This is a genomic window from Bradyrhizobium sp. Ghvi (assembly GCF_900115265.1).
Classification (GTDB): domain Bacteria; phylum Pseudomonadota; class Alphaproteobacteria; order Rhizobiales; family Xanthobacteraceae; genus Bradyrhizobium.
The window spans coordinates 167,908-223,819 of sequence record NZ_FOVU01000002.1 but is presented as its reverse complement, the minus strand read 5'-3'; the positions used below and the strand labels follow the sequence as shown (position 1 = coordinate 223,819).

At 64.0% G+C, this 55,912-nt stretch carries 58 protein-coding genes (2 of these 58 running past the window's edge); 43 read left to right on the top strand and 15 right to left on the bottom strand.

Annotated features, from left to right (window positions below; translation table 11 throughout):
* From BM374_RS07775 to BM374_RS07740, 8 genes are all read left to right on the top strand, one after another.
* Positions 1–1,367, top strand: partial view of a pyruvate dehydrogenase complex E1 component subunit beta gene (locus BM374_RS07775; protein ID WP_092290692.1) — the 3' portion only. 16 nt of this gene lie to the left of the window's left edge; only the last 1,367 of its 1,383 coding nucleotides appear in the window; its start codon lies off the left edge, out of view; it ends in the stop codon at positions 1,365–1,367.
* A 3-nt stretch (positions 1,368–1,370) separates the two neighbouring features.
* On the top strand, positions 1,371–1,673 hold the full coding sequence (locus tag BM374_RS07770; protein ID WP_008547332.1) for a DUF5076 domain-containing protein: 303 nt from the start codon (positions 1,371–1,373) through the stop codon (positions 1,671–1,673).
* Positions 1,674–1,675: 2 nt separating this feature from the next.
* On the top strand, positions 1,676–2,128 hold the full coding sequence (locus BM374_RS07765; RefSeq protein WP_092290690.1) for a nucleoside deaminase: 453 nt from the start codon (positions 1,676–1,678) through the stop codon (positions 2,126–2,128).
* Between the two features lie 62 nt (positions 2,129–2,190).
* Positions 2,191–3,531, top strand: a complete 1,341-nt coding sequence (locus BM374_RS07760; protein ID WP_092290688.1) for a pyruvate dehydrogenase complex dihydrolipoamide acetyltransferase — start codon at positions 2,191–2,193, stop codon at positions 3,529–3,531.
* A 6-nt stretch (positions 3,532–3,537) separates the two neighbouring features.
* The gene (locus tag BM374_RS07755; RefSeq protein WP_092290686.1) at positions 3,538–3,771 is read left to right on the top strand and encodes a hypothetical protein; all 234 of its coding nucleotides are present in this window, start codon (positions 3,538–3,540) and stop codon (positions 3,769–3,771) included.
* A 17-nt stretch (positions 3,772–3,788) separates the two neighbouring features.
* Positions 3,789–5,207: a dihydrolipoyl dehydrogenase gene (gene lpdA / locus BM374_RS07750; RefSeq protein ID WP_092290684.1), complete on the top strand. Its 1,419-nt coding sequence runs from the start codon at positions 3,789–3,791 to the stop codon at positions 5,205–5,207.
* A 124-nt stretch (positions 5,208–5,331) separates the two neighbouring features.
* A complete protein-coding gene (locus tag BM374_RS07745) occupies positions 5,332–6,573 on the top strand; it encodes a threonine synthase (protein ID WP_092290682.1) in 1,242 nt (413 codons plus the stop codon).
* 86 nt (positions 6,574–6,659) lie between these two features.
* Positions 6,660–7,631, top strand: a complete 972-nt coding sequence (locus BM374_RS07740) for a tripartite tricarboxylate transporter substrate binding protein BugD (protein ID WP_092290680.1) — start codon at positions 6,660–6,662, stop codon at positions 7,629–7,631.
* An 11-nt stretch (positions 7,632–7,642) separates the two neighbouring features.
* Here BM374_RS07740 and BM374_RS07735 read toward each other — a convergent pair whose 3' ends face one another.
* From BM374_RS07735 to BM374_RS07725, 3 genes are all read right to left on the bottom strand, one after another.
* Positions 7,643–8,029: a response regulator transcription factor gene (locus BM374_RS07735; protein WP_092291838.1), complete on the bottom strand. Its 387-nt coding sequence runs from the start codon at positions 8,027–8,029 to the stop codon at positions 7,643–7,645.
* A 98-nt stretch (positions 8,030–8,127) separates the two neighbouring features.
* Complete coding sequence (locus BM374_RS07730; protein ID WP_092290678.1) at positions 8,128–8,799, bottom strand: response regulator transcription factor; 672 nt, start codon at positions 8,797–8,799, stop codon at positions 8,128–8,130.
* Complete coding sequence (locus BM374_RS07725) at positions 8,796–10,778, bottom strand: PAS domain S-box protein (protein WP_177248222.1); 1,983 nt, start codon at positions 10,776–10,778, stop codon at positions 8,796–8,798. Before BM374_RS07725 ends, BM374_RS07730 begins: the two co-directional genes overlap by 4 nt.
* A gap of 1,050 nt (positions 10,779–11,828) precedes the next feature.
* On the opposite strand from BM374_RS07725, the gene BM374_RS07710 reads away from it, so the two are divergent.
* Both BM374_RS07710 and BM374_RS37810 read left to right on the top strand, forming a co-directional pair.
* Positions 11,829–12,017: a hypothetical protein gene (locus BM374_RS07710; protein ID WP_092290672.1), complete on the top strand. Its 189-nt coding sequence runs from the start codon at positions 11,829–11,831 to the stop codon at positions 12,015–12,017.
* A gap of 143 nt (positions 12,018–12,160) precedes the next feature.
* Positions 12,161–12,355 (top strand): hypothetical protein, encoded by a 195-nt coding sequence (locus BM374_RS37810; protein ID WP_143270164.1) that lies wholly within the window; start codon positions 12,161–12,163, stop codon positions 12,353–12,355.
* Between the two features lie 75 nt (positions 12,356–12,430).
* On the opposite strand, the gene BM374_RS07700 is transcribed toward BM374_RS37810, so the two are convergent.
* A complete protein-coding gene (locus BM374_RS07700) occupies positions 12,431–14,617 on the bottom strand; it encodes a lytic transglycosylase domain-containing protein (protein WP_092290668.1) in 2,187 nt (728 codons plus the stop codon).
* Between the two features lie 55 nt (positions 14,618–14,672).
* Between BM374_RS07700 and BM374_RS37805 the strand changes: the two genes are divergently transcribed.
* The 8 genes from BM374_RS37805 to BM374_RS07665 all read left to right on the top strand — a co-directional run bounded on the left by BM374_RS37805 (position 14,673) and on the right by BM374_RS07665 (position 19,435).
* Complete coding sequence (locus BM374_RS37805) at positions 14,673–14,897, top strand: hypothetical protein (protein ID WP_143270163.1); 225 nt, start codon at positions 14,673–14,675, stop codon at positions 14,895–14,897.
* A 35-nt stretch (positions 14,898–14,932) separates the two neighbouring features.
* Positions 14,933–16,669 (top strand): adenylate/guanylate cyclase domain-containing protein, encoded by a 1,737-nt coding sequence (locus tag BM374_RS07695; protein WP_092290666.1) that lies wholly within the window; start codon positions 14,933–14,935, stop codon positions 16,667–16,669.
* A gap of 105 nt (positions 16,670–16,774) precedes the next feature.
* Positions 16,775–16,951 carry a hypothetical protein gene (locus tag BM374_RS38470; RefSeq protein WP_177248166.1) on the top strand — a complete coding sequence of 59 codons (177 nt, stop codon included), beginning with the start codon at positions 16,775–16,777 and terminating at the stop codon, positions 16,949–16,951.
* Positions 16,952–17,169: 218 nt separating this feature from the next.
* Positions 17,170–17,382 (top strand): hypothetical protein, encoded by a 213-nt coding sequence (locus BM374_RS07690; RefSeq protein WP_092290664.1) that lies wholly within the window; start codon positions 17,170–17,172, stop codon positions 17,380–17,382.
* Between the two features lie 473 nt (positions 17,383–17,855).
* Positions 17,856–18,077: a hypothetical protein gene (locus BM374_RS07680; protein ID WP_092290660.1), complete on the top strand. Its 222-nt coding sequence runs from the start codon at positions 17,856–17,858 to the stop codon at positions 18,075–18,077.
* A 70-nt stretch (positions 18,078–18,147) separates the two neighbouring features.
* Positions 18,148–18,438 (top strand): hypothetical protein, encoded by a 291-nt coding sequence (locus tag BM374_RS07675; RefSeq protein WP_092290658.1) that lies wholly within the window; start codon positions 18,148–18,150, stop codon positions 18,436–18,438.
* A 3-nt stretch (positions 18,439–18,441) separates the two neighbouring features.
* Positions 18,442–18,651: a CbtB domain-containing protein gene (locus BM374_RS07670; RefSeq protein WP_092290656.1), complete on the top strand. Its 210-nt coding sequence runs from the start codon at positions 18,442–18,444 to the stop codon at positions 18,649–18,651.
* Positions 18,652–18,661: 10 nt separating this feature from the next.
* A complete protein-coding gene (locus tag BM374_RS07665; protein ID WP_092290654.1) occupies positions 18,662–19,435 on the top strand; it encodes a CbtA family protein in 774 nt (257 codons plus the stop codon).
* Positions 19,436–19,460: 25 nt separating this feature from the next.
* Here the strand turns inward: BM374_RS07665 and BM374_RS07660 are convergent, their stop codons facing one another.
* Together BM374_RS07660 and BM374_RS07655 are read right to left on the bottom strand one after the other, a co-directional pair.
* Complete coding sequence (locus BM374_RS07660) at positions 19,461–20,528, bottom strand: HoxN/HupN/NixA family nickel/cobalt transporter (RefSeq protein ID WP_092290652.1); 1,068 nt, start codon at positions 20,526–20,528, stop codon at positions 19,461–19,463.
* A gap of 4 nt (positions 20,529–20,532) precedes the next feature.
* The gene (locus BM374_RS07655) at positions 20,533–20,811 is read right to left on the bottom strand and encodes a metal/formaldehyde-sensitive transcriptional repressor (protein ID WP_092290650.1); all 279 of its coding nucleotides are present in this window, start codon (positions 20,809–20,811) and stop codon (positions 20,533–20,535) included.
* A gap of 460 nt (positions 20,812–21,271) precedes the next feature.
* Here BM374_RS07655 and ilvD point away from each other — a divergent pair, with 460 nt between their 5' ends.
* Both ilvD and BM374_RS07645 read left to right on the top strand, forming a co-directional pair.
* On the top strand, positions 21,272–22,996 hold the full coding sequence (gene ilvD / locus BM374_RS07650) for a dihydroxy-acid dehydratase (RefSeq protein WP_092290648.1): 1,725 nt from the start codon (positions 21,272–21,274) through the stop codon (positions 22,994–22,996).
* Entirely contained in the window at positions 22,983–23,807 is an 825-nt protein-coding gene (locus BM374_RS07645) for a tetratricopeptide repeat protein (RefSeq protein WP_092290646.1), read from the top strand. The genes ilvD and BM374_RS07645 overlap by 14 nt, the downstream gene beginning before the upstream one ends.
* A 146-nt stretch (positions 23,808–23,953) precedes the next feature.
* Here the strand turns inward: BM374_RS07645 and xth are convergent, their stop codons facing one another.
* Positions 23,954–24,751: an exodeoxyribonuclease III gene (gene xth / locus BM374_RS07635; protein WP_092290642.1), complete on the bottom strand. Its 798-nt coding sequence runs from the start codon at positions 24,749–24,751 to the stop codon at positions 23,954–23,956.
* Between the two features lie 136 nt (positions 24,752–24,887).
* On the opposite strand from xth, the gene BM374_RS07630 reads away from it, so the two are divergent.
* Both BM374_RS07630 and BM374_RS07625 read left to right on the top strand, forming a co-directional pair.
* Complete coding sequence (locus BM374_RS07630) at positions 24,888–27,218, top strand: hybrid sensor histidine kinase/response regulator (RefSeq protein ID WP_092290640.1); 2,331 nt, start codon at positions 24,888–24,890, stop codon at positions 27,216–27,218.
* Between the two features lie 85 nt (positions 27,219–27,303).
* On the top strand, positions 27,304–28,413 hold the full coding sequence (locus BM374_RS07625; RefSeq protein WP_092290638.1) for a dienelactone hydrolase family protein: 1,110 nt from the start codon (positions 27,304–27,306) through the stop codon (positions 28,411–28,413).
* Between the two features lie 21 nt (positions 28,414–28,434).
* On the opposite strand, the gene BM374_RS07620 is transcribed toward BM374_RS07625, so the two are convergent.
* Positions 28,435–29,337 carry a hypothetical protein gene (locus BM374_RS07620; protein WP_092290636.1) on the bottom strand — a complete coding sequence of 301 codons (903 nt, stop codon included), beginning with the start codon at positions 29,335–29,337 and terminating at the stop codon, positions 28,435–28,437.
* Between the two features lie 264 nt (positions 29,338–29,601).
* Positions 29,602–29,931: an iron-sulfur cluster insertion protein ErpA gene (gene erpA, locus BM374_RS07615; protein WP_092290634.1), complete on the bottom strand. Its 330-nt coding sequence runs from the start codon at positions 29,929–29,931 to the stop codon at positions 29,602–29,604.
* 111 nt (positions 29,932–30,042) lie between these two features.
* Here erpA and BM374_RS07610 point away from each other — a divergent pair, with 111 nt between their 5' ends.
* The 12 genes from BM374_RS07610 to surE all read left to right on the top strand — a co-directional run bounded on the left by BM374_RS07610 (position 30,043) and on the right by surE (position 41,446).
* The gene (locus BM374_RS07610) at positions 30,043–31,251 is read left to right on the top strand and encodes a deoxyguanosinetriphosphate triphosphohydrolase (RefSeq protein ID WP_092290632.1); all 1,209 of its coding nucleotides are present in this window, start codon (positions 30,043–30,045) and stop codon (positions 31,249–31,251) included.
* Between the two features lie 9 nt (positions 31,252–31,260).
* Complete coding sequence (gene argS, locus BM374_RS07605) at positions 31,261–33,051, top strand: arginine--tRNA ligase (RefSeq protein ID WP_092290630.1); 1,791 nt, start codon at positions 31,261–31,263, stop codon at positions 33,049–33,051.
* A gap of 140 nt (positions 33,052–33,191) precedes the next feature.
* Entirely contained in the window at positions 33,192–34,706 is a 1,515-nt protein-coding gene (locus BM374_RS07600; RefSeq protein ID WP_092291834.1) for an SPOR domain-containing protein, read from the top strand.
* A 46-nt stretch (positions 34,707–34,752) separates the two neighbouring features.
* A complete protein-coding gene (locus tag BM374_RS38465; RefSeq protein ID WP_092290628.1) occupies positions 34,753–35,190 on the top strand; it encodes a hypothetical protein in 438 nt (145 codons plus the stop codon).
* Positions 35,187–36,026, top strand: a complete 840-nt coding sequence (locus BM374_RS07590; RefSeq protein WP_092290626.1) for a segregation and condensation protein A — start codon at positions 35,187–35,189, stop codon at positions 36,024–36,026. Before BM374_RS38465 ends, BM374_RS07590 begins: the two co-directional genes overlap by 4 nt.
* Before the next feature lie 21 nt (positions 36,027–36,047).
* Complete coding sequence (gene scpB / locus BM374_RS07585) at positions 36,048–36,800, top strand: SMC-Scp complex subunit ScpB (RefSeq protein ID WP_177248165.1); 753 nt, start codon at positions 36,048–36,050, stop codon at positions 36,798–36,800.
* Positions 36,801–36,967: 167 nt separating this feature from the next.
* The gene (locus BM374_RS07580; protein WP_027529733.1) at positions 36,968–37,201 is read left to right on the top strand and encodes a twin-arginine translocase TatA/TatE family subunit; all 234 of its coding nucleotides are present in this window, start codon (positions 36,968–36,970) and stop codon (positions 37,199–37,201) included.
* A gap of 88 nt (positions 37,202–37,289) precedes the next feature.
* Entirely contained in the window at positions 37,290–37,820 is a 531-nt protein-coding gene (gene tatB, locus BM374_RS07575; RefSeq protein ID WP_092290622.1) for a Sec-independent protein translocase protein TatB, read from the top strand.
* Complete coding sequence (gene tatC, locus BM374_RS07570; protein ID WP_092290620.1) at positions 37,817–38,629, top strand: twin-arginine translocase subunit TatC; 813 nt, start codon at positions 37,817–37,819, stop codon at positions 38,627–38,629. The genes tatB and tatC overlap by 4 nt, the downstream gene beginning before the upstream one ends.
* A 139-nt stretch (positions 38,630–38,768) precedes the next feature.
* Positions 38,769–40,100: a serine--tRNA ligase gene (gene serS, locus BM374_RS07565; protein ID WP_092290618.1), complete on the top strand. Its 1,332-nt coding sequence runs from the start codon at positions 38,769–38,771 to the stop codon at positions 40,098–40,100.
* Positions 40,101–40,193: 93 nt separating this feature from the next.
* Positions 40,194–40,556, top strand: coding sequence for a hypothetical protein (locus BM374_RS07560; protein ID WP_092290616.1), 363 nt, complete (start codon positions 40,194–40,196; stop codon positions 40,554–40,556).
* Positions 40,557–40,678: 122 nt separating this feature from the next.
* On the top strand, positions 40,679–41,446 hold the full coding sequence (gene surE / locus BM374_RS07555) for a 5'/3'-nucleotidase SurE (RefSeq protein WP_092290614.1): 768 nt from the start codon (positions 40,679–40,681) through the stop codon (positions 41,444–41,446).
* A gap of 3 nt (positions 41,447–41,449) precedes the next feature.
* Here surE and BM374_RS07550 read toward each other — a convergent pair whose 3' ends face one another.
* The gene (locus BM374_RS07550) at positions 41,450–41,821 is read right to left on the bottom strand and encodes a response regulator (protein ID WP_092291832.1); all 372 of its coding nucleotides are present in this window, start codon (positions 41,819–41,821) and stop codon (positions 41,450–41,452) included.
* Between the two features lie 242 nt (positions 41,822–42,063).
* Here BM374_RS07550 and BM374_RS07545 point away from each other — a divergent pair, with 242 nt between their 5' ends.
* Positions 42,064–42,714 carry a protein-L-isoaspartate(D-aspartate) O-methyltransferase gene (locus BM374_RS07545; RefSeq protein WP_092290612.1) on the top strand — a complete coding sequence of 217 codons (651 nt, stop codon included), beginning with the start codon at positions 42,064–42,066 and terminating at the stop codon, positions 42,712–42,714.
* 109 nt (positions 42,715–42,823) lie between these two features.
* Positions 42,824–44,188 (top strand): LysM peptidoglycan-binding domain-containing M23 family metallopeptidase, encoded by a 1,365-nt coding sequence (locus BM374_RS07540; protein WP_092290610.1) that lies wholly within the window; start codon positions 42,824–42,826, stop codon positions 44,186–44,188.
* A 92-nt stretch (positions 44,189–44,280) separates the two neighbouring features.
* On the opposite strand, the gene BM374_RS07535 is transcribed toward BM374_RS07540, so the two are convergent.
* Entirely contained in the window at positions 44,281–45,285 is a 1,005-nt protein-coding gene (locus tag BM374_RS07535; protein WP_092291830.1) for an ATP-binding protein, read from the bottom strand.
* A 179-nt stretch (positions 45,286–45,464) separates the two neighbouring features.
* Here BM374_RS07535 and yajC point away from each other — a divergent pair, with 179 nt between their 5' ends.
* The 6 genes from yajC to BM374_RS07505 are packed head-to-tail and all read left to right on the top strand — an operon-like array spanning position 45,465 to position 51,117.
* A complete protein-coding gene (yajC, locus tag BM374_RS07530; protein ID WP_092229337.1) occupies positions 45,465–45,833 on the top strand; it encodes a preprotein translocase subunit YajC in 369 nt (122 codons plus the stop codon).
* 49 nt (positions 45,834–45,882) lie between these two features.
* The gene (secD, locus tag BM374_RS07525) at positions 45,883–47,481 is read left to right on the top strand and encodes a protein translocase subunit SecD (RefSeq protein WP_092290608.1); all 1,599 of its coding nucleotides are present in this window, start codon (positions 45,883–45,885) and stop codon (positions 47,479–47,481) included.
* A 16-nt stretch (positions 47,482–47,497) separates the two neighbouring features.
* Positions 47,498–48,523, top strand: coding sequence for a protein translocase subunit SecF (gene secF / locus BM374_RS07520; RefSeq protein ID WP_092290606.1), 1,026 nt, complete (start codon positions 47,498–47,500; stop codon positions 48,521–48,523).
* Positions 48,524–48,583: 60 nt separating this feature from the next.
* Entirely contained in the window at positions 48,584–48,967 is a 384-nt protein-coding gene (locus BM374_RS07515; RefSeq protein WP_092290604.1) for an Mth938-like domain-containing protein, read from the top strand.
* Entirely contained in the window at positions 48,964–49,827 is an 864-nt protein-coding gene (locus BM374_RS07510; protein WP_092290602.1) for a phytoene/squalene synthase family protein, read from the top strand. The genes BM374_RS07515 and BM374_RS07510 overlap by 4 nt, the downstream gene beginning before the upstream one ends.
* A gap of 45 nt (positions 49,828–49,872) precedes the next feature.
* Positions 49,873–51,117 (top strand): threonine ammonia-lyase, encoded by a 1,245-nt coding sequence (locus BM374_RS07505; protein ID WP_092290600.1) that lies wholly within the window; start codon positions 49,873–49,875, stop codon positions 51,115–51,117.
* 15 nt (positions 51,118–51,132) lie between these two features.
* Here BM374_RS07505 and BM374_RS07500 read toward each other — a convergent pair whose 3' ends face one another.
* On the bottom strand, positions 51,133–52,674 hold the full coding sequence (locus BM374_RS07500) for a winged helix-turn-helix domain-containing tetratricopeptide repeat protein (protein ID WP_092290598.1): 1,542 nt from the start codon (positions 52,672–52,674) through the stop codon (positions 51,133–51,135).
* Between the two features lie 128 nt (positions 52,675–52,802).
* Here BM374_RS07500 and BM374_RS07495 point away from each other — a divergent pair, with 128 nt between their 5' ends.
* On the top strand, positions 52,803–53,264 hold the full coding sequence (locus BM374_RS07495) for a cupin domain-containing protein (protein ID WP_092290596.1): 462 nt from the start codon (positions 52,803–52,805) through the stop codon (positions 53,262–53,264).
* Between the two features lie 2 nt (positions 53,265–53,266).
* On the opposite strand, the gene BM374_RS07490 is transcribed toward BM374_RS07495, so the two are convergent.
* From BM374_RS07490 to BM374_RS07480, 3 genes are all read right to left on the bottom strand, one after another.
* A complete protein-coding gene (locus BM374_RS07490; protein WP_092290594.1) occupies positions 53,267–54,469 on the bottom strand; it encodes an aminotransferase class V-fold PLP-dependent enzyme in 1,203 nt (400 codons plus the stop codon).
* A gap of 70 nt (positions 54,470–54,539) precedes the next feature.
* Complete coding sequence (locus tag BM374_RS07485; RefSeq protein ID WP_092290592.1) at positions 54,540–55,121, bottom strand: CAP domain-containing protein; 582 nt, start codon at positions 55,119–55,121, stop codon at positions 54,540–54,542.
* 70 nt (positions 55,122–55,191) lie between these two features.
* Positions 55,192–55,912, bottom strand: partial view of a serine/threonine protein kinase gene (locus BM374_RS07480; RefSeq protein WP_092290590.1) — the 3' portion only. The gene runs 374 nt beyond the window's last position; the window shows 721 of its 1,095 coding nt (coding positions 375–1,095); its start codon lies off the right edge, out of view; its stop codon occupies positions 55,192–55,194.

Genomic DNA, 55,912 nt, shown 5'->3' with positions numbered 1-55,912 from the left:
TGATGCCCGCGTTGTCGCCCACGATGGAAAAGGGCAACCTCGCCAAATGGCTTAAAAAAGAGGGCGAGGCGATCAAGTCCGGCGACGTGATCGCAGAGATCGAGACCGACAAGGCCACCATGGAGGTCGAGGCGACCGATGAGGGCACGCTCGGCAAGATCCTGATCCCTGAGGGGACCGCCGACGTTGCGGTGAACACGCCCATCGCGACCATCCTCGCCGACGGCGAGAGCGCCGCCGATCTTGCCAAGGCGCCTGCACCGGCGGCCAAGGCTGCGGAATCTGCGCCGCCCGCCGCTGCCAAGGCCGAAGCGCCGGCGCCCAAGGCCGCACCTGCGCCGCAGGCTGTCGCAGAACCCGATCCCGAAGTGCCCGCCGGTACCGAGATGGTCACCCAGACCATCCGCGAAGCGCTGCGCGATGCCATGGCCGAAGAAATGCGCCGCGACCCCGACGTGTTCGTGATGGGCGAAGAGGTCGCCGAATATCAGGGCGCCTACAAGGTGACCCAGGGCCTGCTGCAGGAGTTCGGCGCGCGGCGCGTCATCGACACCCCGATCACCGAGCACGGCTTTGCGGGCGTCGGCGTCGGCGCCGCGATGACCGGGCTCAAGCCCGTCGTCGAGTTCATGACCTTCAACTTCGCCATGCAGGCGATCGACCAGATCATCAACTCCGCGGCCAAGACGCTCTACATGTCCGGCGGCCAGATGGGCTGCTCGATCGTGTTCCGCGGGCCGAACGGCGCAGCGGCGCGCGTTGCCGCCCAGCACAGCCAGGATTATTCGGCCTGGTACTCGAACGTCCCGGGCCTCAAGGTCGTCGCGCCGTTCTCGGCAGCCGATTACAAGGGCCTGCTCAAGGCCGCGATCCGCGATCCCAATCCGGTGATCTTCCTCGAGAACGAGGTGCTCTACGGTCACACCGGCGAAGTACCGAAGCTCGACGATTTCGTCATCCCGATCGGCAAGGCGCGCATTGTGCGCACGGGCTCCCACGTCACCATCATCTCGTGGTCGAACGGCATGACCTATGCGCTGAAGGCCGCCGATGAGCTCGCCAAGGACGGCATCGAAGCCGAGGTGATCGACCTGCGCACGCTGCGTCCGATGGACACCGAGACCATCGTCAACTCGGTCAAGAAGACCGGCCGCGCCGTCACGGTGGAAGAGGGCTGGGCCCAGAGCGGCGTCGGCGCCGAGATCGCCGCACGCATCATGGAAAACGCCTTCGACTATCTCGACGCGCCGGTGGCGCGCGTCGCCGGCAAGGACGTGCCGATGCCTTACGCGGCGAACCTGGAGAAGCTCGCGCTGCCTTCGGCGGCGGAAGTCGTCGAGGCCGCCAAAGCCGTCTGCTACAGGTAGACCATGGCGGGCCCGAAGGAGCAGCCACTACCCCCCGACGTCATGACCCGCGACGACGCGGTCGAGATCCTGCGCGTGTTCGTGCTGGATGGCGGACTGTCAATGGCGTTCCAGCGGGCCTTCGAGGAGCCCGACATGTGGGGCCTGCTGCTGGTCGACCTCGCCCGCCACGCCGCGCGCGCCTATGCGCGCGAGAGCGAATACACCGAGGAAGACGCGCTGAACCGGATCCTCGACATGTTCCAGGCCGAGATCGAACGTCCGACGGATACCGGCACGACGACGCCGCGCGGGAAGGGACACTGACCGTGGCCGTCGAAGCCCACCACCACGATCTCATGCTGGAGGCGATCCGCGAAGCGGAAGCCTCGATCGCGCAAGGCGGCCTGCCGATCGGCGCCGTGCTGACGCGCGATAACAAGATCATCGCCCGCGGCCACAACAACCGCGTGCAGGAGAACAATCCAATTTTGCACGGCGAGATGAGCTGCCTGCGCCAAGCCGGCGCGATCTCGTTCCACGACACTGTCATGTACACCACGCTGTCGCCATGCTCGATGTGTGCCGGCGCGCTCGCTCTGTTCAAGGTCAAGCTCGTGGTGATCGGCGAGTCCGTTACCTTCGAGGGCTCCAAGGACATCCTCGACAAGTTCGGGATTCCCTGGCTCGACCTTGCCGACGAGCGCTCCATCGCCATGATGAAGAATTGGCGTTCCATCCCTGCCAATGAGCGCCTGTGGCAAGGCGACATCGGCAACTAAACCTGGTCTGTTCGTCTTCACTTTCGAAGACGACGTTTTGAGAAGTTCTTCGTGAGGTCAGCATGCCCATCAACATCCTGATGCCAGCTCTTTCGCCGACGATGGAGAAGGGCAACCTCGCCAAGTGGCTGAAAAAGGAAGGCGACAAGGTCAAGTCCGGCGACGTGATCGCCGAGATCGAGACCGACAAGGCCACCATGGAAGTCGAGGCGATCGACGAGGGCACCATCGCCAAGATCCTGGTGCCCGAGGGCACGCAGGACGTGCCAGTCAACGACGTGATCGCGGTGCTCGCCGGCGAGGGCGAGGACGTGAAGGCCGCAGGTAGCGCCAAACCCAGTGCTTCGGCTGCGCCGCCCAAAGCGGCTGAAGCACCTGCACCTGCGCCTGCCGCGCCCAAGGCGGCGCCGGCACCCGCTGCCGCTCCCGCGCCGCAGGCTGCTGCGCCCGCCGCGCAGGGCAACGGCCATGCCGGCCGCGTGTTCTCCTCCCCGCTGGCGCGCCGTCTCGCCAAGGAAGCCGGCATCGACGTCGGCATGGTCACCGGCACCGGCCCGCACGGCCGCGTCGTTGCGCGTGACGTCGAGCAGGCCAAATCAGGCAAGGGCCTCAAGGCGCCCGCGGCAGCTCCGTCCGGTGGTGCGCCCGCGATCGCGCCGACCATGTCGGACAAGCAGATCCTGTCGCTGTTCGAGCCCGGCTCCTACGACATCGTCCCCCATGACGGCATGCGCCGCACCATCGCGCAGCGCCTGACCGCGTCGATCCAGAACGTCCCGCACTTCTATCTCACCATCGATTGCGACATCGGCAAGCTGCTCGCCGCGCGCGAGGAGATCAACGCCGCAGCTCCGAAGGACAAGGAGAAGAAGCCGCTCTACAAAATTTCGGTCAACGACTTCGTCATCAAGGCGATGGCGGTGGCGCTGCAGAAGATCCCGAACTGCAACGTCAGCTGGACCGAAAGCGGCATGGTCAAGCACCACCATTCCGACGTCGGCGTCGCCGTGGCGATGCCCGGCGGCCTGATCACGCCGATCATCCGCAAGGCGGAGACCAAGACGCTCTCGACCATCTCCAACGAGATGAAGGATTTTGCCGCGCGCGCGCGTTCCCGCAAATTGAAGCCCGAGGAATACCAGGGCGGCACCACGGCCGTCTCCAACCTCGGCATGTTCGGCATCAAGGACTTCACGGCGGTGATCAACCCGCCGCATGCCACGATCCTTGCTGTGGGCACCAGCGAGGAGCGGCCGGTGGTGCGGAGCGGCAAGATCGAGATCGCAACAATGATGAGCGTGACGCTGTCCTGCGATCATCGCGCCATCGACGGTGCGCTCGGCGCCGAGCTGATCGGCGCATTCAAGCAGCTGATCGAAAACCCCGTCATGATGATGGTCTGATGGCGCATGAGGACGCGCTGGCCCTGGATCTCGATGCTGGTTTCGTTGATCCTCGTGCTCAACCCCTACGGCCTCGAGATCATTGAGGCCGCCTTCTTTGCCGGCCAGGGGCTGTCGCGCAGCATCTGGGGTCCCATCGCACTCACCATCTTTGCCATGATGGCCGCGGCCATTCTCATGGAATGGCTGATCAGAATCTACGTCTTCAAACGCCGCGCCCGCGGCGCAACGATCGCTTGAGTTGAATGGGAGCCGCCATGGCCGATACATCCTTCGACGTCATCATCATCGGCTCGGGTCCGGGCGGCTATGTCACCGCGATCCGGGCCGCGCAGCTCGGCTTCAAGACCGCCATCGTCGAGAAGTCCTATCTCGGCGGCATCTGTCTGAACTGGGGCTGTATCCCGACCAAGGCGCTGTTACGCTCCGCCGAGATCTACCATTACATGCAGCACGCCGGCGATTACGGCCTCTCGGCCGAGAAGGTGTCGTTCGATCCGAAGGCGGTGGTGCAGCGCTCGCGCGGTGTCTCCAAGCGGCTCAACGACGGCGTCGGCTTCCTGATGAAGAAGAACAAGGTGAGCATCATCTGGGGTGCCGCCTCGATCGACGCGCCCGGCAAGATCACCGTGAAGAAATCCGATGTCGAGGGCCCGAAGGGCTCGCTCGGTGAGGGGGCCTATCAGGCCAAGCACATCATCGTCGCGACCGGCGCGCGGCCGCGCGTTCTGCCGGGGCTCGAGCCCGACAAGAAGCTGATCTGGACCTATTTTGAAGCGATGGTGCCGGAGCGGATGCCGAAGTCGCTGCTGGTGATGGGCTCAGGGGCGATCGGCATCGAGTTCGCGTCCTTCTTCAAGACCATGGGCTCCGACGTCACCGTGGTCGAGGTGCTGCCGCAGATCCTCCCGGTCGAGGATGCTGAAATCGCGGGCCTTGCGCGCAAGCGGCTCGAGAAGCAGGGCATCAAGATCCTCACCAATACCGGCGTCACCAAGCTGGAGAAGAAGAGCGACAGCGTGGTCGCAACGCTCGACGACGGCAAGGCGAAGCAGACGGCGGAGTTCGAGCGCGTGATCTCGGCAGTCGGCGTCGTCGGCAACATCGAGAATCTCGGCCTCGAAAAGCTCGGCGTCAAAACCGAGCGCGGCTGCATCGTCATCGACGGCTACGGCAAGACCAACGTGCCCGGCATCTACGCCATTGGCGATGTCGCCGGTCCCCCGATGCTGGCCCATAAGGCCGAGCATGAGGGCGTGATCTGCATCGAGGCGATCAAGGGCCTGCATCCGCATCCGATGGACAAGCTGATGATCCCGGGCTGCACCTATTGTCACCCGCAGGTCGCATCCGTCGGTCTCACCGAAGCCAAGGCCAAGGAGAGCGGCCGCGAGATCCGGGTCGGGCGCTTCCCCTTCGTCGGCAACGGCAAGGCGATCGCGCTCGGCGAGGACCAGGGCCTCGTCAAGGTCATCTTCGACAAGAAGACCGGCCAGCTGTTAGGGGCCCACATGGTCGGCGCTGAAGTGACCGAATTGATCCAGGGCTACGTCGTCGCCATGAATCTGGAGACGACGGAAGAAGAGCTGATGCACACGGTATTCCCGCATCCGACGCTATCGGAGATGATGAAGGAAGCCGTGCTGGATGCGTATGGACGGGTGTTGAATATCTAGAGCCGTCATTGCGAGCGAAGCGAAGCAATCCAGACTCCCTCTGCGGAAAGATCCTGGATTGGTTCGCTACGCTCGCAATGACGAGCAGAGAGAGCCGGTTGCAAAACAAGAAGGAAATCATCCCATGCACGACAACGACAATCTCACCATCGAACGCCCGACCTTCGTCACGCATCTCGAATGTGCGATGGAAGGCGATCATTACGCGGCTGACCAGGTCCATAACCTCTCCAAGGCCGGCAAGCCGCTACTCGTCCGCTATGACCTTGCGGGCGTGAAGAAGGCGCTGACCAAGGACGCGCTGGCCCAACGTCCCGCCGACATGTGGCGGTATCGCGAGCTGCTGCCGGTGCGCAAATGCAAGGACATCGTTTCGCTCGGCGAAGTCGCGACGCCGCTGATCCGGCTGCCCAAGCTCGGCAAGAAACTCGGCGCCGGCGAGATCATCGTCAAGGACGAGGGACGCCTGCCGACCGGCTCGTTCAAGGCGCGCGGCCTCGTCATGGCGGTGTCGATGGGCAAGGCGCTCGGCATCAAGCACATGGCGATGCCGACCAATGGCAATGCCGGCGCAGCGCTCGCGGCTTACGCAACATCCTGCGGTATCAAGACCACGATCTTCTGCCCGGCGGACACGCCTGAAGTGAACGTCAGCGAGATCGAGCTGCAGGGCGCGACCGTCTACCGGGTCAACGGCTATATCGACGATTGCGGCAAGATCGTCGGCGAAGGAAAGGCAAAAGTCGGCTGGTTCGACACCTCCACGCTGAAGGAGCCGTACCGCATCGAAGGCAAGAAGACGATGGGCCTCGAGCTTGCCGAGCAGCTCGGCTGGGACGTGCCCGACGTGATCTTCTATCCGACCGGCGGCGGCACCGGCCTGATCGGCATGTGGAAGGCGTTCGACGAGCTCGAGAAGATCGGTTTCATCGGCTCGAAGCGCCCGCGCATGGTGGCGGTGCAGGCGTCCGGCTGCGCGCCGATGGTCCGCGCCTATGAGGCAGGCAGCGAGCATGCAGCCCGCTGGGAGGATGCGCACACGATCGCTTCGGGCATCCGCGTGCCGCAGGCGATCGGCGATTTCCTGATCCTGCGCGCCGTGCGCGAGAGCAAAGGCTTCGCCATCGCGGTCGACGACGACAAGATCTCTTCGGCGCTGAACGAGGTCGCGCGCGAGGAGGGGCTCTTGCTGTGCCCCGAGGGCGCCGCGACCTATGCCGCCTACAAGGAAAGCCTCGCCGATGGCCGCGTCTCGAAGAGTGACCGCGTGATGCTGTTCAATTGCGCGACCGGTCTGAAGTACCCGCTGCCGCCGGTGACCCGCACACTCGATCGCCACAAGCCGATCGACTACGCGCAGTTCTAGCGCGTCATTTCGCCTCTTCACGAACGATTGCTCTTCCCGTACGCGGGAAGAGACAAAACAAAAATGACATCGTCGGGGAGACCATAGTGAAGAAGGCCATCTGGGTCGGGCTGATCGGATTTCTCGCGCTCACCGGTGCCGCGCGCGCCGACGACTATCCCTCGCACCCCATCACCATCATCGTGCCCTTTGCGGCTGGCGGTCCGTCCGATGCGATGGCACGCGTGCTTGCCGAGCGTATGCGCGTCTCGCTCGGCCAGCCGCTGGTGATCGAGAATGTCACTGGCGCTGGCGGTTCCATCGGGGTAGGGCGCGCCGTGCATTCGCCGCCCGACGGCTACACCATCTCGTTCGGCCATCTCGGCACCCATGTCGCCAACGGCGCCGTCTACAAGCTCAACTACGATCTCGTTGCCGATCTCGAACCGGTGGTGCTGCTGCCGAGCAATCCGATGATCGTGGTCAGCAAGAACGCGGTGCCGGCGACATCGCTCAAAGAGCTGCTGGACTGGTTGAAGTCGCGACCATCGCCGCCGACGGCGGGCACGGCCGGGGCCGGCTCCGGCAGCCACATCGCCGGCGTCTATTTCGAGAGCGTCTCCGGCATCAAGCTGCAATATGTCCCGTATCGCGGCACCGCGCCAGCGCTGAACGACCTCATCGCCGGCCAGATCGATATCATCGTCGACCAGACCTCCAACTCCATCAACCAGGTCCGCGCCGGCACCATCCGCGCCTACGCCGTCACCGATGACAAGCGTCTGGCCTCGGCGCCCGACATCCCGACCGCGGATGAAGCGGGCCTGAAGGGCTTCAACATGACGCTGTGGTCGGGCATGTGGGTGCCGAAGGGCACGCCGAAGGAAATTGTCACCCAGCTCAATGCGGCAGCCGTGGAAGCGCTGAACGATCCCGGCGTGAAGAAGCAGCTCGAAAGCCAGGGCCTGGAAATGACGCCCAAGGATCAGCTCACGCCGGAGGCGCTCGGCATCAGGCAGAAGGCCGAGATCGCAAAGTGGTGGCCGATCATCAAGGCGGCGAACATCACGGTGGATTGACGGCTAGGCAATCACCCCTGGGCTTCGTCGCCTGGCGCCAGCGCCCGATGCAGGCATTGCATCATATCCGTGGGGGCAAATGGCTTACCGAGAAAACAGATTGCCCCGGCCTTGAGCGCGCGCGTACGCACGCTCTCATCCGGGTAACCTGTGATGAAGATGAACGGCGTAGACGACCCTTGCGCGCGCATCAGCGTTAGCAGGTCGATGCCGGTCATCGATGGCATCTGGATGTCGGCGATCACGCACGAGGTGTCAGTTGCAACGCTCGAGCTCAAGAATTCCTCGGCGGAAGCGAATGTATGGACGATGTAACCGCGGGATTTCAAAAGATTGTTGATCGCCGCCCGTACGTAAGGGTCATCATCAAGCACCGAAATGACCGAAGCTGCCGGCAAGACGTCCACTCCTGGCCCGGGATTACGCGCTTGCCGTCGCCACGGCTTACCTATGAACACGCAAGGTGGACCTGCCAGTCACCATTGGAAACTCATACTTAGGTTTGTACGTCGCGCTTGCCGGACCCAATTCCGAGCGCCTCGCTCATCCTCACCAGATCGGCCAGGGACTTCGCGCCCATTTTTCGCATGATCTGGCCGCGATAGATCTTGACGGTGATCTCGGCCAATCCGAGCTGGGCGGCCACTTGCTTGTTCATCAGGCCGGACGTTACCAGTGACAATACGTCGCGCTCGCGGGAGGACAGGGACTCGAAACGTGATCTGACGGTCGATACCACCTTGTTGAGGTCGCGCCGTTTGCGGTCTCGCTCGATCGCGGTCTGGACCGCGTCCAGGATGTCCTGGTCGCGGACCGGCTTGGTCAGGAAGTCGACGGCGCCGCTCTTCATGGCCCGAACGGTCATGGGAATATCGCCATGACCGGTAATGAAGATAATGGGCGTGTGGATATTTGCCTTGGCAAGTTCAGACTGCAGGTCGAGCCCGCTGGATCCGGGCAGGCGGATGTCGAGCACCAGGCAGCTCGGGACTTCCGGCGGCTTGGCCTGGAGCAGTTGCGGGGCCGAGCCGAATGCTTCGACCTTGAGGCCGACCGATTCGAATAGATTGGTGAGCGCACGGCGCATCGACACGTCGTCGTCGACGATGAAGACGATTGGCTGGTCGCCGTCCTCCTGCGACGGCGAAGGCTCCGCGCGCTCGGTCACGATGTTTCCTGTAGATGGCGGGGCAGGGTAACCTGAAAAGTCGCGCCGTGCTCCTGGTTCGGTGCTGCGGAAAGGCGTCCGCCATGAGCCTCGATGATGGAGCGGCAGATCGACAGCCCCATGCCCATGCCGGAGGACTTCGTCGTGAAGAACGGTGTGAACAGGCGGTCAATCGCCTGTTCACTGATGCCGACGCCGCAGTCGGCGACGCTCAACAGCACCGCCTCGTCGCCATCCGCCGCTGAGCGAATGGCCAGCTCGCGCGGGCGGTCATCGATGCCTTCCATGGCTTCGATGCCGTTCATGATCAAGTTGATCAGGACCTGTTGCAATTGGATTCGATCGCCAAAGATCTTGGGTAGCGCGGAAGACAGCTCCATTCGTACCGACACGGCATGGTTGGCCATCTCGCGCTGAACGAGCGCGACGGCCTCGCGGACGACGACATTGGCATCGAGGGGAACCATCTCGACGTCCGAGCCCTTGGCGAGTGCCCGAACGCGGCGGATGACGTCGCTGGCACGCGTGCCATCCTCGATGATCCACTCCACGGAGCGGCGGGCCGCTTTGAAATCGGGCGGACTGCGTTGCAGCCAGGAGAGGCAAGCGTCGGCATTCGCGATCACTGCGGCGAGCGGCTGATTGATTTCATGGGCAATGGAAGTCGTCAGCTCCCCTAGCGTTGTCACGCGCGTCACGTGGGCAAGCTCGGCTTGGGCCTTGCGCAGCGCCTCTTCGGCCTGATCGGCTCGGATCGCTGCAGTTATGTCGGTGCAGACGCCGCGGTAACCCAGAAAAGTACCCTCAGCGTCAAAAAATGGCTTGCCGCTCGTCCGGACGTAGACCGGCTGCCCGTTGCGGTCCTTGATGCGATACACCAGGTCGCGGAATGGAACGTGGGCGTCGAGCGCCGCCCGATGCTGTCGCCATTTTTCGGGTTCGAGATCTGCATCCGGAGCGATGTCCCAACGTGTGAGCCCGATCACGCCGGCCGGGGCGGTAGTGGTATCCGAATGTTCCGATATCAGGGTCACCCGGTGGTCCGGCCCTGTCTCCCAGAACCAGTCAGATGCGGTCTCGGCGTAGTCGCGAAAGCGCTGCTCACTCTCGCGAAGCCTGCGCTCTGCCTCCTTGGCCGCCGTGATGTCGCTCACCGATCCCACGAACTCTACATGACCGGCGGAATCTCGGGTGGCCCGGGCGACCGCACGGACATGCTTGATAGAGCCGTCGGGCATCACGAGCCGGTATTCGTGGTCGTAGTCCTTTCCCTCGCGCGCTGCCTGACCCGTGGTCCGTTGCACTGCGAGCCGGTCCTCCGGATGAATCCGCTCGAGCATGACCGGGATTCGAGGCTTGCTGCCCTCATCGCATTCGAAGATGCGATAGGTCTCCTTGGACCATGTGATCTCGCGGGTTGCGGCCTTCCAGCCGAAACTGCCGGTGTGGCTCAGTTCCTGAGCCTGGGCGAGATAGGCTTCGCTCTGGCGCAGAGCATTCTCCGCTTCCTTGCGCTCGGTGATGTTCTCGCAGGCGACCAGCACGATTGGCCCGCCATTGGCCCTCAGCATGGTCTTGGCGTTCTCGCGCACCCATAGTACCGAGCCGTCCTTGCGTATCTTCCGGATCTCCCAGGTGTGGGACTGGTCGACGGTCTCGAGGCACAGCGCAACGCATGCGCGGACGAAGTCACGATCTTCCTCGAAGAAGACATCCAGTACCGATCGGCCGATCAGCTCTGCGGCCGTATAGCCCAGCTGCTCAGCGCCGAACGTGTTCACGTTGATCACGGTTCCGGCCGGATCGACCATGAAATACATGACCGGATTGTGCTCGAAGACTTGCTGCCATTGCTTGACAGCCTCGAGCAGACCGCCGTCGGGCTGCATGTGCGGCTTGGCGGTTACAGTTTGTCTGACACAGCCGGCGAGGAATTGCGCGGCTGACTTCCCGAACGTCACTGCCCGGCGAGGCTTCATTGCAGACGCTCCCGGCGCTCTCTGCGTGAAGTAGAGCATGTTGCTGCGAAGGGAGCAATTCCGGCCAAAGTCGGATGAGGGGTTACGAGGGTTGCCTTTGGATCGACCGCTCGCGCCCAAGCCATCGCTGCGCGGCAACTGGGCCTCTGCCGCCAAAATTTCGCGGGGTCCGTGCAGCGCGAGCATCGTGCGCTGTCTCGTTGAACATGAACGAGCTGGGAAGTTCCGGGCGAATACGGACAAACCTAGGTATAGCTCCTCCAACCCTAGTCATGTCGGTCATTTACGTCCGTACAATTGAGCGCTTCAGGGCGAGCGGACTACCCTCACGACCAATCGGGAGTGGCGACCAGCCAGTCGCAGCGAGCGCAACCGCAAGCAACAGAGGGAGACAAAAAAATGTGCGATGCATCCGTACTTCCTGAGGTTGGCCAACCAGAGTCCAGACCGTGCTCTTCAGTCAACGGCTGTGCGGTCTGTGGCGGAAAGTTTGGCCTGATCCGCCACTACTCGTGGCGCACCGCGCTCTGCTCAAAGAAGTGCGTCGATCGCTTCCGCACGCGCCGCGAGCGCGACCGCAGTTGGTTGTTCCGGACTCAAGTCGCCTGAAGCTGATGTAGAGCTGACGTCGTTCCACAGGCCTGATCCGGGAGCCCGTGTCTTGAACCGCACTTGCAAGCTCTTGTGCTCAATCGCTCTCTTCTGCTCTGCCGGGACGCTCCGGGCGCAGGATGCGGGAAGCGGCGCCGCTCATCGACAGCATCCGCCCGAGGATCTGGCGCTGCACGAAAAATTCTATTCGACGTGGCACATGCCGGATAACCCGAGCCTCAGTTGCTGCAACAGCGCCGATTGCTACCCGACCGACATCAAGTACGTCGACGGCCAGATCTATGCACGGCGCAGGGAGGACGGACGATACATTCTGGTCCCGCCGCAAAAAGTGGAGCGAAACAGGGATAATCCGGACGGCCGAAACCATCTTTGCGCCCCACCGCCCGCACTGTCTCCGCTGGACAGCGTTTACTGCTTTGCCTTGGGAGGAGCCACATGAGATTCGCGTTCGTGCTGGTGAACGACCGGACCCCGTTCCGGCAGACCTGGTGCATGCAGTGCTGCGAGACGATCAGCGGCGGCTATCTCCGCGAGATCGCGACGCGTCTGCCTTACTGCGACCATCAGTGCTACGCGTTGTTCTGCGAGGCCCTCGCACAAGATCGCTTGAGGGCGGCTTCATGAAATTCGTGTTGGTCAATCACGAGAGCCCGCTGTGCACGGCCACGTGCAGCACATGCTCGCGGTCGATCCTATCCGGCTATGTCCGTCACGTGCGGACACAGCGCCATTACTGCGACTATGACTGCTACCGTCGAGGCGAACTCATGACGCTGCTGATGCCCTGGTCGATGCCTTGGTGCAGTGAGCCGGCCGCCGGGAACACGATCGAGATGCTGACAGTCCTGAGTGCCGTCTCGTGCTGGAGCTTCACGATACAGATCTGGACGTTTGCGAGAGCCCTGACCGGCGCGCTTCTGGACAGTCGCGATCTGACCACGAGGGAAGGAGGCGAAACCTAGCTACGCGACTGCACTCGCGTGGAAGCCGCAGCAACGTAACCTGCCAGACGCCCAGTCCAGCCCCGGTGGCGTCGATTAGGGAGCGGGTGCTGCGGCCGCCACGGGTGCGGCTGCGCCTGTCTGGTCCGTCACCACGCGCTGGTCGGCCTTGCCGGCGACCGCGCCGCTGCCCTCGAACCTCGCGCGGTAGACCAACACGTTCTCCATCACGCGCTGGACGTAGTTGCGCGTCTCCGACAGCGGGATGCGCTCGACCCAATCGACCGGATCGACCTTGGGATCTCTGGGGTCGCCATGCGCCTGCACCCATTCGCGCACCCGGCCGCGGCCGGCATTGTAGCCGGCGAAGGTCATGATCTGGTTGCCGCGATATTCCGACAAGAGTGCGCTGAGCTCGGCGGCGCCCATCTGTGTGTTGTAGACGGGGTCGGAGACCATCCTGTCCCAGTCGTAGGTCACGCCGAAGCGCTTTGCGGTATCGCGGCCGGCTTCCGGCGTCACCTGCATCAGCCCGACGGCATTGGCAGAGGACTTGTCGCGCTGGTCGAATGCGCTTTCGGTCCGCGCCACCGAATAGATCACACTGGTCTCGATCGCCGGCGCCACCTGCTTGTGCTCGGGAATGCCGATGGTCGGGAACGCATAATGGTCGAGCGCCATCCCGCGGGCCAGCGCCGACTTGCCGACCTCGAGCATCACGCGCGCATCGTTGTGCTGGCCGGCAAGTTCGCCGAGCGCCCCGAGTGCCGCGACGTCGGAGCTCTCCTTGGCGAAATCCTCGGCAAAATAGAGCACCACGTCGCGCTCGCCGATGCCGTACAGCATGTCGGCGGCGCGGACGCGCTCGTCGGCCGCCGGCGTGTCGGCGGCAGCCAGCACGGGTGAGGGCGCGCGCAGCTCGATTCCCTCGAGGCCGAGCCTTGCGCGGGCGAGCTGGCCGTAATAGGCGGTCGGATAGCGCGCGGCCGCCTTGTAGCTCATGCGCGCATCAGCCTTGGCTCCCATCGCCTCGGCCGCGCGGCCGCGCCAGTAATGCGCGCGCGACAGCGCGATCGGATTGGTCGAGCCTTCGTCGATCGCAGCGAAGTGTGCCATCGCCGTCTTGGGATCGTCGAGATAGCGCAGCGCGATCCAGCCGCACATGAAGTGATAGTCGACGCGATAGACCTCCATCGCCGGCACCGCGGCGGCGCGCACCACGTCGTACGCGGTCCTGAACTTGCCCTGGTCGAGCAGTTTCCGGGCGAGCAGGCGGCGCTCGCGCCACCAGGCGTCGGTGTCCTGGGCCGCCATCGTCTCGGGCGCAGCAGCCAGGATCAGTTCGGCTGCATCGTCGATGTGGTCCTTCTGCAGATGCCATTGCGCGCGGCACAGGACATAGCCGAGGTCGCGGCGGGCGTCTGCCGACACATCGTCGAGATAATCCTTGGCCTTGTCGGCCTTGCCGTTGACCGCAGCGCACGCCTTGACGATGGCGAGGGCATCCTCGCCAAGTCGTTTTGCGGCGCGCTTTGCGCCGGCATAGTCCTTGGCGCCAAGACGCTTGTCCATGCGGGCGCGATGATCTTCGGGCCGCAACAGATCGTGGAACGCTTCGTAGGAATCTTCCTCGCTGCGCTCGGACAATTCGTCCGAGCGCCAGGCCTCGCGGACGAGACGCGCGGCCCGGTCGCTGTCGCCCTCGGTGATCAGCACCCGGGCGAGGGCGAACTTGCCCTTGGCACTGGTCGGCCGGTCCATCGTGAAGGTGTGCACAGTCGCCGCATCGCTCTTCTCCTGCCACAGCCGCGCCTCGGCGCGGCGGCGCAGCAGCGCGGTGCTCGGCCAATCCGGATTGGCGGCGAGGAAGGCGGCGTAGCGCTTGAAATTCGCGGTACTCTCGGAATGGCGAAGCATGAACCAGTCGGCGAGCTTCTGTCCGGCGGGATCGGCAATGCGATCGCGCGCCGCCGTCGCATCATCGGCCTTGCCCTTGCGCGCGAGGTCGATCGCATCCTTCAGCGCGGCAAGGTCGCCGGTCAGTGGCGGCGGCGCCGGCTTGTCCGCGGGCTCGTCGTCCGGCTTCTTCGACTTGTGCTTGGCCTCGGCATGCTTGTTACGGCGCGATTTCGCCGCGGCATGACGCTGCTTGCCCGCTTTCGCCTCGTGCGTCTTCTTGGAACCAGACGATTTGTGACTGCTCTTCGCCACTAGCTCGGTGGGCACGAAGACCAAAGCGGCAACGGCAACGACACACGCGAGCGAGCGTAGGCACTGGTTCATCCCATGGTCCCCCCTGCGAAACCACTACAAACCAAGGTCCGCGACGACATGCGGCTTGAGAATCAACGACACCGGCAACGATGCCACGCATCGTCTCGCATTCCTCACGCTCCCGCAACAATGCGGCAAAATCCGGATGGAACTCGGGAACTCAGAAGTGGCCGAAGCGTCAGGAGTTTTAACCTTTGTTAACGAAGGGGCTCACGCGACGGCTGAGCGCTGTTTCCAGCGCCACGAAGGGGCGATTGCGCGTGTTCCCAGCGAAGATCCGGTGTATTGAGTTCCAAAGATCCTTCTATTCAGCCATTGCCCTTCATGCCGCTTTTCAACCAGTCGATCCGGCGCAAGATCGTCGGCATCGCCCTCGGATTGATCGTCCTGATGCTGGTCACCTCGATCCTGTCGATGGTGATGTCGAGCAAGGTCGGCATTCTCCTGGACGAACTGACCAACCGCTACATCCCGGCCTACGGCCATCTGGCCCGTGCCAATGTCCGCTCGCTGGAGCGGGCGCTGGCGTTGCGCCGCATGGTCATGACCAGGATGCAATCGCCGTCGGACGAGGAGGCCTATGCGGCGCGTCTGCACGAGTTCGAGGTCACGGACCGGAGGATCGAGGAGGAGGCCGAGGGCGCGCGCAAGCTCATCAACGCGATCATCGACGATCCCAGGACCCCTTCGGATAATGCCGCGCTGGCGCGGATCGAGATCCGCATCGAAACCGCCGTCACCGACCTGCGCCGCGACCTGGATCAGGATCGCGCAGCGCTCCTCAAGCAGGTCGATGGCAAGCAGATGGCGGAGGCCCGCGCTACGCTGGAGCATATCGACGGCGTGCGCGACCAGTTCAACCAGAAGATCGATGCGATCCGCACCGACATGCTGGCGCAGGTGTTTTTCAGCACCGCGCAAGTGATCGGCCATCAGCGCCAGGCGATCATCGTGTCGGGTGTCGTGACCTTGCTCGCAGCGATCGTCGGGTTCGTCTTTGCGCTGCTGGTGTCCAGCGGCATCACCCGCCCGGTGCGGCTGCTGCTCGCCGGCACCCGCGAGGTCGAAGCGGGGCGCTTCGACAAGACAATTGCCGTCTCGACCCAGGACGAGATCGGCGAGCTTGCGGCCGCCTTCAACCGCATGATCGAGCAGCTGCGCCACAACGAGCGCATTCGCGAGACCTTCGGCCGCTACATCGATCCCAAGGTGGTGCAGGGCCTGATCGACCGGCCCGAGGTCGCCATCGACGGCCAGCGCCGGGTGATGACCATCATGTTCTCCGACATGAGCGGCTTCACCTCGATGAGCGAGGGCATGACCCCGCGAGGCCTCGTCAAGGTGATGAACCACTATTTCACCGTCATGTCCGGCCCAATCCGCAGCAATCGCGGCATCATCGACAAATATATCGGCGACGCCATCATGGCCTATTGGGGCCCGCCCTTCATCGAGGAGAACGAGCAGGCGCTGCTCGCAGGACTATCCGCCATCGAGATGGTTGAGCAGGTGCCCGCGCTGCAGACGCAATTGCCGGACCTGCTCGGTATCCGCGCCATGCCGGCGCCATGCGACCTGCGCATCGGCATTGCCACCGGCGAGGTCCTGACCGGCAGCATCGGCTCCGAGCTGATGATGAGCTTCACGGTGATGGGCGATGCCGTGAACCTCGCCTCGCGTCTCGAGGCCGCGAACAAGGTCTACGGCACCCGTATCCTGATCGGGCAGGCGACTGCGGAGGCGATCGGCGCGAAGCTAGAGCTGCGCGAGATCGATCGTCTGGCAGTCGCAGGGCAAAGTGCGCCTCAAGCGATCTTCGAGGTGATGGGCAGGGCCGGCGCGCTGACCGCGGCGCAACAGAGCCTTCGCAAGCACTATGCCGAAGGACTTACCGCCTATCGCGCGCGCCGCTTCGACGACGCACGCATGGCGTTCAACGCCGTGCTGGAGAGCAGCCCCGGCGACGGTCCTTCGCGCAGACTGCTTGCCCGCATCGTTGAGTTCGAGGCCAGCCCACCGGCGGCCGATTGGGATGGCGCCTGGCGGATGGACAGCAAATAACAGTCTGCCCGCGAATAATTGTTTCTACTCCATAACGATGTTCGCCGTGACCTAATTTGCAGGCTTAGCTTTGTTGTCCCTAGGGCGTTTGATGGGGATACGCCGATGACAGAACTTGAGGACAGGCTGGAGCGGTTTGAGACACTCACCGCCGAATGCGAACTGATTGCCAAGCTCGCCACCGACAGCACCAAGCGCGAAATCTACCTGAAGCTCGGGGAGCAGTATCGCCAGCTCGCGGTGGACATGCGCCAGGCGATCGCGACCAAGGCTGCTGCCTGACGGGGCCTGAGGGCTTTTCCGCTGGAGCGAGGCACGATGCGGGGCATTCGTCCCGTGGCGTGGCGTCGCCCGGTCGCAATCGGTTCTTAACAATTGAGCCGCATCCTTGATGTGAAGCAGGGAGTCGCCCATCGCGATTCGCTGCGGTGGGAATGCCTGGGGCAAGATTGCGCTGCAATGTTGCCCGCGAACCTAGCTCGTCCGGCGGTCGACATCCCATGCGCCTGTTTGCGGTCATCTTGTTTGCGCTTCTGACAGCAGCCTGCGACAAGGAGCAGGACGTCACCGGCTCGACCCCTGTTTGCCCAATGCGCAGCTACTCATCGTTCAATCCGCGCGACATGAATCAGTGCGTGGCCGCCTGCAAGGCGTGCGACCACGGTAACACGGTCACCTGCTCGACAGCCTGCACGCTCCACGGCGCGCGGTGAGGGGCGCGATGGAACAGTGGCGCGGATGGGGCGGCGATCGGGGAACGGCGAGCACTGAGTGGCTTGGCGGTGCTCCGGCACCGGAACGATTTACTTGGGTTAGTCATTAGAGGAGGGCGGCAGGACGCGGAGTCCTATGGAATGGGTATGCTCGATCCCGGTCGGTTTCTGGTGTCGTGCTCGCATTGCGAGGCATGGCCGATGGCGGCTAACGTCAAACGCTCGAACTGGTCGGCATCCCCGCACGAAGTCCGCTTCGTGTGCCCGCGCTGTCGCCGCGAAGAGACGGCCATCATCTCGGCCTCCGGTGAGCTGACGCCGATCAAGCGCATCGATGTTCCGCCGCGAGACGTCAAAGCCGCCTGGGCTCAGGCTCAGCAGCGACCCAGAGGGCGAGCGTAACCTGAGCGCTTTCGGAACTCGGCTGCTCGTCTAGCGTTTCCGCTTCGACAGCAACGTACCGAGAGCGGCGCATGATCAGCGAGCATTTCGACACCCGTACGCGGATCAACATGAAGCTGGCGCTGGACCGGGTCTGCCGCAATCGCCCCGACGGAGAGGATCATCGCTTCCGCAAATCGGTTGCGGAAAACATCATTCGTTGCGCACTCAATGGCCGCACCGGCATCGGCCAGCTCGTCGATGCCGGCGAGCGCGCGATGATCAGGACGCGTGGGGAGCGCCGGCCCGATTGAGGCCTGCGGAAAATCGTCGACATGGTAGGATCGCGGCCAGGAGCATGGTGCTCATGGGACGTGCAACAGCTTGAGCAGCGAAGTCCATTGGCGGGATGACATCGCCTCGCTGGTGTTTCCGGTCCGCGGACACGGCGCGATCTGCGCCGTGCACCGCGGCGCATTCCGGACGCTGCTCGGCACCGAGCCCTCGCCCGAGGCCTGCCTCGGCTATTTCCGGCGGTTCGAGGCCGTGTTTCGCGCGGCCGCCGGCGCCAAGATTATCCGCAGGGGCATTTTGCCTGGGACAAGTCTGCATCTTACCAGTCGCGACGTCGCCCGGAAGCTGCTAGAAGACGGCCAAATCGCCAATGGAGAATAGACCATGAGCCAGTCTCAGCTCGCCCACGCCGCCCAGACCTCGACCCAGGCCGCGCTTCCGGTCGCCGCGGGGCAGGTGGGACGGCTGTCGCAGGCTCTGATGGCCATGGTGCTCGGCCTGTTCGTTGTCGGCATGGTCGGCTTCTCCAATATCGACGTGGTCCACAACGCCGCCCACGACGTGCGCCACTCGAACGCATTCCCCTGCCACTGACCGGGGTGGCATGGGCACGTTTCGCTCGATCGTCTTCGCCTCGGTCATCTCAGGTTTCATCGTCGGTCTCGTCGTCACGCTCGTCCAGCAGTTCGGCACCGTTCCCCTGATCCTGAAGGCGGAAGTCTTCGAGAAGGCGGCGCAGACGCACCAGCATGACGCCCCGGTCGCGGCGCAGCCGGCGGCGGCCGGCCACGACCACGCAACCCACGATCACGGCGACCATGAGCATGGCGCCGGCGACCATGAGCATGGCGCCGGGGCCTGGGAGCCGCGCGATGGGTTTGAGCGCAATGCCTATACGGCCGCCGCAAACATCCTGACCGCGATCGGATTCGCACTGCTGCTGGCCGGCTTCTTCGCCGTGCGCACCGGCGCGACCGGCATGAGCGTGTCCTGGCACGAAGGCCTGCTGTGGGGTCTGGCGGGATTCGCCGTCTTCACCCTGGCACCTGGCCTCGGCTTGCCGCCGGAGCTGCCCGGCGTGCCGGCCGCGCCGCTGTTGTCGCGCCAGATCTGGTGGCTGGCGGCCGTGCTGGCGACGGCCGGAGGGCTTGCCATGATTGCGTTCCGCCGCTCGGTGCCGGCGGCGATGTCAGGCGTGATCCTGCTGACCCTGCCGCATCTGATCGGCGCACCGGAACTCGCCAATGTCGAAACCAATGTCCCGTCGTCGCTGACGCATCAGTTCGTCACGGCGGTGACAGTGACGAGCCTGGTGTTCTGGACGCTGCTCGGCGGTCTGACCAGCGCAGTGTTCGCGCGCTTCGATCAGCGGGCCTGAAGCTTGCGCCATCGCTGACGAGGGATCACGACATCAGTTCGTGCAGTCCGGTCCAGCCGGTGTAGAAGCCGACGAAGACGATCAGGACCGCCGAGACGTAGGGCGCGCGGTGGGCGTAGCGGCTGAAGCCGCGCCAGTGTCGTTCGACATGGCGCAGGCTGAGCGCTGCGAGAACGCCGGCCGACACCATCGTGATCGCGAGCCCGATGCCGAAGGACAACACCAGCACGAAGCCGAGGCTGAACTGCTTCAGCTGAAGGCAAAGCAGCAGCACGGTGATGGCGGCGGGGCAGGGGATCAGTCCGCCGGTGAGACCGAACAGGACGATCTGCAGGGTCGTCACGCTGCGCCCGCCAAAGCGCTTGCGGATGTCGGCGGCATGGGCTCGGGCATGCGCGTCGTCCTCGTCGCCGAGATCGATATGGCCGTGATCGTGCTCCTCGAATAAGAGCTCGGTGGAATCGCCGGCAAGCGCGATGCGCGCCTTGAAGGCGTGCGGCTCGGGAATCTCCGCGACGCTTTCGAGATATCCGTCCCGGGCCGCGAAGGCGAATGTCTGCTCCGAGCCGTCCTCGCGGATCGTGGTCACCTTGATGTCGCCGGCGGCGGGAAGCGCGCCGTTCTCGCTCCTGATGCGCCAGCGAGGTGGCACGCCGTCTTCGAACACCTCCAGCAGGAGCGGCATCCCGGCGAGCGAGATCGTTTGCGGCTCGTCGTGGTGGTGATGGTCGTGCTCGTGCTCGTGGTTTTGATCCCGCCAGGTGCGCCAGACCATCCAGCCGGCGATGCCGACGATGATGACGGCGGAAGCCAGTTGCAGCCAGGCCTCGCTGCGTTCGCCCGATAATTCCTGGCCGAAATACAATCCCGCGAGCGCGACCGCCCAGACGATCGCGGTGTGGGAGATGGTCGCCGAGAGGCCGAGCAGCGCCGCCTGAAACACCGTTCCCCTGATGGCGATGATGAACGCGGCCATCATGGTCTTGGAATGCCCAGGCTCCAGGCCATGCAGGGCGCCGAGCAGGATCGCGCTGGGCACGAACAGCCATGCGTGCGCGCTGCTTTGTTGGAGCAGGTGAGACAGGTCGATCATCTCTTCACTTTAAATAGGTTCGGACGACGTCGATGAGGTCGGCGGCACCCTTGGCCTTCTCCGGATCCTTCTCGTGCGCGGGATCCACGACATGATGGCGGATATGATCTTCCAGCAGCTCGGTTGTGAGGCCGCTGATCGCGCCCTTCACCGAAGCCACCAGCATCAGCACATCGGCGCAGCCGATCTCCGATTCGAGCGCGCGCTCGACGGCGTCCAATTGCCCCTTGATGCGCCGGACGCGGCCGATGAGTTTCGACTTGTGTTTGATGGTGTGCGACATGAATGTAAGATAGGGGGGTACCCTATCCATGTCAAAGCTCGCCTGGAGGCTGCATTGGCCTGACCCCGCTGAGGGCGACTCAGTTGCGGCTATCAGTCATCGCCGCAAAGATGGTCGCGCGCCTTTAGTGGCGAAATCAGAGATTGTGGACTGTCATCTTTGCGAGGTATCGCGGTAAGCAAATCCGTGTCTTCCCGGTAACGATTGTGCTGTCTGCGCAACATCCCTGTGCGATTTAACCCTTCTCGCGGCTCGTTCGCATCAGCGCCGCTTTTTGGCCACACCCGAACATGAATAAAATCGCTCGAAATGTTTCAGGGGCTGGGCTGGCTCCTTGCAGGCGGTGGGAAATTCCAAGGTCGATTCAAATCTTGGGTGTGATTTTCCCGGTCTGACAAGGGTTGGCCAAGAAACTGGACCAAGCTGGACCAGGAAACTGGACCTCAGGAAACTGGTCGCCATGGACGCCAAGACCAACATCAAGGACAGGCTGCCGAGCCGTCACGTGACGGAAGGTCCTGCGCGCGCGCCCCATCGCTCCTACTTCTACGCCATGGGTCTGACCACCGAGCAGATCCATCAGCCGTTCGTCGGCGTCGCCTCGTGCTGGAACGAGGCTGCCCCCTGCAACATCGCCCTGATGCGTCAGGCCCAGGCGGTGAAGAAGGGCGTCGCATCCGCCGGCGGCACGCCGCGCGAATTCTGCACCATCACCGTCACCGACGGCATCGCCATGGGCCATGACGGCATGCGCTCCTCGCTGCCCTCGCGCGAGTGCATTGCCGACTCCGTCGAGCTGACCGTACGCGGCCACGCCTATGACGCCCTCGTCGGCCTTGCCGGCTGCGACAAGTCGCTGCCGGGCATGATGATGGCGATGGTTCGTCTCAACGTGCCGTCGATCTTCATCTATGGCGGTTCGATCCTCCCCGGCAATTTCCGCGGCCAGCAGGTCACCGTGCAGGACATGTTCGAGGCCGTTGGCAAGCACTCGGTCGGCGCGATGTCCGACGAAGACCTCGACGAGATCGAACGCGTGGCGTGCCCGTCGGCGGGCGCTTGCGGCGCGCAGTTCACGGCCAACACCATGGCGACCGTCTCGGAAGCGATCGGCCTCGCGCTGCCTTACTCAGCCGGTGCTCCGGCACCGTATGAAATCCGCGACGCCTTCTGCATGACGGCCGGCGAGAAGGTGATGGAGCTGATCGCGTCCAACATCCGGCCGCGCGACATCGTTACGCGCAAGGCGCTGGAGAATGCGGCGGCCGTGGTCGCGGCCTCAGGCGGCTCGACCAATGCTGCACTGCACCTGCCGGCGATCGCGCACGAGTGCGGCATCAAGTTCGACTTGTTCGACGTCGCCGAAATCTTCAAAAAGACACCATATGTCGCGGATTTGAAGCCGGGCGGCCGTTATGTCGCCAAAGACATGTTTGAAGTTGGTGGCATACCGCTTCTGATGAAGACGCTGCTCGACAACGGCTTCCTGCACGGTGATTGCCTTACCGTCACGGGCCGCACGATCGCCGAAAACCTCAAGAGCGTGAAGTGGAATCCGCACCAGGACGTGGTGCACCCGGCAGACAAGCCCATCACCGTCACCGGCGGTGTGGTCGGTCTGAGGGGGAATTTGGCGCCAGAAGGTGCGATCGTGAAAGTCGCGGGAATGTCCAACCTCAAGTTTACCGGTCCGGCCAGGTGCTTCGACCGTGAGGAGGATGCTTTCGAGGCGGTTCAGAAGCGTACCTATCGGGAAGGCGAAGTCATCGTGATCCGCTATGAGGGCCCCAAGGGCGGCCCCGGCATGCGGGAGATGCTCCAGACCACCGCAGCGCTGACCGGGCAGGGCATGGGCGGCAAGATCGCGCTCATCACCGATGGCCGCTTCTCCGGCGCTACCCGCGGCTTTTGCATCGGCCATGTCGGCCCTGAAGCTGCGGTCGGCGGCCCGATCGGGCTGCTCGAGGACGGCGACATCATCGAGATCGACGCGGACGCCGGTATCCTTAACGTAAAATTGAGCGACCAGGAGCTTGCCAAGCGCAAAACCAAATGGAGCGCTCGCGCGACTAACCACACGACGGGCGCGCTCTGGAAATATGCTCAGCAGGTTGGACCAGCGGTCGGGGGGGCAGTGACCCATCCGGGCGGCGCGCACGAGAAACAGTGCTATGCGGACATCTAGGCGTACCATAGTTGCGTTTGTGTTAGGGGCTACCGCGCTGGCCGCGCCCGCGCTCGCCTTCGATGGCGCGCCGGTCAACCCGAAGGATGCGACCATCCCTGTCGTGACCACCTTGCCCGGTGCTGCGGGCACGGTTCGGAAGTCTGCGGCCCCGGTCGTGACCCAGGAAACCGCGCTCAGTGCCCTGCAATATGCCGCCGAGGGCGGTCACCCCATCGCGCAGTGGAAGCTCGGCCGCATGTACGCCAGCGGCGACGGCGTTGCCCAGGACGACGTGCGCGCCTTCGACTATTTCACCCGGATTGCGAACGCGCATGCCGAGGACCTGCCGTCGACGCCACAGGCGCAGGTCGTGGCCAACGCATTCGTCGCGCTCGGTCGCTATTATCTCAGCGGCATTCCGAACTCGAAGGTCAAGGCCGACCCTGACAGGGCCCGGGAGATGTTCTCCTACGCCGCCTCCTATTTCGGCAACGCCGATGCGCAATACGATCTCGCCCGGCTCTATCTGAAGACGCCGGACGCCTCGCGCGAGGATTTCCGCTACGGCGCGCGCTGGCTCGGCCTCGCCGCCCAGAAGGGCCAGCACGAGGCCCAGGCGCTGCTCGGACAGATGCTGTTCAACGGCGACCGCCTGCCGCGGCAGGCGGCGCGTGGCCTGATGTGGCTGACCTTGGCGCGTGACAGCGCCAGCGCCGACGAGATCTGGATCAAGGAAAACTACAACCGCGCCTTCGCCAAGGCCTCCAACGACGACCGCGCCATGTGCCTGCAAATGCTGGAGCAGTGGGTGCAGGGCCGCCGCGAGTAGCAATAATGCGCTGTCGTTCCGGGGCGATGCGAAGCATCGAACTATGGTGCGCAATTGCGCACCTGAGAATCTCGAGATTCCCCGGTGCGCAATTGCGCACCTGAGGCTCGGCTCTTCGAGCCGCCCCGGAATGACGACGCCGGCGGCTACGCCGCCTCCAGATCCAGATCCGCCCATACCGGCACGTGATCCGACGGCTTCTCCCAGGCCCGGACGTAGCTGTCGATGCCGACATTCGCGAGCCGGTCGCTGGCCTGGGGCGACAGCAACAGATGGTCGATGCGCAGGCCCTGGTTCTTCTGCCAGGCCCCGGCCTGATAATCCCAGAAGGTGTAGAGCCCGGGTTCGTCCGTGACGGCCCGCAAGGCATCGGTCAGCCCGAGGCCGAGCAGGGACTGGAAGCTCTCCCGGGTCTCGGCCTTGAACAGCGCGTCCTCGGTCCAGGCGGCGGGGTTGTGGACGTCGCGGGCGTGCGGAATGACGTTGAAGTCGCCTGCGAGGATCAGCGGCTCCTCGGCCTTAAGGCGCTCCTTCGAATACTCAAGAAGCCGCGACATCCATTTGAGCTTGTAGGGATATTTCTCGGTGCCAACCGGGTTGCCATTTGGCAGATAGAGGCAGGCGATGCGCAGCACGCCAGATTTGAGCGTCACCACGCCCTCGAGGAAGCGGGCGTGCGCGTCCTCGTCGTCACCGGCGAGCCCCGACTTGGTCTCGTCGAACCTAAGCTTGGAGAGCAGGGCGACGCCGTTGAACGTCTTCTGCCCATGGGTCACCACGTTGTAGCCGAGCGCCTCGATCTCCAGCCGCGGGAACGCCTCGTCGACGCATTTGATCTCCTGCAGGCAGACGATGTCGGGCTGACATTCCCTCAGCCACGACAGGAGGAGATCGATCCGTTGCCGGACCGAATTCACGTTCCACGTCGCTACTCTGATGGGCATGTCGGCAGGCTCCGGACTAGGGGTCCTGGTTAGAACAAACTGCCAACGCGCCCGTCAAGGACGCCGCAAAATCTCCCACAAAATTAACCCCGCTTAAGCCGGCCGTAGGTAATTGATACGGAAAAGGTTCCTTGGGATGGGATGGCTGGTCAAGACTTCACAACGAGCTGAGCCGCGCGAGGGGATGGTCGGCGCGTTCCTGTACTGGCTCGGTGGCTTCGAGATCGAGGACGGCCTCACCGCCGATCTCAGCGAGCGCGACCTGCGCCGGATCCGCGCCAAGCAGATCGATGCAGTGACGAAGGCCGTCCCGGTGACCATGGCCGTCACCATGCTCAACGTCGGCATCGTGCTGATCCTGTTCTGGGGCAGGGGCTGGAACGACTTCCTCGCCATTTGGGGCATGACCCTCGCCGTCACCGCTTCGCTCGCCGTGCTCGCGTGGCGGCGGTCGCATCGCAATCCGCCGCAGGAGGCTTCGCCGCGCGCGACGCGCCGCATATTGCGGCAGGCATTCTTCATCGCCGCAACCTGGGGCACGCTGCCGCTCGCCTTGTTCAGCCTGATAGAGCCGACCGGCCAGCTCATCCTCGCCTGTCTGATGGTCGGCATGATGTCCGGCGGCGCCTTCACGCTGTCGACCTTCCCGCGGGCCGGCCTCGTCTATCTCGCCACCATGACGATCGCCTGCGCCGGCGCGCTGTTGCTGTGCGGCACCGGGCCGTATCTGGTGACGGCGGTGTTCCTGCTGCTGTTCGCGTTCTTCATGGCGCGCAACATCGTCTCCCAAGGCAATCTGTTTCTCGGCAATCTGAAGGCCCACCTCGAGCTCGAACGTCAGACCGAGATCATCTCGCTGCTGCTGAAGGATTTTCAGGAGAACGCCAGCGACTGGCTGTGGCAGACCGATGCCGAAGGGCGTCTGACGGACGTGCCGCAACGCTTCGCCGACGTCGCGCAATTGCCGCTTCCGCTGCTGAAGGGGTCGCCCTTCGCCGACGTGCTCGACATGCTCTGCCCCGAGGACAAGGCGGCGGCCTACAACGTCGTCGGCCTGATGGAGCATGGCGAGCCGCTGCACGAGATGAACCTCAAGGTCGTCACCGGCGGCGAGGCGCGGCTGTGGTCGCTGACCGCGAAGCCCGCCTATGACCGCGACGGCCAGTTTCTCGGCTATCGCGGCTTCGGCCGGGACGTCACCGAACGCTGGCGCGCCGAGAAGGCCGAAGCCGAGAGCCGCGCGAAGTCGGATTTCCTCGCCGTGATGAGCCACGAGATCCGCACGCCCATGAACGGCGTGCTCGGGCTCGCCGGCATGCTGCTCGAAACCAACCTAGATCCGGAGCAGCGCGAGGCCGTCACCACGATCCGCGAGTCCGGCGACAACCTCCAGCGCATCCTCAACGACATCCTCGACCTCTCCAAGCTCGAGGCCGGACGCTTCCAGTTCGAGGTGATCGATTTTGCGCCGCAAGCGCTGGTCGAGACGGTTGCGACCGTCGTGCGCGCGAGCGCCAAAGGTAGGGGGCTCGCCGTCAACGTCGAGCTGGATCCGAACCTGCCGCCGACACTGCGCGGCGATGTCGCGCGCATCCGGCAGGTGCTGCTCAATCTCGCCTCCAATGCGGTGAAGTTCACCGACCATGGCGAGGTCACGATCAAGGCCATCTGCCAGGCGCGCCGCGACCTGCTCGCGACCGTCGAATGGACCGTGACCGACAGCGGCATCGGCATCGCGCCCGAGAAGCTCGGCCAGCTGTTCTCCGACTTCGCGCAGGCTGATGCCTCGATCAGCCGCCGCTTCGGCGGCACCGGCCTTGGCCTTGCAATCTCAAGGCGCATCATCGAGCAGATGGGCGGCACCATCGGCGTCACCTCGACGCCGGGCGAGGGCTCGACCTTCCGCTTTACGCTGGTGTTGCCGTGGAGCCCGGCGCAGACATCGGACCGGGACGCTGGTCGCGACGAGGTCGACGAGCTCAAGGCCCGCATTGCGAGCCTCGACCGGCCGCTGAAGGTGGTGGTCGCGGAGGACGACGCCGTCAACCGCATGGTCGTGAGCAAGATGTTGGGCACCTTCGATGTCGAGCTGCGGGTCGTTGCCGACGGCGTCGAGGCTATCGCCGCCGTGTCCGAAGGCGATTGCGACGTCGTGCTGATGGACGTCCGCATGCCCGAGATGGACGGCCTCGCCGCGACCCGCGCGATCCGCGCCGAAGGAGGGCGCTTCGCGGCCTTACCGATCATCGCGCTGACCGCCAATGCCTTCCCTGAGGATGTCAAAATCTGCCGCGAGGCCGGCATGTCGGATTTCCTCGCCAAGCCGCTGCGCAAGCCCGCACTGGCCGCAGCCTTGCTGCGCGCGCTGGATGGGCACGTGATGACGGAGGACGCGCCGCTCCAGCCGGATCTGATGCCTGTTGAGGTGGAATGGACCGACGAGGAAAGGCAGATGACGGGGGCATAGGCGTTAACGCCGTGCATGAATATGCGTGTCGCACCGGTGGGCCGGACGCAGGCAATTCGAAGGCACCGTGTTACCTTGCGCCGTCATGCGCATCCTTGTCCTGCTTCTCATCTTGTTCACGGCCTCCGCCCGCGCCGACGACGCGCCGCTAATGAGCGCACACATGATGTTGCCTGTCGTGATTTCCGGCAACAAAGTGTTGCTGGAAAGCTTCGTCATTCGTCCTGATCGCCCCGGCAAATTTCCTCTCGTTGTCATCAATCACGGAATGCCTCATGGCTTCGGCGAGGAATTCTTCACTGCACTCCTCAACCGCTCTCCCGTCGACTACAGCAAGGCGGCCGTCGCCTTCGCGCAGCGAGGATATGCAGTGGTCTCGATCATGCGTCGTGGCTATGGCCGATCCGGGGGAGGGTTCTCAGAGTCTGCGCGGCAGACCTGCGACTATCTTCCGGCCGTGCGCGCTGCCAGCGACGATATCGTTGCGGCGCTCGTTTCATTGCGTCATGAGCCCTGGGTCGACCCTGAGCATATTGTCTTGCTCGGTCACTCGGTTGGGGGGCTCTCTGTGATGGGCGTCGCCGCACAGAACATACCGGGTGTCGTCGGCGCCGTGAATTTTGATGGCGGCCGGAATAGCTTCTCCGCACCCAACCAACCTTGCTCGCCTGATCATCTGGTCGATACAGTCGCAGCATTGGGGCGCACGGCCCGTATCCCCATGCTTTGGCTTTATGCTGAGAACGATCAATTCTACGGTCCAGACTTGGCCCGGCGCATGTTCGCGGCCTACGGCGTTGGCGGTGCGCCTGCGCAGTTGCAATTGCTGCCTCCTTTCGAACCGAACGGCCACAATACCGTCATGCTCGCGCCGGCAGATAATTGGTTTCCGTCCGTCGACCGCTTTCTTGAAAAGTTGGGTCTTCCAGCCAGGACTGTCATGGAGGCGCCGTTGTTCGCGCAGCTACCAATCCCGCCGGGGGCTGTCGCCGCGTGCCAGGAATCGTTCGCGGGCTACCTCGCCAATCCCGATGATGCCAAGGCCTTCGCGGTGAGCACGGGCGGTCACTGCGGGACTGGATTTGGCCGCACAGCTCTCGAGGCGCGCGAGCCTGCCTTGATGAAATGCAAGATCAATTCGCGCGGCGAAGATTGCAGGCTTTACGCGGTCGGACAGAAGCTTGCGGGGGATTGAATAACAGCCCACGCGGCGCTGTCACAGCTTCCCATAGACGCGCGCGGCGACCGCCTTCAGTTGCTCAACCGAGCCGGACTCCGGATGCGGCTTGACCGGTGCGAACAGGATCGACGCCTGCCTGCCGTTCTTCCAGACAAAGATGTTGACGGCGTTGCCGTTGCCCTTGGTGCAGGAATGCTCGCCGAACGCTTCCCTGCCGAGCTCGGGGATCGCTACATGTTGGCAGGGGCCCGGGCGCTTCATCATGCCGACAGCGGTGTCGCGCGAGGTCGCGATGACAGCGACGACCATGGTGTTGGCCTCGCGATCGAACATCATGCAGCTGCGCGCACCGGTCCGCTGGACCTGAAGCGTGCTCTTGTCGAGGAAGCCATCGGCATCCGCAGGCGTAAGCCATTCGCAATCCCCGAACCGCTCGCTCGTCTTGCTCATATTTCCGACGGCAACGCGGGCGACTTCGGTGACCGGTCCGAGCAGCGTCTCGTCGGCGCGCCGGCCGATCGGATAGACGCTCACTTGCAGAATGTAATCGCCGGACAAGGCGACGACCGAGGCCTCCTGGCGCTGCGCGTCGGCAGCGGACGTCCCCCGCTGGCCTTCCTCGCCGATCCCGGATACCGCGGTCAGCGGCATGCGTTCACTGAGCGTCTTGACGAAAGTCGCGTACAATTCCCTGGCGCGGTCCTTGTCGGGATTGCGAAACACGGTCAACATCATCGTGTCGCCGCGCCCGGCCTGGTAGATGCAGCCGCGACCGTCTTGATTTGAGATCAACGACCATTTGAGTGCCGGCATCGTGCCGGCCAGCTCCTGGGCACTGATGAACGGGCAGGTTTCGGCAGCGTGCACGGAAGGCGCCGGGACGGTTGCGATTGTGAGGAAAAGGAAAAGGCAACAGAACAGGCGATCGAAAATGTGCATTGGATGATTGCTACCGCTATTGGGGCCGCTGACGAGATTCCAAAATGCTCGAAGGAATGGCGAGGCAGAGCCGCTTCGGCATCAGGCTGTAGCGAGCCTTGCCCAGGGTGTGTCCCGTCGAACTCCCCGTCTTGAGGACCTCGCGATGATTACACCTTACCCCTGTTTTGCCCGACGGGTCAAACGGTATTCGCAAAAGCCGAAATTCACCCGCCGGCGTCCCGGCTACTGTGCATGGGGTTGTTTTGCAGATTTTGAGTGGGGCTAGATCGAGAAGCTGGTACCGCAGCCGCAGGACGCGGTCGCGTTGGGATTGTTGACGCGGAACGAGGCACCGATCAGGTCGTCGACGAAATCGACCTGCGAGCCAGCCAGGAACGGCTGCGAGGCGGAATCGACCAGCACCACGGCATTGTCCTGCTCGATGACGAGATCGTCGTCGGTGCGGTCGCGGTCGATGTCGAACTTGTACTGGAAACCGGAACAGCCGCCGCCCTCGACCGAGATGCGCAGCATCGCGCCAGCGCCTTCGCCCTTGAGGATCTCCCCGATCCGGCGTGCGGCGCGGTCACTGATGGTCACAGGGGTGGTCATAGCTCGTCTCCGGTCGTCGTCCGCGTCATAGCCAATTCATTTGGTATCCCGCGTCCGGCATAGTTAAGTGCAAGGATACGCAGAATCAAATGGATAGGGACTAAATTCGTCGTGTCCGTCGGAATGGCAGCCCCCCGCGCGCCCTATGCCTGCGATCCCGATCGCAGCCGCGGCCGGCTGGTCGCCGAGCCGCCGAGCCGGACCCGCAGCCCGTTCCGGCGCGATTGCGACCGCGTGATCCATTCCACCGCGTTCCGCCGCCTGAAGTACAAGACTCAGGTGTTCGTGTTCCACGAGGGCGACCATTACCGGACACGGCTGACCCACTCGCTGGAGGTGGCCCAGATCGCCCGCGCATTGGCTCGTCAGCTCGGGCTGGATGAAGACCTCACCGAAACCCTGGCGCTTGCCCACGATCTCGGCCATCCGCCGTTCGGCCATGCCGGCGAGCGGGCGCTGGATGCCTGCCTGAAGGATTTCGGCGGCTTCGACCACAATGCCCAGGCGCTCCGTGTCGTCGGCTCGCTGGAGCACCGCTATCCTGAGTTCGACGGGCTGAACCTGACCTGGGAGTCGCTCGAGGGCATCGTCAAGCACAACGGCCCGCTGACCGATCGCAGCGGCGCACCGGTCGGCCGCTATCGCGAGCACGGCGTTCCCGTCGGCATTGCCGACTTCATCAAGATCTATGACCTCGAATTGTGGAGCTTCGCCTCGCTGGAGGCGCAGGTCGCCGCGATTGCCGACGACATCGCCTACGACGCCCATGACATCGATGACGGCCTGCGCGCCGGGCTGTTCCATCTCGACGATCTCAAGGTGATGCCGCTCACGGCGGAGATCATCGCTGAGACCTCGGCGCACTATCCCGATCTCGAAGATGTCAGGCGAGGGGCTGAGCTGGTGCGCGAATTGATCTCGCATCTGATCGGCGCGGTGTTCGCGGAGGCGCAGAAGAACATCGCTGCCGTCCGCCCGCAATCGGCCCAGGACGTGCGCCAGCAGGGCCGGGCGCTGGTCGCGTTTCCGCCTGATGTCGCCGAAGAGGAGGCCGCCATCAAGACCTTCCTCTACGGGCACATGTACCGGCACAAGCGGGTGATGCGGGTGATGGCCGAAGCGGAACAGATCGTGTTCGACCTGTTCGCGAAATACCTGGCATCGCCGGCCGATTTGCCGCCGGAATGGCTGGTGGGGGCGGAGGCGGACAATGAGGGCGACCGGGCCCGCCGGATCGGCAATTTCATTGCCGGAATGACCGACCGTTTCGCCTTGACCGAGCACCAGCGGCTCTTTGACTCGACCCCGGATTTGCGTTAGGCGGCGGCCATGCCCCAGACATCCTCAGCCCCGCATCTGTTCGCCGACGTGCTCGCACGCGTGCACGCCGCTTGCCGCGCTCTCGCGGCGGACGCTAATTGGCCCGCAGGCATTGATGTCTCGCGCGTAGTGGTCGAGCCGCCCCGCGACGCCGCCCATGGCGATATGGCGACCAATGCCGCCATGGTGCTGGCGAAAGAGGCGAAGGCCAAGCCCCGCGATCTCGCGGAGCAGATCGCCGCGCGGCTGCGTGCCGATGCGCTGATCGCCAAGGTCGATGTCGCCGGTCCCGGCTTCATCAACCTGACGCTCAAGCCCGCCGCCTGGGCGGAGGCGCTGCGGACGGTGCTCCGGGAAGGGGCCGATTACGGTCGCGTGCGTGGCGGCTCCAAGGTCAATGTCGAATATGTCTCAGCCAATCCGACCGGGCCGATGCATGTCGGCCATTGCCGTGGCGCCGTGTTCGGGGACGCGCTTGCGAGCCTGCTCCAATTCGGCGGCCATGACGTTACGCGCGAATACTACATCAACGACGCCGGCGCCCAGGTCGACGTGCTCGCACGCTCCGCATTCCTCCGATATCGCGAGGCACTCGGCGAGGACATCGGCGCGATCCCGGAAGGGCTCTATCCCGGCGACTATCTGAAGCCGGTCGGGCAGGCGCTGGCGAAGGAGTACGGCGACAAGCTCCTCACAATGAGCGAGGCCGAGTGGTTGCCGACGGTTCGCGCCAAGGCGATCGCGATGATGATGGACGAGATCAAGGACGATCTCGCCGCTCTCAACATCCGCCACGACGTGTTCTTCTCGGAGCGTTCGCTGATCGAGTCCGGCAACAACAAGGTTGCCGAGACCATCGATTTCCTGAAGGCCAAGGGCGACATCTACGAAGGCCGCCTGCCGCCCCCGAAGGGCGCGCCGGTCGAGGATTGGGAAGACCGCGAGCAGCTGCTGTTCAAGGCGACCGCCTACGGCGACGACGTCGACCGCCCACTGATCAAGTCGGACAATTCCTACACCTACTTCGCCTCCGACATCGCCTACCACAAGAATAAGTTCGACCGCGGCTTTGCGGAGATGATCGACGTCTGGGGCGCCGATCACGGCGGCTACATCAAGCGGATGCAGGCGGCGGTGAAGGCGACGACCTCGGGCAAGGGATCGCTCGACGTCAAGATCGTCCAGCTCGTGAAGCTCTTGCGCAACGGCGAGCCCGTGAAAATGTCCAAGCGGAGCGGGGACTTCGTCACCTTGCGTGAGGTGGTGGATGAAGTCGGCCAGGACGCCGTCCGCTTCATGATGCTCTATCGCAAGAACGACGCAGTGCTCGATTTCGACCTCGCCAAGGTCATGGAACAGTCCCGCGACAACCCGGTGTTCTACGTCCAGTACGGCCATGCCCGCGGTCACTCGATTTTCCGCAACGCCCGGGCCGAGGTGTTCCCGGATCTGCCCGAGGATGCCGAGAAGCGGATCGCCTGGCTCAGTGAGTCGGCGGTGGAACGCCTGTCGGACCCCGTCGAGCTCGATCTTCTTAAGCGCCTCGCAATTTATCCGCGGATGCTGGAAGCCGCCGCCGCGGCCCACGAGCCGCACCGTATTGCCTTTTATCTCTATGACTTAGCGAGCGAATTTCACGCACTTTGGACGAAAGGGCGCGATTTGCCCTATTTACGCTTCATTATCAATAATGATGCAGATCTTACGAAGGCGCGGCTGGCCATGGTCCAGGGCGTCGTCTCTGTCCTGGCATCGGGCCTCGCCATCCTCGGCGTCCATGCTCCGGACGAGATGCGGTAGTTTGGGGCGAACTACTTAAGGGGAATGTTGGGGGTACCGGCAGAAGCCGGATCGCTTAGACTTGGTTGAAAGCCTTGTGGGTCGAAAGCCGTGCCTTGGTCGAGGGGCGCGCGGCTTTCCCGAAGGGACGCATCATCACGATGGCCGATCGATATCACGACAGACCGTTCCCCTCCGATGACTATGGTCGCGGTGGCAACCAGCATGGCAAGGCGGAAAGCGATCCCTTGGCCGAGCTCGCGCGCCTGATCGGGCAGGCCGATCCATTCGCGGCGCAGGGCCGGCCGGCAGCACCACCCGCACCGGCTCAGACCCATCATGAAGACGACTATCCGCAGGACGACTATCAGCAGGAATATCCCGAGCCGGCACCATCGCCTCAGCCGGGACCGCCCTCATGGATGCGGCGCGCCAATGTGCAGCCACAGCCGGCGCCCGAGCCTGACTATCCCGTCGCCGTAAATCCGGTTCATCCCTTGCATCGTTATTCTGCCCAGCCGGCTGCCTCCGAGCTGCAATATCACCAGCCGCAGGCCTATCAGGATCAGGCCTATCGGGATCAAGCCTATCATCAAGAGCAGGCCCACGAGGCGCCATACGAGCAGCCCGACCCGGCGCGCTATGATGATGCGCTCTACGGGCGGCTCGAGGCGGGCGAACAGGATTTTCAGCGTGAGCCGGCCTATCCGGATGATCCTTACGCGTTCCAGAGCGACTATCCCGAGGCCGATCTCGACGAGCCGCGGAAGTCGCGCGGCGGCATGATGACGGTTGCGGCGATCCTCGCGCTCGCCGTGGTCGGAACTGGCGCGGCCTTTGCCTACAAGACCTATATCGGTTCGCCCCGCAGTGGTGAGCCGCCGATCATCAAGGCCGACAATACGCCGACCAAGATCGTGCCGGCGCCGTCGGATTCCTCGGCCAAGGTACCGGACCGCATGGTGAGCGGCGATGGTAGTGAAAAGATCGTGCCGCGCGAGGAGGCCCCCGTCGACGTCAACGCCAAGGCAGCCGGTCCCCGCGTGATTTTCCCGCCGCTCAACCAGAATGCCAACCCGCCGCCGGTTGCGAGCGTTTCGCCGTCCACCGTTCCGCCGCCGAGCGCCGGTCCGGTGCCGAGCAACGGGACGATGCCGAACGCCGCGCCGCGCTCGGTCAAGGTCGTGGTTGTGAAGGGTGATCAAACCGACAGCACTTCGCCGCAGGCCGCCGCGCCGTCGTCCGCCAAACCGGTCGCGCCAGCCAAGCCCATCGCCGCGCCCCGGACACCGCCGACCTCCGCCAATGCCAGTGTCAATCAGCCGCTTTCGCTGGCGCCGCAAGCCGCGCCGGCCGAGCCGCCGCAGCGCATGGCCGCGACCAATCCGACGCAGATTGCGCCGGCAAGCAGCGGCGGTGGTGGTTATGTTGTGCAGGTGTCCTCGCAGCAGAGCGAAGATAGCGCCGCCGCGTCATACCGGGTGCTGCAGAGTAAATATGGCAGCGTGCTCGGATCCCGCTCGCCGGTGATCAAGCGGGTCGATCTAACCGACAAAGGCAAGGGCATCGTCTACCGCGCCTTCGCCGGTCCCTATGGTTCGGTCGAGGAAGCAACGCAGGCTTGCAACCACCTGAAGTCCGCCGGCTTGTCCGCCTGCTTCGTCCAGAGGAATTAACGGCGGTTTCCTTGACCCCCTCCTAGGGCAGGGTTAATCGGCCCTTATGAGCACGCGGGCTTTCAATACCGGCGTATCCGGACCGGAACTGACCGCCGCTGGGCGGTCGATTGTCCGTGCCCAATGCCGATGGGACGCGATTTGCTTCAGGCTTAGCTTCGAGAGTCCGGACCAAGGCACGGCGCATGTTGGGGAATTGGCCGCGCGACAGCCGCTCGCGGCCAGTCTCGCGGGTCTCAGCATTCCCGTGGATGGCGTCGCCGACACGGTCCATCCAGGGACGACTTCTGCGACAATGATTGCTCAGGTGATTCGCAGCGCAGTCGGGTTCCAGGATTTGTTAATGAGTAGTGACGTGCCGATGAAGGCGCTGGCGGGAAGCATTGACGGACGAAACCGCGCCGTGTTCGCAGCCGGCGCGCCGCTTCACAGCAACGACAATGCGCAATGGGACGCATTGACCGCAACCACGGCATCCACATGACTGCAGAAATTCTATCGTTTGAAACCGGGCGGCCCGCAGAGCTCGCCGAGGGCGAGCCGGCGTTGGTGGTCGACGTCGAGGGCTATGAGGGGCCGCTCGATCTGTTGCTGGCGCTGGCGCGCCAGCAGAAGGTGGACCTCGCCAAGATCTCGATCCTGGCGCTCGCCGATCAATATCTCCACTTCATCGAAGCTGCGCGAAAGATTCGCCTGGAGCTTGCCGCCGATTATCTCGTGATGGCGGCTTGGCTCGCCTTCCTGAAATCGCGCCTGCTGCTGCCGGAACCGCCCAGTGCGGAGGGGCCGAGCGCCGAGGAAATGGCCACCGCGCTCGCTAACCGTCTGCGCCGTCTCGAAGCCATTCGCGAAGCGGCCAACCGGCTGATGAACCGGCAGCAATTGCTGCGCGACATTTTTCCGCGCGGTGAGCCCGAGCAGATCGCAGAGATCAAGCACCCGAAATACACCGCGACGCTGTACGACCTGCTCACGGCCTATGCCTCGCAGCGCCAGTCGCGCGTGCTGGCCAGCGTGCATCTGGCGAAGCGCACGGTGTGGTCGCTCGCCGAGGCGCGCGCCACGCTGGAGCGGCTGGTCGGTAGCATCACCGAACAGGATGATTGGGGCGTGCTCGACGATTTCCTGATCCGTCACGTCGCCGATCCGACGCAGCGCGCGACGGTATTCGCCTCGAGCTTCGCCGCCGCGCTCGAGCTCGTGCGTGAAGGTCAGCTCGAGCTGAACCAGAAAGAGGCGTTTGCGCCCATTTACTTCCGCAAGGGGCGCGGGAAACCGGTCGTGGACGCAGCTCCTGCGCCTGATGCGCCGGTCGGTTAAGTGCAAGAAGGAGAAGCTGCCATGGCAAGCCTGGCTGAAGTGCGGGTAGAAGAGGCCGAGCCGATGGAGAACGAATCCCAGGCACGTCCCGAGGAATTGCGGCTGCTGGAAGCGCTGCTGTTCGCCTCGAGTGAACCGCTGGATACCGCGACGTTGGCCAAGCGCATGCCCGAGGGGGTGGACGTCAAGGCTGCGCTCGAGCAGCTCCAGGCCGACTATGCCTCGCGCGGCGTGAACCTCGTGCGGGTCGCTAACAAGTGGACGTTCCGCACCGCCGGCGATCTCTCCTGGCTGATGACGCGAGAGAGCCACGAGACCCGGCGGCTGTCGCGCGCGGCGATCGAGGTGCTGGCGATCATCGCCTATCACCAGCCGGTTACGCGTGCCGAGATCGAAGAAATCCGCGGCGTCGTGACATCGAAGGGCACGCTGGACGTGCTCCTGGAAACCGGTTGGATCAAGCCGCGGGGCCGCCGCAAGACACCCGGCCGTCCGCTGACTTTCGGAACCACCGAGGAGTTCCTGTCGCAATTCACCCTGGAGCAGCTTGGCGATCTTCCGGGGCTTGAGGAGCTGAAGGGCACGGGCCTTCTTGATTCGCGTCTACCGACCGGTTTCAGCGTACCGACTCCCTCGGATGACCCGGCGTTGCGTGAGGACGAAGATCCCTTGGAACCCGGCGAGGAGCTCGATCTGGCGCTGGCGCCTGCGGTTGAGCCCGAGACGCCGCCGGAGGGCGGCAATGAAGGCGGCGAGGGCGGAAGCGAGGAGTGATCCTCCGGCCTTTTACGGGTCCTCTGCGACCGATTAACACTAGCAAGATTGCGTAGCGCCAACAGCGAATTGGCGCTGCCTTGGTCCTTGTTTTTGAGGCCTGCGAAGCCTACGTTCCGGTCAAGATCGGCCGGGGCCCCGGCCATGCGCGTTTGGAGGGTTGCAGGATGGGTTCACTTAGCATTTGGCACTGGATCTTGGTGATCGCAGTGGTCCTGCTGCTGTTCGGCCGCGGCAAGATTTCGGATCTGATGGGCGACGTGGCGCAGGGCATCAAGGCCTTCAAGAAGGGCATGCAGGACGACGACAAGCCTGCCGAGAAGCAGGAGCCGTCGAAGTCCATCGAGCACAATGCGGCGCCGACTGCGGCGCGGTCCGACGTCGGCAGCAAGGCCGTCTGAGCCAGGAGCACACGAGACGCCGGAAGCGGACCGATCCTGCGCGTGAGGGATTGGGCCGATGGGTGACTTCGCGTGAACGGAAGACGTCATGTTCGACATCGGCTGGAGTGAGCTGGTTCTGATCGGGGTCGTGGCCCTGGTCGCCATTGGCCCGAAAGAGCTGCCGGGTGTGCTGCGCATGGTCGGACAGTGGATGGGCAAGGCTCGCAAGATGGCCGCCGAATTCCAGGGCCAGTTCCAGGAAGCCATGCGCGAGGCGGAGATCGCCGACCTCAAGAAGAGCTTTGACGAGGTCAAGGAGGCCGCCAGCGGTTTCACAAGCGGTGGTCTGATGACCTCGCTCCAGAAGGACGTCAGCGACGCGCTGCGCGTCGATGCGCTCGACAAGCCGGCCGAGACTGCGACGGCGGCTGCTGTCGAACCGCCTGCGACTTCAAGTGAAGCGCCAGCAACCCCGACCACGCCTGAAGCACCGACGCCGGAGACCTTCGTGGAGGCCGAGGCGCATGCAGCGATAGCGATGAACGAGCCGCTCGCCATCACCCGTGAGGTCGAGCAGACACCGGTGACGCAGGACACCGCGCCATCCGAAGCGATCAAGGACGCCAAAGCGTCATGAGCGACGCCGATATCGAGGCCAGCAAAGCCCCGCTGATGGACCATCTGATCGAGCTGCGCTCGCGGCTGATCAAGGCGCTGCTCGGCTTCGGCGTGGCGTTCATCTTCTGCTTCTTCTTCGCCAAGCAAATCTACAACGTGCTGGTCTGGCCCTTCGTGTGGGTCGCAGGCGCGGAGAACTCGAAATTCATCTACACGGCGCTGCTGGAATATTTCATCACGCAGCTGAAGCTCGCACTGTTCGGGGCCGGCTTCATCTCGTTCCCGATTGTCGCGACGCAAATTTACAAGTTCGTCGCGCCGGGCCTCTACAAGCATGAGAAGCAGGCTTTCCTGCCGTATCTGATCGCGACCCCGTTCTTCTTCGTGCTGGGCGCGATGCTGGTCTACTTTGTCGTGCTGCCAATGCTGGTGCGCTTCTCGCTTGGCATGCAGCAGATGGGCGGTGACGAAACCGCGCAAATCCAGCTCCTGCCCAAGGTCGGCGAATATCTGTCGCTGATGATGTCGCTGATTTTCGCCTTCGGCATCGCGTTCCAGCTCCCGGTGATCCTGACGCTGCTCGGGCGGGTCGGCATCATCACCTCGAAGATGCTGCGCGAGAAGCGCCGCTATTTCATCGTTCTGGCTTTCATCATCGCGGCGGTCCTGACGCCGCCTGACATCCTCAGCCAGTGCTCGCTGGCGATTCCGCTGCTTGCGCTCTATGAGGGCTCGATCATCTCGGTGGCGATGGTGGAGAAGAAGGCGGCGGCTTCGCAGGCAACTACCAGCACCAACGTCTCGACGCCGGCCAATCCGGCAGAGTAGGGTATTATTTTCGCCCTATCATGCGCGGCAGAGCCGATGATTCGTCATGCCCGGGCTTGACCCGGGCATCCACGACTTGATCTAAGGCGGCAGATACGTGGATGGCCGGGATAAACCCGGCCATGACGGGAAAACAGCCATGCACGACATCAAATCGATCCGCGACAATCCGCAAGCGTTTGACGCAGGCCTCGCCCGGCGTGGCTTGGATCCGTTGTCGGCCTCGCTGCTCGCGATCGACGAGAGGCGCCGGGCGGCGATCCTGGCCTCGGAGCAGGCGCAGGCGCGGCGGAACGCGGCATCCAAGGAAATCGGTGACGCCAAGAAGGCCAAGGACGAGGCACGCGCGGCCAAGCTGATGGCCGAGGTCGCCGAGCTCAAGACCACGATGCCGGAGCTCGAGGCCGCTGCAAAAGCTGCCGACGAGGAGCTGACCAAAGAGCTGTCCGCGATCCCGAACATTCCGTTCGATGAAGTGCCCGATGGTGTCGACGAGCACGGCAACGTTCAGCACCACGTGTTCGGCGCCAGACGCAATTACGGCTTCGCACCGAAGCTGCACGACGATCTCGGCACGGCTCTCGGCTACATGGATTTCGAGGCGGCGGCAAAGCTCTCCGGTGCGCGCTTTGTCGTCCTGAAGAAGGGGCTCGCGCGCCTTGAACGCGCGATCGGCCAATTCATGCTCGATTTGCACACCACCGAGCACGGCTACACCGAGATCAACCCGCCGCTGCTCGTGCGCAACGAGGTGATGTTCGGCACCGGGCAGTTGCCGAAATTCGAAGACGATCAGTTCTGGGCGATCAAGGGCGAACTGCTCGCAGAGCCTGATCATGAGCGGCTGAAGACCGAGCGCCTCGGACTGATCCCGACGGCGGAGGTTTCGCTCACCAACCTCGTTCGTGAATCCATCCTCGACGAGAAGCAGCTGCCGATGCGCTTGACCGCGCTTACGCCGTGCTTCCGCGCCGAGGCGGGCGCGGCGGGACGCGATACGCGTGGGATGATCCGCCAGCACCAGTTCACCAAGGTCGAGCTAGTCTCGATCACCACGCCCGAGACCAGCAAGGACGAGCTGGAGCGGATGTTGTCCTGCGCCGAGCAGGTGCTGCAAAAGCTCGACCTGCATTATCGCGTGATGACTCTATGCGCAGGGGATATGGGGTTCTCGGCGCAAAAAACCTATGACATCGAGGTGTGGATGCCCGGGCAGGGCGACGGCGGCATGTTCCGCGAGATCTCGAGCTGCTCGGTCTGCGGCGACTTTCAGGCGCGGCGGATGGATGCACGCTCGCGCGGCCCGGACGGCAAGCCGCGTTTCGTGCACACACTGAACGGCTCGGGCACAGCGGTCGGTCGCGCGTTGATCGCCGTGATGGAAACCTACCAGCAGGAAGATGGCTCGATTGCCGTCCCCAGCGTGCTCCAGCCCTATATGGGCGGGCTGAAGGTGATTGCGCGCGAGTAGGGCGATTGCCGGCCTGAACGTCAAAACGTTTGGTTGCGAAGATCGGGCGGCCGGTTATCCTGCCGGCCAGCCGTCAACGCGGACCGACCATCCATGGCCTTGCATCGCGACATCTTTTGGGTCGGCCGACAATGGGCGGTGACCGGCGCCGGCATCCAGGCGGTCGACCAGCGCTTGCGTGGTGTGCTGGACATCGGCATTGCGCGTCTTTGGGACGATAGCCTGGTGCAGAGCCGGCGGGCGAAGCCGGGGGTCAATGCCGAGGACTTCGACAAGGCGCTGAAGCTGGCGCGCGAGCGTTTTCCCGAGAACCCCGTATCGGCGCCGTTTCTCGCACAGCTGAAGGCGCTCGGTGTGATTGAGGCCCCCGTCGTGAGCCCGGCCTTCCCTGCGATGCAGCTGCGAGCCGAAGGCAGGCTCGCGCGCTTCCTGCCACAATGGCGTGTCCGCCGGTAAGGCGCGTGGCATCTATTGCTGCGTTGCGGGATCGCGGGTGGGACCTGCGTCGAAGCCGGTTTGCCTGATCGGTCCCAGCCGGATAAGACGGCCTGGCATCACTTCAGGAATCGGCCACCGGCATGCGCATTCTCTGCACCAACGACGACGGCATCCACGCTCCCGGCCTCAAGGTTGTGGAGGAGATTGCACGCGCGCTTTCCGACGATGTGTGGGTGGTGGCGCCCGAGCTAGATCAATCCGGCGTATCCCACTCGCTGTCGCTGAACGATCCCCTGCGCCTGCGCGAAGTCGGGCCGCGGCACTTCGCGGTGCGCGGCACGCCGACCGATTGCGTGATCATGGGCGCACGCCATATCCTCGGTACCAAGCTGCCGGATGTCGTGCTCTCCGGCGTCAACAAGGGCCGTAACGTTGCCGAGGACGTGGTCTATTCAGGCACCATCGCTGGCGCGCTCGAAGGCACCATCCTGGGGATCCCATCATTTGCGCTGTCGCAGGAATTCAGCGTCGAGACGCGCGAGCGGCCGCCGTGGGACACCGCGCGCAAGTTTGGCCCCGACATTCTGCGCAAGGTGATCAAGGCCGGCATCCCCAAGGACACCGTGATCAACGTCAACTTCCCGTCTTGCGCGCCGGAAGACGTGCTTGGCATTCGCGTGACACGGCAGGGCAAGCGCAACCTCGGTTTCCTGCGGATCGACGAACGCAGGGACGGCCGCAACAATCCCTATTTCTGGATCGGCTTCGAGCGCGCAGCGATGATGGACACGCCGGCGGACGGCACCGATCTCGCAGCGCTGCGTGACCGCTATGTTTCAGTCACGCCGCTTCGGCTGGATCGCACCAATGAAGCGTTTTCCGAAGAGTTGAGCGCGACACTCAAGTAGGAGCTAGTCGCTGCGAAGCGCGGCTTCGATGGTCTTGCCGAGCGCGTCGAGCTGAAACGGCTTCTGAAGGGCAGGCCGGTCGCGATACTGCTCGGGCAGGCCCGACGAGCCGTAGCCGGTTGCGAAGATGAAGGGGCAACCCTTGGCCTTGATGACGTCGGCAACGGGGGAAATGACCTTGCCATTCACGTTGACGTCGAGGATGGCGATGTCGAAGTCGGTGACCTGGGCGAGCCGCATTGCCTCCGTGATGTCTCCCGCTTCGGCTGCGACCTTGTAGCCAAGCTCTTCCAGCATATCCGCAACCATCATTCGGATCATCACCTCGTCCTCGACGAGGAATACAGAGCGGCCAGAAAGCCCTGTGGCGGTCATTGTCGTTGAGTCCTTGCCCATTCCCGAAAACGTTCGCAGATAACACGAATCGAAGCAATGTGCGTTTCGGCCGACCGACACTTGAAAAGGCTGCAGTGGCGCCTCCGCCGCAAGCCGATTTGTGGTCAAAATGCCAAGCCGTGAGGCTATCATGGGTTCCTGAACGGGAACAAGATTCCGGGTCTGGGTATTGGCGCTGAAGACGTCGATGCCGCCCCCGATTAGACGACATAAGCAGAGCGATGATTTCCAACCAGCCTCCACCGGAAAAGATGATGTTTCAGCTGACGCTGAGGCGTCGCGGAATCAGCGATCAGACCGTATTGCGGGCCATGGAGGAGGTGCCGCGCGAGATGTTCGTCGAGGGCTCCGATCGCGACAGCGCGTATCGCGACAGTGCCTTGCCGATCGCCTGCGGGCAGACCATCAGCCAGCCCTTCGTCGTTGCGTACATGACCGAGCAGCTCCAGCTCCAGAAGCAGCACCGTGTCCTCGAAATCGGTGCTGGCTCGGGTTACCAGGCCGCCGTTTTATCGCGGCTCGCGGGCCAGGTGCTGACGGTCGAGCGCTACCGCAAGCTTGCTGACGCGGCACGCGCCAGGCTTGAGAAGCTGGATTGTCACAATGTCGAGGTGATGCTCGGCGACGGTCTCAATTTGCCGCCGAACATCGGCCCGTTCGACCGCATCATCGTCACCGCCGCGGTAGAGCAGATTCCGCAGAACCTGATCGAGCGGCTCGACATCGGCGGCATTCTGATCGCTCCGGTTGGCCCGCATCAGGGCGTGCAGATGCTGACCCGCCTCAGCCGGACCGAAGCCGGCATCGAACGCAAGGAACTCGTCGAGGTCCGCTTCGTGCCGGCGCTGCCCGGAGTGGCGCGGGAGCTGTAGAACTCCGGATTGGTTGCACATCCAACATCTTATTGGGAGGGTTAAGCCGTTATTTACTCGGCGCGTGTTTACTTAAAACACCAGTTTTGTTGCGTACGAGTGAGTAACCATGTCTGTTGTCGCCGAGTTGCTTTACTCGCGCCGCGTACCGCAGGTCGCGGTGCTGGCGCTGATCTCCTTCAGCTTCGCAGGGTGCAGTGCCGACATGTCGTCGCGGCTGTCCCAGTCGAACTTCTCCAATCCCTTCTCTGAATCGACGGGTTCGGTGCAGCAGGCTCCGCCTCCGCAGCGTGAGCTGCCGCAATATGCGCGGCCGCAGACCCAGCCCGGCTATTACCAATCGCAGCCCTTGGCGCCGCCAGCGGTTGCCGCACCGCAATCCTATCCCGTCGCCGCGGGTGGGGGCGTCTCGGGAGGCGGGCGTGGCCTCGGCTCCTACACGCCGCCGGCCCAGCCGCATCTTGAAACCACCGGCACTGTGCCGCCGCGCTCGGTCGCGGCCGCCCAACCGGTCGGGGGGACCAAGATCATCATCGGCACCAGCGACACGCTCGATGTGCTCGCCAAGCGCTATCACGTCACGCCGCAGGCAATCATGGCCGCCAACGGCTACAAGGGCCCGCGCGCGCTCTCGCCCGGACAGCAATTGGTCATCCCGCATCCGGGTGCACCTGCTCCGGTCGCTGCGGCTCCCGCGGTGGCGCCGAAGGCCGTCGCTGCAACAGCTGCGCCGTCCAGCTTCCACTTCGTCAATCACGGCGACACGCTCGCCCGCATCGCGCGCAAAAACCATATCTCCGCGGCCGAGCTCGCCCACGCCAATGGTCTCGAGCCGTCGGCCAAGCTCAGGCTCGGCACCAAGCTGACCGTGCCGGGCGCCAAGACCGCGGCGGTGGCTCCGCTTGCTCCGGCGCCCGTTGCGGCGGCCCCCGTCGCGGCTGCGCTGCAGCCGGCTGCGGCAACTCCGGTTCCCACCACCAAGGTGGCTGCCGTCGCTGGGCCTGCGCAGAGCGCGCGCCTGGCCCAGGCAACCGCCAATATCGAAGAGAAGCCAGCCGAGACGCCGGCGAAAGCGGCAGAGACCACGAGCTCGCTGCCGACCTTCCGCTGGCCGGTGCGCGGCAAGGTGATCACGAGCTACGGCGCCAAGACCAACGGCAAGTCGAATGACGGCATCAACGTCGCAGTGCCCGAGGGGACGCCGATCAAGGCAGCGGAAGACGGCGTTGTTGCCTATTCCGGCAACGAGCTGAAGGGTTACGGCAATCTGGTCCTGGTTCGGCACTCCAACGGCTACGTCACCGCATATGCCCATGCGAGTGAGCTGTTGGTGAAGCGCGGCGATACCATCAAGCGCGGTCAGGTCATTGCCAAGTCGGGTCAATCCGGGGAGGTGGCGTCGCCGCAGCTCCACTTCGAGATCCGTAAGGGGTCGAGCCCGGTTGACCCGCTTCAGTTCCTGAATGGGGCTTGAGGTCGACGTCAGGCCTCCCGTTCTCTCTTCGCAAGAACGCAGTCGCCCGCGAAAGCGGGCGATATTAGTTGTGTGCTGAGTTGCAGTTTCCGCTACGTCGCCGTCAGCTTCACACCTAACCGGCCCGCCAGTTCCTGCACGAATTGCCAGGCGACACGGCCCGAGCGCGAGCCGCGCGTGGTCGACCATTCCAGCGCCTCGCGCTCCAGCGCCTCATCGTCGATCTTGATGGCGAAATGGCCGCAATAGCCGCGCACCATCGCGAGGTATTCGTCCTGACTGCAACGGTGGAAGCCCAGCCAGAGGCCGAAGCGATCGGACAGCGACACCTTCTCCTCCACGGCTTCGCCGGGATTGATCGCGGTCGAGCGTTCGTTCTCGATCATGTCGCGCGCCAGCAGATGGCGGCGGTTGGAGGTGGCGTAGAGGACGACGTTCTCCGGCCGGCCCTCGATGCCGCCTTCGAGCACGGCCTTGAGCGATTTGTAGGATGCGTCGTTGCCGTCGAAGGAGAGGTCGTCAATGAACACGATGAAGCGGAAGTTCGCGTCGCGAAGCTTCTCCATCAGCATCGGCAGGCTCTCGATGTCCTCGCGGTGGATTTCGATCAGCTTCAATCTGTCGGAGGGCTTGCGGTCGGCATTGATGCTGGCATGCGCCGCCTTCACCAAAGACGACTTGCCCATGCCACGCGCCCCCCAAAGCAGGGCGTTGTTGGCGGGCAGGCCATTGGCGAAGCGCTCGGTGTTCTCCATCAGGATGTCGCGCATCCGGTCGACGCCCTTCAGCAGAAACAGCTCGACGCGGCTGACTCGTGGCACCGCGGCCAGACGGCCGTCGGGATGCCAGACATAGGCGTCGGCCCGTTCGAACGACTCGCGTTCGACGGCCGGTCTGCCCTGGGCTGCGAGATGCGCCGCAATGGTCTCCAGTGCCCGGACGACGCGTTCTTGGGCGAAGTCAGGGGCCGCCTTCAGGGGAGCCCTCGAGGCGGCCTTTTGGGCGACCTTGGGGCGTTTTGCCGCGACCTGGGCGGGCTTCGTGGCAGGGATACGGGGGCCTTTGCCGGCCGGGCTTTTGCGAAGGTTTTTGGGCATGTTCGAAGTTCCTGAGAATGCAGCCTTATCGGGCCTGACCGCGCGCCGCAAGGTGGCCAAAAGGGCGGTCTGGCAGCGTTGCAATTGGGGCGGTGGTCGCTATAGTCCGCGCGAATTTGACCGAACCGGTCGCCGTCGAGGCCTGACCGGCTTCCCCCGTTTCCACGAGGATCGTCCGAATGCTGATTACCCCTGCGTATGCCCAGGCCGCGGGCGCCGGCGACACCAACAGCATGTTGATGTCGCTGCTGCCGTTCGCCCTGATCTTCGTGATCATGTACTTCCTGATTCTGCGCCCGCAGCAGAAGAAGGTGAAGGACCACGCCGAGCTCGTGAAGAACATCCGTCGCGGCGACACGGTCGTGACCTCGGGCGGCCTGGTCGGCAAGGTCACCAAGGTGGTCGATGACGACCAGATCGAGTTCGAGATTTCGGATGGCGTGCGCGTGCGCCAGATGCGGTCGATGATCTCGGGCGTGCGCGCCAAGGGCGAGCCGGCCAAGGACAGCGCGAAGGAAAGCGCCAAGGACGACGCCGCGGCGAAGTGAGTCCTTCCCCGCGAGTGTTTCGAATCTCCTGATCTGACAGGTCCAGTCGATGTTGTATTTCACGCGGTGGAAGGCGCTCGGGATTATCCTGACGGCGCTGATCGTGTGCCTCTGCGCGGTCCCGAACTTCTTCCCCGAGGCGAAGGTCAAGACCTGGCCCACCTGGGCGCAGCGGCGCCTGGTGTTGGGTCTCGACTTGCAGGGCGGCTCCTCTCTGCAGCTCGAGGTCGACGCCAACTATGTGAAGAAGGAAAAGCTCGACCAGATTCGCGACGACGTTCGTCGCGTGCTGCGCGAGGCCAGGATCGGTTACACCGGTATTGTAACGAAGGGCGATGCTGTCGAGGTACGCATCAGGGATGCGGATGCCCAGCCGGCGCTCGCCAAGTTGCGCGATCTTGCGCAGCCGATTGGCGGCCTGATGGGGTCCAGCGGTCAGCGCGATCTTGAAGTCACCGACGCCGGTGGCGGACTGATCCGGCTCAGTATTCCCGAGTCCGCGATGATCGAGCGCATGCGCAAGACCATCGAGCAATCGATCCAGATCGTCGAGAAGCGCGTCAACGAGCTCGGCACCGTCGAGCCGATCATCCAGCGTCAGGGTAACGACCGCATCCTGGTGCAGGTACCGGGCTTGCAGGATCCCACCCATTTGAAGGAACTGCTGGGCAAGACCGCGAAGATGGAATTCCGCATGGTCGATCCCTCGGTGCCGCTTGATCAGGCGCAGCAGGGCAGGCTGCCCCCGGATGCCGAGATCCTGCCGGCCGCCAACCCTCCGCCGTCCAACTACGTCGTCAAAAAGCAGGTTCTGGTTGCGGGCGGCGATCTGACCAACGCCCAGGCGACCTTTGACCAGCGTACCAACGAGCCGGTGGTCAGCTTCACCTTCAATACGTCTGGCGCGCGCAAGTTCGCGCAAGCCACGCAGGAGAATGTCGGGGTGCCCTTCGCGATCATCCTCGACGGCAAGGTGATCTCGGCGCCGGTCATTCGCGAACCGATCACCGGCGGCCAGGGCCAGATCTCCGGCAGTTTCACCGTGCAGTCGGCCAACGACCTTGCGATCCTGCTCCGCGCCGGCGCGTTGCCGGCGCCGCTCACCGTGGTCGAGGAGCGCACCGTCGGTCCGGGCCTCGGCCAGGACTCGATCGAGAAGGGCGAGCTTGCGGCCTATGTCGGCTCGATTCTGGTCGTCGTGTTCATGCTCCTGACCTATCGGCTGTTCGGTGTGTTCGCCAACATTGCGGTGACCATCAACGTCGCGATGATCTTCGGCCTGTTGTCGCTGCTCAGCGCCACGCTGACGCTGCCCGGCATCGCCGGTATCGTGCTCACCGTCGGTATCGCGGTCGACTCCAACGTGCTGATCTATGAGCGCATCCGCGAGGAGCTGCGCGGCGGGAGAACCCCGATCTCGGCGATCGACGCCGGCTTCAAGCGGGCGCTCGCGACCATTCTCGATTCCAACATCACGACCTTCATTGCCGCTGCCGTGCTGTTCATGATCGGCACCGGACCGGTGCGCGGTTTCGCTGTAACGCTCGGTATCGGCATCATCACCACTGTGTTCACCGCCTTCACCATGACCCGCCTGATCGTGGCGTGGTGGGTGCAGTGGAAGCGGCCGAAGACTGTGCCGATTTGATCATTCGAGGCCGGCTGTGACCACTACTCAACTCGTTCTCATTTCTCTTGGCGTGCTGATTGCCGCGCTGACCGTGGTCAGCGTGCTGGGCGTCATGCCGTCGCTGCGGATCGTCCCGGACAACACGCATTTCGACTTCACGCGCTTTCGCCGCATCAGCTTTCCGATCTCGGCCGTGCTGTCGATCGTCGCCATCACACTGTTCTTCACCCATGGCCTGAACTTCGGCATCGACTTCAAGGGCGGCACCTTGATGGAGGTGCGCGCCAAATCGGGCACGGCCGACCTCGCGCAGATGCGTAGCACCCTCGGCAGCCTCGGGCTCGGCGAAGTCCAGCTGCAGCAATTCGGCGGCCCCGCCGACGTGCTGCTTCGCGTTGCCGAGCAGCCGGGTGGCGACAAGGCGCAGCAGGAAGCGGTGGACAAGGTTCGTGGCGCCCTCGGCGAGTCCGTGGAGTATCGCCGCGTCGAGGTGGTTGGCCCGCGTGTCTCCGGCGAGCTGCTGGGTTGGGGCATGGCCGGCCTGATGCTCGCGATCGGCGCGATCCTGATCTATCTTTGGTTCCGGTTCGAATGGCAGTTCGCGCTGGGCGCCATGATCGCCAACGTGCACGACATCGTGCTGACCATCGGCTTCATGTCGATCAGCCAGGTCGACTTCGACTTGACCAGCATCGCGGCGCTCTTGACCATTCTGGGCTACTCGCTGAACGACACGGTCGTCATCTATGACCGCATTCGTGAAATGCTGCGGCGGTACAAGAAGATGCCGATGCCGCAGCTGCTGAACGAGTCCATCAATTCGACGCTGTCGCGTTCGATCATCACGCACTTCACCGTGACGCTGGCGCTGCTCGCGTTGCTGCTGTTCGGTGGTCACGCCATCCACAGCTTCACGGCGGTCATGATGTTCGGCGTGGTCCTGGTGGGTACTTACACCTCGATCTTCATCGCGGCGCCGATCCTGATCTATCTCGGTGTCGGCGAGCATCGCGAAGATGCCAAGGACGAGGCTCCCCCGGCGAAGAAAAGCAAGGCATGATCCGAACCGCGTGCCCTCGCGGGAGTTTGCGAGGGTAGCAGGCTCATTCGGACGAAGCTCATGGCCGGCGATCCCAACGCTCCCCATTTCCCGCGCTCGGCGCCGATCGAGGCCTATGGTAAGGGCGGATTCGCGTTTGCCGGCATGTCGCACCGGGGCTCGCTGCTCTGCCTGCCTGATGCGATCTGGGCCTGGGACGTGACTGATCCCACCAAGATCGACCGCTATTCGCTGGACCGGGTTTTTGCGGCTGCCAACAGCATCGACACGCTCCTGGTCGGCACCGGAACCGGCGTGTGGCTGCCGCCGCCGGACCTACGCCAAGCGTTGAAGGCGGTCAGGGTGGTGCTGGACACCATGCAGACCGGCCCCGCGGTGCGCACCTACAACATCATGATCGGCGAACGGCGCCGCGTCGCGGCTGCGTTGATTGCCGTGCCATGAGCCGCGCTGCGACGCCGCCCGACACGGTGACGTTCTGCGCCGACCTCGTGCGCAGGCACGACTTTCCGCGCTATGTCGCGACCCTGTTCGCCCCCGCTGAAGAGCGCCGTGCGCTGCTGGCGCTCTACGCCTTCAATGTCGAGATCGTCCGCGTCCGCGATCAGGTGAGCCAGCCCTTGCCGGGCGAGATCCGGTTTCAATGGTGGACCGATCTGTTCTCGGGCCTCGTTCACGGCAGCGCCGAGGGCAATCCAGTGGCGGCGGAGCTCCTGCGCGCCATCCGCGATTTTGACCTGCCGGTCGAGCCGTTGTCGCTGCTCGTCGACGAGCATCAGTTCGATCTCTACAACGACCCGATGCCGACCATGGCGGCGCTGGAAGGCTATCTGGCCGCCACCTCTTCGGCGCTGTTCGCGCTCGCGGCGCGGATCATGGGCGATGATTCGGATGCGGCCGAGCACCTCGCGCGGCACGCCGGGCTGGCGCAGGGCATCCTCCAGGTGATTGCCAACTTGCCGCGGGACTCGTCCCACCGGCAGTTGTTCTTGCCGCAGCAGGTCTTGGCCAGCCATGGCTGCGCCATGGAGGATGTGTTCGCGGGCAAGGAGACGCCCAATCTCCACGCTGTACTGAACCAGCTCATCGCCGAAGCCCGGCAGCATCTGGCGACAGCCTCGTCGCTGCTGGTGCAGGTGCCCCCGTCCGTGCGGCCGGCCTTCCTGCCGCTGAGCCAGGCGCGGGCTGATCTCGATCGGCTGTCGCGGCCGGGGCGCAATCCATTCGCGCTGCAGCCGCCGTCGCGGCTGCGCACGCTGTGGACGTTGTGGCGGGGCTCACGATCCCGGGAGTTTACCAAATAGCGGTTGGCTTATCGCCTGGACTGGCCAAATGCTCTATGCTGTCCCATGGCTGAGATATCCCCAACCGCAATCCCAGATCTGAGCGACCTCCCGGTCGTACCCGGGGACATCGATGTAGCCGCACAGATCATCCGCGGTGCCATCGTCGAGACGCCCTGCAGCTACAGCCGCACCCTGAGCAACATCTGCGGCTGCGAGCTCTGGCTCAAATTCGAAAACCTCCAGTTCACATCCTCGTTCAAGGAGCGCGGGGCGCTGAACCGGCTCACCGCGTTGACTCCGGAGGAACGTGCGCGCGGCGTGGTCGCCATGTCCGCGGGCAACCACGCGCAAGGCGTCGCCTATCATGCCAAACGGCTCGGCATTCCCGCCACCATCGTGATGCCTGTGGGCACGCCGATGGTGAAGGTCGAGAATACCAGGCATCATGGGGCCGAGGTGATCGTGACAGGCGCAACGCTGGAGGAGGCGGCCGCGTTTGCGCGGAGCCACGGCGAAGCGCGCGGCATGATCTTCGTCCATCCCTATGACGATCCGCTGGTCATTGCGGGACAGGGTACGGTGGGACTGGAGATCCTCAAGGCGGTGCCGGAGCTCGATACGCTGGTCGTTCCGATCGGCGGCGGCGGCCTGATCAGCGGCATTGCCATTGCCGCGAAAGCGATCAAGCCGTCGCTGCGGATTCTCGGCGTGGAGGCTTGGCTCTATCCCTCAATGTACAACGCCATCCATGGCAGCAATCTGCCGGCGCGCGGCGATACGCTCGCGGAAGGCATTGCGGTCAAATCTCCGGGGAAGATCACCACGGAAATCATCCGCCGCCTCGTCGACGACATTGCGCTCGTCAACGAAGCCGAGCTCGAGCGCGCGGTTTCAACCTTGATTTCGATCGAGAAGACGGTTGTCGAGGGTGCCGGCGCCGCAGGCCTTGCGGCGATCATGTCCGATCCCCCGCGCTTTGCCGGCGAGAAGGTCGGCCTGGTCTTGAGCGGCGGTAACATCGACACGAGGCTGATCGCCTCGGTGCTGACACGCGAGCTCGCGCGCGAGGGGAGGTTGACGCAGCTCTCGCTTGATATTCCCGACAGACCCGGCCAATTGGCCGCGGTCGCAGCGCTGCTGGCGGAAGCCGGCGCCAACATCATCGAGGTCTCGCACCAGCGGACTTTCTCCGACCTGCCGGCCAAGGCGACGCTGCTGCAACTCGTCATCGAGACTCGTGACAGCGCTCATCTCGACGAGGTCATGGCCAAGCTCAGCGCCTCTGGATTGAGTGCGCGCTGCACGTGAAGCGAGTTTCGACGGCTACTCCGGCAGTCCTGCGGCGCGAAGCGCCTCACCAAGCGACGCTGCCAGCGCGGGATCACAGTTGACGCCCTGGAATTGACGGCCGTAGCGGAATGTGGGGTGTAACTCGAGCGCCCGGGCCGCGGCAGCTCTCGCTTCCTGCAATCGGCCAAGCTTTGCGAGCGCCGCCGCCAGTTGCACATGGGTGATGCTGTGACGCGGATTGGCTTGAACCGAGCGGTAGGCCGCGCGACAGGCCTCTTCAAACCGGCCGCGGTGGAAATGTCCCATCGCCTGCGCATCAAAGGCAGCGAAGGCCCAGGAGTCGAAGGGGCTGAGCCGCATACCGCGCTCGCTCCATTCAATGGCGCGGTCGGCATCGCCACCCCAGCCGAGCATGACGCTGCCGAGAATGTAGGTGAGCGCTGATGAGGGACTGATCGTGAGCGCGGCATCGAGCGCGGTGAATGCCGCATAGCGATCGTGCCCATCCATGCCGATCGAAAAGCCCGCCAGCGTGAGTGCAAGTGCGTCATCTTGCCCATGGGCGATGGCTGAGCGCGCATGCTTGATCGAGGCTGCGCGGCTCGCCTCCTGCAAACCAGCGCGGAGGAACAGGCAATGATGACACATGGCAGCGTTGCCGTGCGCCAGTGCGTAGGAGGGCTCGAGCGCGATCGCACGTTCGAGCAGCACAAGAGCCTGGATCACCTGTTCTGGCATCCCGGAATCGACGTCGGGCTGGGCACGCAGAACGAGATCATAGGCGTCGGGGCTTTCGGGCCGCTTGCGCTTGACCCTGTTGATCTCGGCGCGGCGCAGGCTCGGTGCGATGGCGCCTACGACCGACATGGCGACGTCGTCCTGAAGCGCGAAAATGTCTTCGGACTGACGGTCATAACGCTCGGCCCACACATGTATGCCGGTCGAGGCATCGATCAACTGACCCGTGATGCGCACATTGCCACCGGTTTTCCGGACGCTGCCCTCGAGGACGTAGCGCACGCCAAGCTCGCGGCCTACCTGTTTCACGTCGACCGCCCGGCCCCTGTAAGTGAAAGTGGAATTTCGCGCGATGACGAATAGCCAGTTGATACGGGAGAGACCGGTGATGATGTCGTCGACCATTCCGTCGGCAAAATAGTCTTGCTCGGCATCACCGCTCAGGTTCGCAAAGGGCAACACCGCGATGGAGGGCCGATCGGGCAAGGCCAGGGATGGTTCGGACGACTGGTCTTTTGCAGATTCCATCACGGCTGGTCCGACATAGCGATAGCCGCGCCGTGGCAATGTCTCGATCCATTGCGCCTCCCCGGAGGCATCCGCCAGCGTCCGCCGAACGGCGGCAATCTGGACGGTCAGATTGCTGTCTTCAATCGCCTGGGCGGGCCACGCCGCTTCGATCAGGGCATCCTTGGACACTGGCTCGCCGGCTCGCCGCACCAGCAGCGCCAGGAGCAGCACTGCGCGCTGGCCGAGTGGTGTCGGCTCGGCTCCGCGGAACAGAATCCCAGCATCGGCGTCCAGGCGAAAGGGACCAAACTCAAGGATCGCGACCATTGCTGAAGAAGGGCACATTTCGCAGGTTTTTTGCAATATTTTCCGCACTGCTTTGCTACTTCCAAGAGTAGGCGGACCAAGATGCTTCCGTTGTCGCGCACTGAAGCGACCAGCCACGGAGGAACCACATGAACCCAAAGCCGCTCATCCGCAGGCCCGGCGAAACCCGGGGAGTGATGCTGCGCGGCCAGCCGATGGCCTTTCTGGTGACGGGGGAGGATGCCCGACACACCAGCATGTTCGATTGGACGATTCCGGCCGGTTTCGCCACGGGCCGGCACGTTCATCGTGTGCAGGAAGAGACTTTCTACATGCTCGAAGGCGAGTGCGAATGGCACGTCGCCGACGAAATTGTCTATGCCACGCCGGGGACCTACCTTTTCATTCCTCCGGGCGTCGCCCACAATATCACCAATGTGAGTGACAAGCCCGCGCGCGTGCTCATGACAGTGTCTCCGCCGGGGCACGAGCACTACTTCGAGGAGTTGGCCAAGCTTACCGCCAGCGGACCGCCGGACGCGAAGGCCATCAGCGAGTTGCGCGCCCGTTTCGACACCGACCAGTTGTCGGCCCTCACGACAAGAGGCTAGGGCTACGCCGTGGATCCGGCGCCGTGCAATCGCGGCGCAAGACCGGCAAGATGGGCGATCAGACGATCGATCTCGGCTTCCGTGTTGTAGTAATGCGGGGAGGCCCGCACGACCGCAGGGAGCGCGCGGACTTCCGCATCGATGCGGGTGCTCGACGGATGGGACGCGCCGATGGTGATGCCGGCCGCAGCGGCGCTGCTTACAATCGTGTCCGCCTCGCGTCCCTCCATTGTGAAGCTGACGATGGCGCCCGGCGTGCGGCCGAGATCGCGAATTTTGACGCCGCTGATGGTGGCGAGTCCACTGCGGAGCCGGCCCGCCAGCAGGCGGCAGCGCTGCTCGATCGGTCCGAGGCCGATGCTGAGCGCATAGTCGATGGCCGCGCCGAGCCCGAGCCGAGCTGCGTAATTGTTTTCCCAGGTCTCGAAACGGCGCGCATCGTCGCGGAGCTGATATTGGTTCCGTGAGACCCAGGGGGCCGCGAAGTGATCGATCATCGGTGGCTCGAGTTGTTGCAGCAGCGGCCTGCGGACGTAGAGGAAGCCGGTGCCACGCGGACCGCGGAGGAATTTGCGGCCAGTGGCCGACAACATGTCACAGCCAATCGCTTCAACATCGACCAGCATCTGGCCGACTGCCTGGCACGCGTCGAGCAGATAGGGAATGCCGTGGGCGCGGGCGATCTTGCCAACGGCAGCCGCGGGATTGACCAAGCCGCCATTGGTGGGAACCCACGTGATCGCGATCAGCTTCACGCGCTCGTCAATCATCCGCTCGAGCGCGGCGACGTCGAGCTCGCCGCTGCGATCGCTCGGTACGATTTCGATGACCGCACCGGTACGCCTGGCGACCTGAAGGAATGCGACATAGTTAGCAGCGTATTCCGCCTCGGCCGTCAGGATCCGGTCGCCGGCGCTAAACGGCAGTGCATAAAAGGCCATCTGCCAAGCAACTGTTGCATTCTCGGTGAGCGCGATCTCGTCTGGCGCCGCGTTCAACAGACGCGCCACCGAGCCGTAGACCGCGTCGAGCCGATCCGATTCCCGGTCGGCGGCGGCATAGCCTCCGATCTCACTCTCCAGATCGATATGCTGCTTCATCGTCGTGACAACGGCCGCTGGCATGAGGGCGGCGCCGGCGTTGTGGAGATAGGCGAGCCGGGAGACGGCCGGTGTATCGGCGCGGATTTGGTCGATGTCGATCAAGTGCGCCTCTCCCTCTTGCGATCCCCGGTATGGATTAGACGCGCCGAACACGGCGAGCAACAGGCTCCCCTCAGATACAGAGGCCGAGCAGCTTGACGTGGCAATTGGCAGCTTTGGGCTTGCTGGCAGACGTGACCTCGCGTTTCACGGCGACCAGCGGCTCACCGTCCTTCTTGCCTTTGCCCTTGCCCGGCTTCGGCTCGTAATCGCCGGCGATCACCATCGCCCAATAGGTACGCTTGCCGCTGGCGTTCTTCGCGCTCGCGATCCCGACGCGCGAGGCATTGTGCAGCAGCAGGTTCTTGCGGTGCCCGGAGGAGTCGATCCACTGTCCCAGCGTTTTCTCGAAGTTGTCGTAGCCGTAGGCAATGTTCTCGGCAGCGCGACCCGCGCCTGACGGTGCGACGCGCTTGTTGAATGGGCCGAGCGCGTCGTGGCTGAGATCGTCCTTCGCTGCCATCGCGCGGGCTTGGTCCATGGCGATGCGATCGAGGGTTGCGTCGCGCACGACGCGGCCCTCACCATGCTTGACGCGGAAGCTCGAGATCTGTTCGGCAGGGGACTCCGCGGCCATCACAGACGCGGCTCCCAGCAGCAGGAGAGGCGCGATCAGCAAGGCCACACGGCGCCCCATGGTCCCCCAGCGAGTCATTGATCCCCAAATCATGTGATCCCCGGCTTCTCCACCGGCATTGTGGACGCTTCAAGGCGCAGCGTACCCGCTAACCGGCGGGCAGGTCGGCCTCGAAGTTGAAGCGATCGCGCAGGTTCTTACGCTGCTCCAGGATGTCCTTGAGGAACGCGCGGTCCTGGTCGTTCTTCATCATCGGCTCGATCAGGTCGAGCTGGTTCATGGCGACCAGTTGCAGGATCTCGGTGCGCGGCCTGCCACTGGTGTCGCGCGGCAGCGCGTGGACGACCTGGATGTGTTCTGGCGGTTTCGGGCCTTTGGCGGCGGCGAGCTCATTGCGAAGCTGGCCTTCGAGCGCCGCCTGATCCGCCTCCACGAACGCGTAGAGTCCGACGCCCGAGCGTCGGTCGGCAAAGGCAACGATGGCGGTATCGCGCACGGCGGGATTGTTGCGGATCAGCGCGGTCAGCACCGGCGCGTCGTTGACGAGACGGCGGCCGCCACCCTCGCGGTCGGTGAAATTGAACAGGCCGCGGGTGATTGCGCGATAGACCTTCTTGCCGGTGACAAGCCACAGGCTCGCGGCGAATGATTTCCTCGCCAGGACTTTTCGCTCGCGCGGAGTCAGCGCCTCGGGTGCGTAGGAGCGCTTGTGTTTGAGCAGATGCCGGAGGTCTTCGTAAGCGAGGATGCGATAAAGCCGGCCACGCCTGGCGAAGCAGGCCGCGAGCTGGAAGTCGGTCACATAGGCCCGGCCATCTCGGCCGACCAACCAGTTCTGTTCCTTGGCGAGATCGTTGTGGCAGATGCCG

Excerpts from the sequence above, each read along its gene's own strand:
- argS (WP_092290630.1), top strand. The coding sequence starts at position 31,261 with ATGCCCCAGACATCCTCAGCCCCGCATCTGTTCGCCGACGTGCTCGCA.
- BM374_RS07660 (WP_092290652.1), bottom strand. The coding sequence starts at position 20,528 with ATGATCGACCTGTCTCACCTGCTCCAACAAAGCAGCGCGCACGCATGG.
- BM374_RS07510 (WP_092290602.1), top strand. The coding sequence starts at position 48,964 with ATGAGCCGCGCTGCGACGCCGCCCGACACGGTGACGTTCTGCGCCGAC.
- BM374_RS07505 (WP_092290600.1), top strand. The coding sequence starts at position 49,873 with ATGGCTGAGATATCCCCAACCGCAATCCCAGATCTGAGCGACCTCCCG.
- yajC (WP_092229337.1), top strand. The coding sequence starts at position 45,465 with ATGCTGATTACCCCTGCGTATGCCCAGGCCGCGGGCGCCGGCGACACC.
- BM374_RS07770 (WP_008547332.1), top strand. The coding sequence starts at position 1,371 with ATGGCGGGCCCGAAGGAGCAGCCACTACCCCCCGACGTCATGACCCGC.
- BM374_RS07710 (WP_092290672.1), top strand. The coding sequence starts at position 11,829 with ATGAGATTCGCGTTCGTGCTGGTGAACGACCGGACCCCGTTCCGGCAG.
- BM374_RS07590 (WP_092290626.1), top strand. The coding sequence starts at position 35,187 with ATGACTGCAGAAATTCTATCGTTTGAAACCGGGCGGCCCGCAGAGCTC.
- BM374_RS07495 (WP_092290596.1), top strand. The coding sequence starts at position 52,803 with ATGAACCCAAAGCCGCTCATCCGCAGGCCCGGCGAAACCCGGGGAGTG.
- BM374_RS07725 (WP_177248222.1), bottom strand. The coding sequence starts at position 10,778 with ATGAAGCCTCGCCGGGCAGTGACGTTCGGGAAGTCAGCCGCGCAATTC.
- BM374_RS38470 (WP_177248166.1), top strand. The coding sequence starts at position 16,775 with ATGACAGAACTTGAGGACAGGCTGGAGCGGTTTGAGACACTCACCGCC.
- BM374_RS07485 (WP_092290592.1), bottom strand. The coding sequence starts at position 55,121 with ATGACTCGCTGGGGGACCATGGGGCGCCGTGTGGCCTTGCTGATCGCG.
- BM374_RS07700 (WP_092290668.1), bottom strand. The coding sequence starts at position 14,617 with ATGAACCAGTGCCTACGCTCGCTCGCGTGTGTCGTTGCCGTTGCCGCT.
- BM374_RS07500 (WP_092290598.1), bottom strand. The coding sequence starts at position 52,674 with ATGGTCGCGATCCTTGAGTTTGGTCCCTTTCGCCTGGACGCCGATGCT.
- BM374_RS07690 (WP_092290664.1), top strand. The coding sequence starts at position 17,170 with ATGCGCCTGTTTGCGGTCATCTTGTTTGCGCTTCTGACAGCAGCCTGC.
- BM374_RS07755 (WP_092290686.1), top strand. The coding sequence starts at position 3,538 with ATGAGGACGCGCTGGCCCTGGATCTCGATGCTGGTTTCGTTGATCCTC.
- scpB (WP_177248165.1), top strand. The coding sequence starts at position 36,048 with ATGGCAAGCCTGGCTGAAGTGCGGGTAGAAGAGGCCGAGCCGATGGAG.
- surE (WP_092290614.1), top strand. The coding sequence starts at position 40,679 with ATGCGCATTCTCTGCACCAACGACGACGGCATCCACGCTCCCGGCCTC.
- BM374_RS07600 (WP_092291834.1), top strand. The coding sequence starts at position 33,192 with ATGGCCGATCGATATCACGACAGACCGTTCCCCTCCGATGACTATGGT.
- BM374_RS07760 (WP_092290688.1), top strand. The coding sequence starts at position 2,191 with ATGCCCATCAACATCCTGATGCCAGCTCTTTCGCCGACGATGGAGAAG.
- BM374_RS07670 (WP_092290656.1), top strand. The coding sequence starts at position 18,442 with ATGAGCCAGTCTCAGCTCGCCCACGCCGCCCAGACCTCGACCCAGGCC.
- BM374_RS07680 (WP_092290660.1), top strand. The coding sequence starts at position 17,856 with ATGATCAGCGAGCATTTCGACACCCGTACGCGGATCAACATGAAGCTG.
- BM374_RS07620 (WP_092290636.1), bottom strand. The coding sequence starts at position 29,337 with ATGCACATTTTCGATCGCCTGTTCTGTTGCCTTTTCCTTTTCCTCACA.
- lpdA (WP_092290684.1), top strand. The coding sequence starts at position 3,789 with ATGGCCGATACATCCTTCGACGTCATCATCATCGGCTCGGGTCCGGGC.
- BM374_RS07545 (WP_092290612.1), top strand. The coding sequence starts at position 42,064 with ATGATTTCCAACCAGCCTCCACCGGAAAAGATGATGTTTCAGCTGACG.
- BM374_RS07655 (WP_092290650.1), bottom strand. The coding sequence starts at position 20,811 with ATGTCGCACACCATCAAACACAAGTCGAAACTCATCGGCCGCGTCCGG.
- BM374_RS07580 (WP_027529733.1), top strand. The coding sequence starts at position 36,968 with ATGGGTTCACTTAGCATTTGGCACTGGATCTTGGTGATCGCAGTGGTC.
- secD (WP_092290608.1), top strand. The coding sequence starts at position 45,883 with ATGTTGTATTTCACGCGGTGGAAGGCGCTCGGGATTATCCTGACGGCG.
- BM374_RS38465 (WP_092290628.1), top strand. The coding sequence starts at position 34,753 with ATGAGCACGCGGGCTTTCAATACCGGCGTATCCGGACCGGAACTGACC.
- BM374_RS07560 (WP_092290616.1), top strand. The coding sequence starts at position 40,194 with ATGGCCTTGCATCGCGACATCTTTTGGGTCGGCCGACAATGGGCGGTG.
- BM374_RS07745 (WP_092290682.1), top strand. The coding sequence starts at position 5,332 with ATGCACGACAACGACAATCTCACCATCGAACGCCCGACCTTCGTCACG.
- BM374_RS07550 (WP_092291832.1), bottom strand. The coding sequence starts at position 41,821 with ATGACCGCCACAGGGCTTTCTGGCCGCTCTGTATTCCTCGTCGAGGAC.
- BM374_RS07535 (WP_092291830.1), bottom strand. The coding sequence starts at position 45,285 with ATGCCCAAAAACCTTCGCAAAAGCCCGGCCGGCAAAGGCCCCCGTATC.
- xth (WP_092290642.1), bottom strand. The coding sequence starts at position 24,751 with ATGCCCATCAGAGTAGCGACGTGGAACGTGAATTCGGTCCGGCAACGG.
- BM374_RS07515 (WP_092290604.1), top strand. The coding sequence starts at position 48,584 with ATGGCCGGCGATCCCAACGCTCCCCATTTCCCGCGCTCGGCGCCGATC.
- ilvD (WP_092290648.1), top strand. The coding sequence starts at position 21,272 with ATGGACGCCAAGACCAACATCAAGGACAGGCTGCCGAGCCGTCACGTG.
- BM374_RS07540 (WP_092290610.1), top strand. The coding sequence starts at position 42,824 with ATGTCTGTTGTCGCCGAGTTGCTTTACTCGCGCCGCGTACCGCAGGTC.
- BM374_RS37810 (WP_143270164.1), top strand. The coding sequence starts at position 12,161 with ATGACGCTGCTGATGCCCTGGTCGATGCCTTGGTGCAGTGAGCCGGCC.
- serS (WP_092290618.1), top strand. The coding sequence starts at position 38,769 with ATGCACGACATCAAATCGATCCGCGACAATCCGCAAGCGTTTGACGCA.
- BM374_RS07625 (WP_092290638.1), top strand. The coding sequence starts at position 27,304 with ATGCGCATCCTTGTCCTGCTTCTCATCTTGTTCACGGCCTCCGCCCGC.
- BM374_RS07695 (WP_092290666.1), top strand. The coding sequence starts at position 14,933 with ATGCCGCTTTTCAACCAGTCGATCCGGCGCAAGATCGTCGGCATCGCC.
- erpA (WP_092290634.1), bottom strand. The coding sequence starts at position 29,931 with ATGACCACCCCTGTGACCATCAGTGACCGCGCCGCACGCCGGATCGGG.
- BM374_RS07645 (WP_092290646.1), top strand. The coding sequence starts at position 22,983 with ATGCGGACATCTAGGCGTACCATAGTTGCGTTTGTGTTAGGGGCTACC.
- tatC (WP_092290620.1), top strand. The coding sequence starts at position 37,817 with ATGAGCGACGCCGATATCGAGGCCAGCAAAGCCCCGCTGATGGACCAT.
- BM374_RS07630 (WP_092290640.1), top strand. The coding sequence starts at position 24,888 with ATGGGATGGCTGGTCAAGACTTCACAACGAGCTGAGCCGCGCGAGGGG.
- BM374_RS07665 (WP_092290654.1), top strand. The coding sequence starts at position 18,662 with ATGGGCACGTTTCGCTCGATCGTCTTCGCCTCGGTCATCTCAGGTTTC.
- tatB (WP_092290622.1), top strand. The coding sequence starts at position 37,290 with ATGTTCGACATCGGCTGGAGTGAGCTGGTTCTGATCGGGGTCGTGGCC.